58 protein-coding genes and 2 pseudogenes are annotated in these 50,882 nt (G+C 43.9%); 55 read left to right on the forward strand and 5 right to left on the reverse strand.

Features of this window, described 5'->3' with window-relative positions:
• Positions 1-146: pseudogene (locus tag DHL47_RS13540) on the reverse strand (IS4 family transposase); the annotation flags it as partial.
• Positions 147-154: 8 nt separating this feature from the next.
• On the opposite strand from DHL47_RS13540, the gene DHL47_RS10020 reads away from it, so the two are divergent.
• From DHL47_RS10020 to DHL47_RS10105, 18 genes are all read left to right on the forward strand, one after another.
• Complete coding sequence (locus DHL47_RS10020; RefSeq protein ID WP_209551813.1) at positions 155-811, forward strand: MFS transporter; 657 nt, start codon at positions 155-157, stop codon at positions 809-811.
• A 153-nt stretch (positions 812-964) separates the two neighbouring features.
• A complete protein-coding gene (locus DHL47_RS10025) occupies positions 965-1,183 on the forward strand; it encodes a hypothetical protein (protein ID WP_128837447.1) in 219 nt (72 codons plus the stop codon).
• Between the two features lie 226 nt (positions 1,184-1,409).
• Complete coding sequence (gene pnuC / locus DHL47_RS10030; protein ID WP_209551766.1) at positions 1,410-2,201, forward strand: nicotinamide riboside transporter PnuC; 792 nt, start codon at positions 1,410-1,412, stop codon at positions 2,199-2,201.
• Between the two features lie 158 nt (positions 2,202-2,359).
• Positions 2,360-2,530, forward strand: coding sequence for a hypothetical protein (locus DHL47_RS10035; protein WP_209551767.1), 171 nt, complete (start codon positions 2,360-2,362; stop codon positions 2,528-2,530).
• A 76-nt stretch (positions 2,531-2,606) separates the two neighbouring features.
• Entirely contained in the window at positions 2,607-3,245 is a 639-nt protein-coding gene (locus DHL47_RS10040; RefSeq protein ID WP_209551768.1) for a hypothetical protein, read from the forward strand.
• 146 nt (positions 3,246-3,391) lie between these two features.
• Positions 3,392-3,883 carry a YkgJ family cysteine cluster protein gene (locus tag DHL47_RS10045; RefSeq protein WP_209551769.1) on the forward strand — a complete coding sequence of 164 codons (492 nt, stop codon included), beginning with the start codon at positions 3,392-3,394 and terminating at the stop codon, positions 3,881-3,883.
• An 84-nt stretch (positions 3,884-3,967) separates the two neighbouring features.
• The gene (locus DHL47_RS10050; protein ID WP_209551770.1) at positions 3,968-4,801 is read left to right on the forward strand and encodes an AraC family transcriptional regulator; all 834 of its coding nucleotides are present in this window, start codon (positions 3,968-3,970) and stop codon (positions 4,799-4,801) included.
• A gap of 53 nt (positions 4,802-4,854) precedes the next feature.
• Positions 4,855-5,781 carry a cysteine peptidase family C39 domain-containing protein gene (locus DHL47_RS10055; RefSeq protein ID WP_209551771.1) on the forward strand — a complete coding sequence of 309 codons (927 nt, stop codon included), beginning with the start codon at positions 4,855-4,857 and terminating at the stop codon, positions 5,779-5,781.
• A 191-nt stretch (positions 5,782-5,972) separates the two neighbouring features.
• Complete coding sequence (gene pynA, locus DHL47_RS10060; protein ID WP_209551772.1) at positions 5,973-6,662, forward strand: pyrimidine 5'-nucleotidase PynA; 690 nt, start codon at positions 5,973-5,975, stop codon at positions 6,660-6,662.
• Between the two features lie 11 nt (positions 6,663-6,673).
• A complete protein-coding gene (locus DHL47_RS10065; RefSeq protein ID WP_209551773.1) occupies positions 6,674-7,501 on the forward strand; it encodes a hypothetical protein in 828 nt (275 codons plus the stop codon).
• A gap of 233 nt (positions 7,502-7,734) precedes the next feature.
• Entirely contained in the window at positions 7,735-8,007 is a 273-nt protein-coding gene (gene rpsP, locus DHL47_RS10070; protein WP_128837440.1) for a 30S ribosomal protein S16, read from the forward strand.
• A gap of 19 nt (positions 8,008-8,026) precedes the next feature.
• Positions 8,027-8,266, forward strand: a complete 240-nt coding sequence (gene kphA, locus DHL47_RS10075; protein WP_005590445.1) for an RNA-binding protein KphA — start codon at positions 8,027-8,029, stop codon at positions 8,264-8,266.
• 73 nt (positions 8,267-8,339) lie between these two features.
• Positions 8,340-8,894: a putative immunity protein gene (locus tag DHL47_RS10080; protein ID WP_209551774.1), complete on the forward strand. Its 555-nt coding sequence runs from the start codon at positions 8,340-8,342 to the stop codon at positions 8,892-8,894.
• 269 nt (positions 8,895-9,163) lie between these two features.
• Positions 9,164-9,433, forward strand: coding sequence for a TIGR04197 family type VII secretion effector (locus tag DHL47_RS10085; RefSeq protein ID WP_209551775.1), 270 nt, complete (start codon positions 9,164-9,166; stop codon positions 9,431-9,433).
• 39 nt (positions 9,434-9,472) lie between these two features.
• Positions 9,473-10,036, forward strand: a complete 564-nt coding sequence (locus tag DHL47_RS10090) for a hypothetical protein (RefSeq protein WP_209551776.1) — start codon at positions 9,473-9,475, stop codon at positions 10,034-10,036.
• Positions 10,033-11,511: a hypothetical protein gene (locus DHL47_RS10095; RefSeq protein ID WP_209551777.1), complete on the forward strand. Its 1,479-nt coding sequence runs from the start codon at positions 10,033-10,035 to the stop codon at positions 11,509-11,511. Before DHL47_RS10090 ends, DHL47_RS10095 begins: the two co-directional genes overlap by 4 nt.
• A complete protein-coding gene (locus DHL47_RS10100) occupies positions 11,501-12,016 on the forward strand; it encodes a hypothetical protein (RefSeq protein ID WP_209551778.1) in 516 nt (171 codons plus the stop codon). Before DHL47_RS10095 ends, DHL47_RS10100 begins: the two co-directional genes overlap by 11 nt.
• 127 nt (positions 12,017-12,143) lie before the next feature.
• A complete protein-coding gene (locus DHL47_RS10105) occupies positions 12,144-12,740 on the forward strand; it encodes a TipC family immunity protein (protein WP_209551779.1) in 597 nt (198 codons plus the stop codon).
• A 43-nt stretch (positions 12,741-12,783) separates the two neighbouring features.
• Here DHL47_RS10105 and DHL47_RS10110 read toward each other — a convergent pair whose 3' ends face one another.
• The gene (locus tag DHL47_RS10110; protein WP_209551780.1) at positions 12,784-13,245 is read right to left on the reverse strand and encodes a hypothetical protein; all 462 of its coding nucleotides are present in this window, start codon (positions 13,243-13,245) and stop codon (positions 12,784-12,786) included.
• A gap of 193 nt (positions 13,246-13,438) precedes the next feature.
• Between DHL47_RS10110 and rimM the strand changes: the two genes are divergently transcribed.
• The 4 genes from rimM (at position 13,439) to DHL47_RS10130 (ending at position 17,660) form a co-directional block, all read left to right on the forward strand.
• The gene (rimM, locus tag DHL47_RS10115) at positions 13,439-13,957 is read left to right on the forward strand and encodes a ribosome maturation factor RimM (RefSeq protein WP_128837431.1); all 519 of its coding nucleotides are present in this window, start codon (positions 13,439-13,441) and stop codon (positions 13,955-13,957) included.
• Positions 13,947-14,696, forward strand: coding sequence for a tRNA (guanosine(37)-N1)-methyltransferase TrmD (gene trmD, locus DHL47_RS10120; RefSeq protein WP_209551781.1), 750 nt, complete (start codon positions 13,947-13,949; stop codon positions 14,694-14,696). The genes rimM and trmD overlap by 11 nt, the downstream gene beginning before the upstream one ends.
• Before the next feature lie 194 nt (positions 14,697-14,890).
• Positions 14,891-17,356, forward strand: coding sequence for a CAP domain-containing protein (locus tag DHL47_RS10125; RefSeq protein ID WP_209551782.1), 2,466 nt, complete (start codon positions 14,891-14,893; stop codon positions 17,354-17,356).
• An 82-nt stretch (positions 17,357-17,438) separates the two neighbouring features.
• Positions 17,439-17,660 (forward strand): hypothetical protein, encoded by a 222-nt coding sequence (locus tag DHL47_RS10130; RefSeq protein ID WP_128837429.1) that lies wholly within the window; start codon positions 17,439-17,441, stop codon positions 17,658-17,660.
• 273 nt (positions 17,661-17,933) lie between these two features.
• Here DHL47_RS10130 and DHL47_RS10135 read toward each other — a convergent pair whose 3' ends face one another.
• The 3 genes from DHL47_RS10135 to DHL47_RS10145 all read right to left on the reverse strand — a co-directional run bounded on the left by DHL47_RS10135 (position 17,934) and on the right by DHL47_RS10145 (position 21,444).
• Positions 17,934-18,770: a sugar ABC transporter permease gene (locus DHL47_RS10135; protein ID WP_209551783.1), complete on the reverse strand. Its 837-nt coding sequence runs from the start codon at positions 18,768-18,770 to the stop codon at positions 17,934-17,936.
• Positions 18,770-20,128: a carbohydrate ABC transporter permease gene (locus tag DHL47_RS10140; protein ID WP_209551784.1), complete on the reverse strand. Its 1,359-nt coding sequence runs from the start codon at positions 20,126-20,128 to the stop codon at positions 18,770-18,772. Before DHL47_RS10140 ends, DHL47_RS10135 begins: the two co-directional genes overlap by 1 nt.
• A gap of 62 nt (positions 20,129-20,190) precedes the next feature.
• Positions 20,191-21,444, reverse strand: a complete 1,254-nt coding sequence (locus DHL47_RS10145) for an extracellular solute-binding protein (RefSeq protein ID WP_209551785.1) — start codon at positions 21,442-21,444, stop codon at positions 20,191-20,193.
• Positions 21,445-22,289: 845 nt separating this feature from the next.
• On the opposite strand from DHL47_RS10145, the gene DHL47_RS10150 reads away from it, so the two are divergent.
• The 33 genes and pseudogenes from DHL47_RS10150 to DHL47_RS10310 all read left to right on the forward strand — a co-directional run bounded on the left by DHL47_RS10150 (position 22,290) and on the right by DHL47_RS10310 (position 50,670).
• A complete protein-coding gene (locus tag DHL47_RS10150) occupies positions 22,290-23,453 on the forward strand; it encodes an MFS transporter (protein ID WP_209551786.1) in 1,164 nt (387 codons plus the stop codon).
• 39 nt (positions 23,454-23,492) lie between these two features.
• Entirely contained in the window at positions 23,493-25,328 is a 1,836-nt protein-coding gene (uvrC, locus tag DHL47_RS10155) for an excinuclease ABC subunit UvrC (RefSeq protein ID WP_209551787.1), read from the forward strand.
• Between the two features lie 132 nt (positions 25,329-25,460).
• Positions 25,461-25,889, forward strand: a complete 429-nt coding sequence (locus tag DHL47_RS10160; protein ID WP_209551788.1) for a hypothetical protein — start codon at positions 25,461-25,463, stop codon at positions 25,887-25,889.
• Positions 25,890-26,225, forward strand: coding sequence for a hypothetical protein (locus tag DHL47_RS10165; RefSeq protein WP_209551789.1), 336 nt, complete (start codon positions 25,890-25,892; stop codon positions 26,223-26,225). It abuts the gene before it with no gap.
• 68 nt (positions 26,226-26,293) lie between these two features.
• Positions 26,294-26,914, forward strand: coding sequence for a hypothetical protein (locus DHL47_RS10170; RefSeq protein WP_245335603.1), 621 nt, complete (start codon positions 26,294-26,296; stop codon positions 26,912-26,914).
• On the forward strand, positions 26,890-27,369 hold the full coding sequence (locus DHL47_RS10175) for a hypothetical protein (RefSeq protein ID WP_209551791.1): 480 nt from the start codon (positions 26,890-26,892) through the stop codon (positions 27,367-27,369). Before DHL47_RS10170 ends, DHL47_RS10175 begins: the two co-directional genes overlap by 25 nt.
• A complete protein-coding gene (locus DHL47_RS10180; protein WP_245335604.1) occupies positions 27,366-29,432 on the forward strand; it encodes an HNH endonuclease in 2,067 nt (688 codons plus the stop codon). Before DHL47_RS10175 ends, DHL47_RS10180 begins: the two co-directional genes overlap by 4 nt.
• 3 nt (positions 29,433-29,435) lie before the next feature.
• A complete protein-coding gene (locus tag DHL47_RS10185) occupies positions 29,436-29,867 on the forward strand; it encodes an SMI1/KNR4 family protein (protein WP_209551792.1) in 432 nt (143 codons plus the stop codon).
• 136 nt (positions 29,868-30,003) lie between these two features.
• Positions 30,004-30,168, forward strand: a pseudogene (locus DHL47_RS10190) (polymorphic toxin type 15 domain-containing protein); the annotation flags it as partial.
• Positions 30,169-30,181: 13 nt separating this feature from the next.
• On the forward strand, positions 30,182-30,715 hold the full coding sequence (locus tag DHL47_RS10195; protein ID WP_209551794.1) for a T6SS immunity protein Tdi1 domain-containing protein: 534 nt from the start codon (positions 30,182-30,184) through the stop codon (positions 30,713-30,715).
• A 319-nt stretch (positions 30,716-31,034) separates the two neighbouring features.
• On the forward strand, positions 31,035-31,517 hold the full coding sequence (locus DHL47_RS10200) for an Imm6 family immunity protein (RefSeq protein WP_209551795.1): 483 nt from the start codon (positions 31,035-31,037) through the stop codon (positions 31,515-31,517).
• Between the two features lie 10 nt (positions 31,518-31,527).
• A complete protein-coding gene (locus DHL47_RS10205; RefSeq protein ID WP_209551796.1) occupies positions 31,528-32,013 on the forward strand; it encodes an Imm6 family immunity protein in 486 nt (161 codons plus the stop codon).
• 517 nt (positions 32,014-32,530) lie between these two features.
• Positions 32,531-32,764 (forward strand): hypothetical protein, encoded by a 234-nt coding sequence (locus tag DHL47_RS10210; RefSeq protein ID WP_128837424.1) that lies wholly within the window; start codon positions 32,531-32,533, stop codon positions 32,762-32,764.
• Positions 32,765-32,784: 20 nt separating this feature from the next.
• On the forward strand, positions 32,785-33,267 hold the full coding sequence (locus DHL47_RS10215) for an Imm6 family immunity protein (RefSeq protein ID WP_209551797.1): 483 nt from the start codon (positions 32,785-32,787) through the stop codon (positions 33,265-33,267).
• 51 nt (positions 33,268-33,318) lie between these two features.
• Positions 33,319-33,723 carry a hypothetical protein gene (locus DHL47_RS10220; protein ID WP_245335605.1) on the forward strand — a complete coding sequence of 135 codons (405 nt, stop codon included), beginning with the start codon at positions 33,319-33,321 and terminating at the stop codon, positions 33,721-33,723.
• Positions 33,724-33,911: 188 nt separating this feature from the next.
• On the forward strand, positions 33,912-34,385 hold the full coding sequence (locus DHL47_RS10225) for a hypothetical protein (protein ID WP_209551798.1): 474 nt from the start codon (positions 33,912-33,914) through the stop codon (positions 34,383-34,385).
• Between the two features lie 378 nt (positions 34,386-34,763).
• Positions 34,764-34,934: a hypothetical protein gene (locus tag DHL47_RS13435; RefSeq protein WP_338060117.1), complete on the forward strand. Its 171-nt coding sequence runs from the start codon at positions 34,764-34,766 to the stop codon at positions 34,932-34,934.
• A 130-nt stretch (positions 34,935-35,064) separates the two neighbouring features.
• Entirely contained in the window at positions 35,065-35,397 is a 333-nt protein-coding gene (locus DHL47_RS10235) for a hypothetical protein (RefSeq protein WP_209551799.1), read from the forward strand.
• 159 nt (positions 35,398-35,556) lie between these two features.
• Positions 35,557-35,889: a hypothetical protein gene (locus DHL47_RS10240; RefSeq protein WP_209551800.1), complete on the forward strand. Its 333-nt coding sequence runs from the start codon at positions 35,557-35,559 to the stop codon at positions 35,887-35,889.
• A gap of 876 nt (positions 35,890-36,765) precedes the next feature.
• Positions 36,766-37,605 carry a metallophosphoesterase family protein gene (locus DHL47_RS10245; RefSeq protein WP_209551801.1) on the forward strand — a complete coding sequence of 280 codons (840 nt, stop codon included), beginning with the start codon at positions 36,766-36,768 and terminating at the stop codon, positions 37,603-37,605.
• A 101-nt stretch (positions 37,606-37,706) separates the two neighbouring features.
• Positions 37,707-38,312 carry a nitroreductase family protein gene (locus DHL47_RS10250; protein ID WP_209551802.1) on the forward strand — a complete coding sequence of 202 codons (606 nt, stop codon included), beginning with the start codon at positions 37,707-37,709 and terminating at the stop codon, positions 38,310-38,312.
• Positions 38,313-38,396: 84 nt separating this feature from the next.
• The gene (pepV, locus tag DHL47_RS10255) at positions 38,397-39,797 is read left to right on the forward strand and encodes a dipeptidase PepV (RefSeq protein WP_209551803.1); all 1,401 of its coding nucleotides are present in this window, start codon (positions 38,397-38,399) and stop codon (positions 39,795-39,797) included.
• 56 nt (positions 39,798-39,853) lie between these two features.
• A complete protein-coding gene (locus tag DHL47_RS10260) occupies positions 39,854-40,438 on the forward strand; it encodes a uracil-DNA glycosylase family protein (protein ID WP_209551804.1) in 585 nt (194 codons plus the stop codon).
• Positions 40,439-40,449: 11 nt separating this feature from the next.
• Positions 40,450-40,791 (forward strand): TfoX/Sxy family protein, encoded by a 342-nt coding sequence (locus DHL47_RS10265; protein ID WP_209551805.1) that lies wholly within the window; start codon positions 40,450-40,452, stop codon positions 40,789-40,791.
• A gap of 258 nt (positions 40,792-41,049) precedes the next feature.
• Complete coding sequence (locus DHL47_RS10270) at positions 41,050-41,502, forward strand: MarR family winged helix-turn-helix transcriptional regulator (RefSeq protein WP_209551806.1); 453 nt, start codon at positions 41,050-41,052, stop codon at positions 41,500-41,502.
• A complete protein-coding gene (locus tag DHL47_RS10275; protein WP_209551807.1) occupies positions 41,499-43,031 on the forward strand; it encodes an ABC transporter permease/substrate-binding protein in 1,533 nt (510 codons plus the stop codon). The genes DHL47_RS10270 and DHL47_RS10275 overlap by 4 nt, the downstream gene beginning before the upstream one ends.
• Positions 43,028-43,756, forward strand: coding sequence for an ATP-binding cassette domain-containing protein (locus DHL47_RS10280; protein WP_209551808.1), 729 nt, complete (start codon positions 43,028-43,030; stop codon positions 43,754-43,756). The genes DHL47_RS10275 and DHL47_RS10280 overlap by 4 nt, the downstream gene beginning before the upstream one ends.
• Positions 43,753-44,379 (forward strand): endonuclease III domain-containing protein, encoded by a 627-nt coding sequence (locus DHL47_RS10285; RefSeq protein ID WP_209551809.1) that lies wholly within the window; start codon positions 43,753-43,755, stop codon positions 44,377-44,379. The genes DHL47_RS10280 and DHL47_RS10285 overlap by 4 nt, the downstream gene beginning before the upstream one ends.
• Positions 44,380-44,531: 152 nt before the next feature.
• Positions 44,532-45,509, forward strand: a complete 978-nt coding sequence (locus tag DHL47_RS10290; RefSeq protein ID WP_245335607.1) for a zinc-binding alcohol dehydrogenase family protein — start codon at positions 44,532-44,534, stop codon at positions 45,507-45,509.
• A gap of 9 nt (positions 45,510-45,518) precedes the next feature.
• Entirely contained in the window at positions 45,519-45,815 is a 297-nt protein-coding gene (locus tag DHL47_RS10295; RefSeq protein ID WP_209551810.1) for a rhodanese-like domain-containing protein, read from the forward strand.
• A 424-nt stretch (positions 45,816-46,239) separates the two neighbouring features.
• Positions 46,240-46,989 carry an LD-carboxypeptidase LdcB/DacB gene (gene ldcB, locus DHL47_RS10300; RefSeq protein ID WP_209551816.1) on the forward strand — a complete coding sequence of 250 codons (750 nt, stop codon included), beginning with the start codon at positions 46,240-46,242 and terminating at the stop codon, positions 46,987-46,989.
• A 67-nt stretch (positions 46,990-47,056) separates the two neighbouring features.
• Complete coding sequence (locus DHL47_RS10305; RefSeq protein WP_128837413.1) at positions 47,057-47,347, forward strand: cupin domain-containing protein; 291 nt, start codon at positions 47,057-47,059, stop codon at positions 47,345-47,347.
• A 1,160-nt stretch (positions 47,348-48,507) separates the two neighbouring features.
• The gene (locus DHL47_RS10310; protein ID WP_209551811.1) at positions 48,508-50,670 is read left to right on the forward strand and encodes a CAP domain-containing protein; all 2,163 of its coding nucleotides are present in this window, start codon (positions 48,508-48,510) and stop codon (positions 50,668-50,670) included.
• Positions 50,671-50,882 lie beyond the last annotated feature (212 nt).

The following is a 50,882-nucleotide window of genomic DNA, read 5'->3' on the forward strand; positions in this document are numbered from 1 at the left end:
TCTCCTTGGTAATTGTAGTAGACTTTTGAAGTTTTCTTGACCATGGCAATGACATGGAGATTGAGTTGACGAATAGAGGTAAACATTTTGGGACTAGAAAACCAAGAATCAAAGAAAACATAATCAGCTTTGACTCCCTTGTTTATTATATGTCATACGCCCCATTGCTGATATCATTACAAATATCATTTTTGGTACATATATTGATAGATTTAATAAGAAAAACTGGCTATTTAGTCTCAATGTTGTAAGTTCAATTTTGGTTGGATTGTTATTAATAAAGCAAAATATAACGTTCATTTCTTTTCTCGTATTTTTTCTTCAAGTCTGTCGTTCCCTTTATGAACCAATTTCGTTGGGATATATTGTGTTATTAGTTCCAAAAAAGAAATTGAAGAGGTTTAACGCATGGAATAGCATAGTCTCATCGGGTGGATTTTTAATCGGTCCCGCACTTGCAGGTATTTTGGTATCGCTTGGAAGTCCACTATTTGCTATTGCTACTAATTCTGTTCTATTACTTTTTTGTGGTGTATTTATCTTAATGTTACCGCACTTTGATAATCTTATCGATGCTACGCAAGTTTCAACATCATATTTCTCTGAAGTATTTCAGGGATTGAGATTCTTAAAAAAATTTGTTAGTCAAAATAAACTAATTATTATTACTTACTTTTTAGTTTCTTCTTTATTTATTCTTGCGGCTGGTCTTGATTCTGTTGAAGCCGCATTCTCTAAAATAGTTCTGTTAATGAGTGACTCTGAATATGGATTATTAGTGAGTATTTCGGGTGCGGGCTACTTGTTTTAAAAAAAAAGGAGTTTAATTGCAGCCAAAAGGTTTTTTTAGGGAGAATATGAATCAATTCTTGACACATGTACTATTGAGAATAATGTATGCTCGAATTTATATGAGCTAAAATTAGTAGGTACATTTTTAATAACTTCTGATATCGTTGGAATCATGAATGATTTATTTTGTTTTGAGAATGAGAATTTACAAAAAGGAGACAAGATTTGTAGTCTTGATTATTTAGGGGTTAAGTACTTTCTAACTGCAGACTTTGATTTAGTTATTTTAAAAAAATATCATTATAAAAACTCTATTATCGAATGGGGGACTCCTCTATTTCTAGTAAGAAAAATAGAAGACCCTGAGTGTGAACCGCACCCCAAAAGTTAGATTTTTTCTGTCTAACTTTTGGGGTGCGGTTCAAAACTTGTAGGTCTTTTCTTAAAATCCGAACGTTAGGGAGGATTTTTTAGCTTTTCCTTGACATTTTCAGAAATTAGCATATGATAAAACGTGAATACTCATAAGACGAATCTTGTGCGTGTTCGAAAAGTAATAGAGCGTTGCATCCGTAAGTCAAATTTGACACGGCTCTTAAAAAACAAAAGGAGAAAAAATGAATACCTATATCCAAAAGAAAATCGCGAACATCAAGCTGACGCTTTCTGAAATGTCTGGTGGCTATCAACGGATGGTGACTAGTATGAGAAAGCTCGGCTTTTCTGGTACTTGGAAGCTGATTTGGGATGATCTTTTTGCCCACCGTAGCCTAGGCCAGTGGCTCTATCTCTTGATTCTAGGGAGCTTTCCGCTCTGGCTGGAGCTGATATATGAGCACCGTATCGTAGACTGGACGGGCATGATTTGCAGCCTGACAGGGATTATCTGCGTGATTTTCGTTTCAGAAGGGCGGGCCAGCAATTATCTCTTTGGCCTGATTAACTCTGTGATTTACCTGATTTTGGCCTTGCAGAAAGGCTTCTATGGTGAGGTGCTGACGACTCTTTACTTTACCATCATGCAGCCAATTGGACTCTTGGTGTGGATTTATCAAGGTCAGTTTAAAAAAGAAAAGCAAGAGTTTGTTGCTCGTAAGCTGGATGCCAAGGGATGGACAAAGTATCTGTCGATCAGTGTGCTTTGGTGGCTGGCTTTTGGCTTGATTTATCAGTCTGTGGGGGCCAATCGTCCTTATCGTGATTCGATTACGGATGCGACAAATGGAGTAGGGCAAATCCTGATGACGGCTGTTTACCGTGAGCAGTGGATTTTCTGGGCAGCGACGAATATCTTTTCCATCTACCTCTGGTGGGGCGAAAGTCTTCAGATTCAGGGGAAATATCTGATTTATCTGATTAACAGCTTGGTCGGATGGTACCAGTGGAATAAAGCTGCTAAAAAAGCCTAGCCTCAAAAACATTAAAACACCCAGCAACATTGCTAAAGTATGGGCGACGTTTTTAGCCTGAACTTAGAAACAAAAGAGTAAATGGAACTAAATTTTTAAAAATTTTATACGGTATCTTATCAAAGATACTCCCTTTTGTGGGTGAGGGGGCAGCCATCATGGGAGTCTTATACGGTATCTTATCAAAGATACTCCCTTTTGTGGGTGAGGGGGGAGCCATCATGGGAGTCTTATACGGTATCTTCCAAAAGATCCATCCCTCTGTGGGTGAGGACACAGCCATCATGGGAGTCTGTCCCACCGCCTTTTCTTTTCAGACGGGGCAGTAAAAATTTTTGGGAAGTAAATAAATATGGTATAATATGCTTATCCTTATCAAATGACTTTGCAGAAAGGAGTTTTTCCATGATAAAGAAAGGTTTTCTTTTCGCCATGACCTTGCTGGCGGGACTCTTGCTGACTTCCTGCAGTTTAATCCGAACTGTCCTCCCGCCTCCTTCGTCAGGTGAATCTTCAAGCAGTATCTCTATTGGAGACGATGACAGCAGTTCAGGCTTTGATGATGACAGTGATGTTTCAAGCTCTATCGCTACACAGCGTATTGGTTCGGATGATTACGGTTACATTGATATTCCGGACAACTGGATTAAGTTCACTGATGCAAATGCTGGCGATAGCATCCAGTATTCAGATGGTTCAAATTACAATATCGTCACTCTGAATGCCTATACCAGAGAAAAAGCCAATATCAGTGCAGGCGAAGATTTCACACCCGAAACCCTTGCCAACCGTGTAGCCAGCAACTGGGACGGCCGTAAGGATGTGGATGACTACTGGGGAGCCAAGACGACAGTAGCCGGTATTGACTCCTATCAGGTCAATGTCAACTTTAAATCAGGCCAGCAGGCGGCGACTTGGATTTTCAAAAAAGGGGAGAAAATCTATATGATTACTGTTGAGGGAGACGAAGATACCCTTTCTGAGCTGGTGGCCTATGTGGAAGATACTTGGAGTCTGAGCAAGGACGGAGGCAGCAGTATTTAGTCCATGAAGTGAGGCTTTGATTTTCAGTCCATCAATTGGATACTCCCATTTTACAGAGGCGGGAAACTGATTCCTGCCTCTTTCTTTATAGGTTTCTCATACCGTTTGTGGTATAATGAAGTATTCCCGCAAAGAAAGTAGAAAAAATGTCTGAGATTGACCTTGAAAAATACCATCAGCTGGCCCTGCAAAAGCAGAAAGACCATCGAAAATTTTTAGCCAGCCTGAAGAAAAAACCACCCAAAAACCTAGATAAAATTGCCCGGCAAATCCACGATGAGGTTTTTGAGGAGATTGACTGTACGGCCTGTGCCAACTGCTGCAAGACTCTGGGACCAGATTTTAAGGAAGCTGACATTGTCCGCATTGCCAAGTATTTCAAGATGAAGCTGCCGGCTTTTGAGGAGGAATTTTTGCAGGTGGACGAAGACGGTGACAAAGTCTTCAAGGCCATGCCCTGTCCTTTCCTGGGCGGGGACAATCTCTGCTCCATCTACGATGTCCGTCCCAAGGCCTGCCGAGCCTTTCCCCATACCGACCGTAAGAAAATCTACCAGATCAACCACCTGACCATCAAAAATACCCTGACCTGCCCAGCAGCTTATCTCTTTGTCGAGAAGCTACGGGATAGGTTGTAAAATCCCCCTCTAAATCTTGTACAAAAATTCTGGGGCTGAAGTATCGTATATCTGTTAGACTTTAATCAGGAGGTAAAAAAGAATATGATGCATCAATTCAATCGAACCATGGAATATTTGGAAAGCAAGTTGGACGCAGAAGTGGATTTGCAGAAATTCCAGCAGCTTTCGGGCTATTCTTATGCTCTCTTTAGCAGGCTCTTCTCCATCCTAGCAGACATGACTTTAGCAGAATACTTGCGCAATCGCAGGCTGTCTGAAGCTGTGACGGACTTGCGGGAAAGCTCTGAGAAAGTCATTGATATAGCACTGAAATACGGCTATGAGTCTGCTGACGCCTTCAGCGCAGCCTTCAAGAAATTCCATGGTGCGACTCCCTCAGAAGTTCGAAATGGAAAACCTTATCGCGTCTTTCCTAGACTTCAATTATCCTTAAAGATTACAGGAGGAAAAAACATGGATATCAAGATTCAAAAGAAATCTGCTTTTACCGTAGCAGGCGTCCTATTGGAAGCTATTGACAACAGCCTCTGCCCCTCAGCTTGGGAACAGCTCTTTGCGGCCCATAGCTTTGAAAGTTTAGAAAGTCTGGGCAGCGGTCAGCCCTACGGTGTCTGCTCAGATGTCAAAGAAGGCGAAATCATCAACTATATGGCCGCTTATGATGTCGCAGATAAAGCTAAAGCAGAAGAACTAGGTCTGTCCATCAAAGAAATCGCAGAAGCTGAATATGCTATCGTACCAGTTAAGGGGGCTATACCAGCCAGCATTCACCATGCTTGGAAATACGTCTTGGAAGTCTTTTTCCCAGAAACTGGCTATCGCCACTCAGGAGCACCAGACTTTGAAGTTTACACCGAGGGAGACATGTCGTCACCAGACTACCAAATGGAACTTTGGATTCCAGTGGTGAAATAGAATGGTGATTGCAAGTCATTTTTTAGGCGTTGATTACAGAGGAGGATGATGCTATGCAAATGTATTTTGGGGACGTTTCTTTTTGTTATACATATTCACTTGCGATGGCGCTGCATTCGTATGGTTATGATGTTCGCCCCGAGTTTTTGGAAGCCATTATGGTGATGGGAAATGGCGCTAGTATTGTAAAGCAAGATGAAAAACACCCCTTAGTCTTCTTTGATAATGGGATGCCTGATAGTTCTATCAGCCATTCTTTAAACATTCTGGGTTTTACCTATGATGAATACTATATAAAAGATTCTAATACAGTGGATCTTCTCTCTATCAGAGAAATGTTAAGTAAGTTCTTGCTCAGCGGGCCAGTTGTTCTTGGCCCTTTGGACATGGGTTATCTCACTTATAATTCCAATCATATCCATTTGTATGGGGTGGACCATTTTGTTTCAGTTTATGATTTAGATGATGAGTTTATTTATTTCCATGATCCAGCAGGATTTGCCTGTATGAAAATGAGTTTCTCAGAATTTTTAAAAGCCTGGGAAGCTAAAAATATCGACTATAAAAGAGGTTCTTTCTCTATGTGGGGAAACTTTAAAAAAATCAAATCTCCTACTTCCAGAGAGATTTACCAGAAAGCATCTATACTGATGAAGCAACAATATGAACGTGGCGAGGAGAATGTGATAATAAGATATGCTAAGTCGGTAGCGGACAATGGCTTGAATGAAGAACAAAAGCATCTTCATCAATATTTTAGTTTCAAATTAGCTTCTATCAGAAATCTATACATGAGCAACTTCTTAAAAGACCACGATATTGTCAGATCTGAACTAAAAGAAAATTTAGCAAAATTGTTTGGCCAAGCTCATCTATTTTGTATCAATGAAGATTACCAAAAATTGTCAGAAGTCTTGTATGATATTGCAGCGCTAGATAATAAATTTAGAGATTTGTGCCTTCACTACAAGGAAGACTAGAAGAAGTGAGAAAAACGAAGATGCTGTTTGGTAATGTAGCAGGATCGAAACCAGGGGCACCAGACTATCAAATGGAACTTTGGATACCTGTGGTGAAATAGATTAGGAACCAGCCGTTTATTTTTGAGCGGCTGATTTTTTGCAGCTTATGTTATAATAAACCTACTACAGTAACAGAAAGGATTTTTACCTTGCCCTACAAATTCCTACTTTTCGACCTTGACCACACGCTGCTGGATTTTGATACGGCAGAAGACATCGCGCTGACTCAGTTTTTGCAGGAGCAGGGCATTGCGGAGATTCAGGCCTACAAGGACTATTATATTCCCATGAATAAGGGGCTTTGGCGGAACCTGGAGCAAGGGAAAATCACCAAGTCTGAGCTGGTCAATACCCGCTTTTCCCGTCTTTTTGCTCATTTTGGTATTGACAAGGATGGAGCCGAGTTAGCCCTTCTCTACCAGCAACACCTTGCCCAGCAGGGCCAGACCTACGCTGGTGCCAGTGAGCTCTTGGACAGCCTGACAGCAGCTGATTTCGAGATTTACGGCGCGACCAATGGCATCACGGCCATTCAGACCGGCCGCATGGCCCATTCCGACATTTCTCCCTACTTTAACCATATCTTTATCTCCGAACAGCTGGGAACCCAGAAGCCGGAGGCTGTCTTTTATGAAAAAATAGCAGAGCAGATACCGGATTTTGACCTGGCTCAGAGCTTGATGATTGGGGACTCACTGACTGCTGACATCGCTGGCGCCAACAATGCCGGACTGGACTCTCTCTGGTACAATCCCCGGCAGCTGACCAACACCAGCAGCGCTCAGCCGACCTATACCGCCTATTCTTATGACGATATTATCAGACTATTGGTTCCATAAGGAGATTGCAAATGAAAAAAATCCTTGCTTTGTTTTCTCTTCTTGCCAGTTTGTTGCTACTGACAGCTTGTTATGCTAAGAAAGAAGAAGTCGACGAAAGCATACGAACGACGAAGGCCCTTTTTAAAAAACTCCCTTTTCAGCCTGTCAAGGTTAGTTCTGATGGCAGTTATCATTACGAGGGTGGTGGTGCGGCAATTGATTTGTATTTCACCGAGGAAGATATCCAAAAGTATCCTATTCTAAAATACCACCCAGATCGAAAGGGCAGTAAAATTGAATTTTATGAGATATTTTACGGAGAGCGAACAGCAGATCAGTTACTGGATTGTTTGGTAGACCAAGAAATAACCAGCTTAATTGATGAGATTGAGGGCGAAATGGAAGATGACATGACAGCTGAATACCAGCAAAAATCAGGATTTGACAGAGCTCTATTTCAGACTATAAGGGTTTCGTCCTCTAAAAAGGTTGATGATTCAGACAGCCTAAATAAATATCTCATGCTATATAGTAAGTTTTTAGTCGAATTCAGGAAGAATCCAGAAAATCATGATAAGCTAAAAGAGATTGTCCAAAAAATGGATAAAGTTGATCTTTTAAAATGGTCTTTCGAATTTCATTCAGACCAAGTACTGGATGAGAAAAATATATCAGAAGACGAGGTAAAAAGCAGGTCCTATAATAGTCGTAGTGGAGACACAGAGTATTATGCACCAGAGACCATTAATAAGTATATTGATTTAGGTACTTTTCCTAAAGACGCTTCAGTCAAATTGTATTTTAAAAAATATGAAAATGTTTCTGGACAGGTGATTTTAAAAAACCAAAAAGACTAATCTAAAAAATTTTTAACTCTGTCAAGAAAAAAACTTGACAGCTGATTTTAATCTGCTATAATAGATCATGTGCTTGATAGCTCATACTCTTCGAAAATCAAATTCAAACTTCGTCAGCGTTGCCCTGCCGTACGCCAGTACTGTCTGCGGCCAGCTTCCTAGTTTGCTCTTTGATTTTCATTGAGTATCAGCTATTTCACCGAAAGAAAATAAAGAAAAGAGACTTTTTAAAAATGGCAGTAAAAATCCGTTTGACTCGTATGGGTTCTAAGAAAAAACCTTTCTACCGTATCAACGTTGCAGACTCACGTTCACCGCGTGACGGACGTTTCATCGAAACAGTTGGAACTTACAACCCACTTGTAGAAGAAAACCAAGTAACATTGAAAGAAGACCGCGTTCTTGACTGGCTCTCAAAAGGTGCGCAGCCATCTGATACTGTGCGCAACATCCTTTCAAAGGCCGGCGTACTGAAGAAATTCCACGATTCAAAATACTCTAAATAATAGAAGTGTAGGTTGACATATGGACACGATTGAAAATCTGATTATTGCGATAGTGAAACCTTTGATTTCACAGCCAGATGCCTTAACTATCAAGATTGAGGATACACCTGAATTTTTAGAATATCACCTGGATCTGGATCCGAGTGATGTTGGACGTGTAATCGGCCGCAAGGGGCGTACTATCTCCGCCATAAGGACGATTGTTTACTCTGTCCCAACCGAATACAAAAAAGTTCGCATCGTCATTGATGAGAAATAAAACAGAGACAGTGGGACCCTTGTGTCCTGCTGTTTTCTATTTATCCCAATAATGCTCAGTGATAGGAGAAAGTATGAGAATAGAAGATTATGCTTGGAATGTCCATGAACGAAAACTCTATCTGAACCAGCACATGCAGCTCCCCACTGTCTGTAAAATCAAGATACTGGATGATGCTCAGAAACGTCTGGAGCTGGAGCAGGAACTGAGCTTCTTGCCGCAAAAGGAGCTGGCCCGGTGGGCTTTGTCCAATGCGGAAGATTTTCTGGAGCTGATTGATATCGGAGATAAAAATGCAAGGGCCGATATCATTTCGCAGGCTAAAACAGTTTTTCAGGCCAGACTGGACGGTCAGGCTTCTGCCTATGAGCTGAGGCAGGCAGGATTTTTAGCCAATCAGCTGGCCCAGCAATCCCGTACAGAAATCAGCAAATCCGCTGCGCGTGCCTTTGCTCAAGCGGTTGCAACAGCCCACATGCGAGGTCATGCTATTGTCTCGGCAGATTATGCAGTCAAAGTGCGCAACTTACAGAGTCCGGATGATGTTGGAGCGGCTCGCAGAGAAAGAGAGAGGCAGTTGAAGCTGGCTGAGTCTTATCTTGATAGAATGAAATTTAAGAACAGGTGAGCAAGATCTGAATGGGGAAGGGAATGGATCGAAAGAAATGATGAAAGAATGATGAATCAAAACAAAAGCCGGACAGTTATTTGTGCTGTATCAGCCTGCAGAATAGATTGTTGTATTTCTATGCGGCGGTGGTGGAGCGTCTGCTGACTGATGAGAACCTTTTGCCCCTTAGTCAAAAACAGTGTTCCGTGTAACCTTCTTGCAACAATTTGTTAATAAAAACGCTATAAAAAAATGCTATAATTTATGACATAGATAAGGAGGAGCGGATGACGAAGATTCAAAGCAATAAATCGGATGCTCAAAGCTATGCAGTGAAAATCAAGCAAGGGAGTTCTAATCTCTCTGGTATTGGCCAAGCTCAGCAGGATGAACAAACGACCGTCTCTGGCAATGCCAATGCGCATGAAGCCATGGGAGCTGTCCAAGCAGCCAGACAGGGGATTTCGACGGCTCTATCCGACATGGTGACAAATATCCACAGTGTTGCTGAGGAGTTTGAAGCTGTCGATCAGCAAGCAGCGGATTCAATAGACTGAGGGACTGACTCTTTCATACTGCAAGCAAAAGGAGGACAGATGCTGATGGAAAATAAGGAAAAGCCCATCAAATTAGTGTTTGATTCGGATATGACTCCGGCTGAGCGTCTGCGCGCCCGGCAGGAACAGCTGCAAAATCTGCGGGAACAGAAAGAGCTCAAGCAGATGCTGGCCAATCAAGATAAGGTCATGTACAGGATTAGTCAGCGCTGCCAAAGACAGCAGAAAATGAAGGAAGAAAAGAAAACTCCGGAAGAACAGATAGAAGACCTGCGTCGCAAGGAGTCTGACCTGCTGGAAAAGGAATATGAGCTGGCTGGTGAGCTGAAGAAGGTGACTGAGTATTACGAATCGGCAGAGTCTGATGCGCATCAGGTGAATGTGATTTTGGAGGATCTCTGCGGTCGTTACAGCCCTCAAAATGGCTTTGATCAGCTGCGAGAAGACTGTTTGCAGAACTGGCAGAATCTTCAGGAAAGCTTTGAAGCGGAGTGCGAAAGTTTGAAGCGCAAAAAGAAAGAGGCTTCCGAGGGACAGGACCAAGCATACCATGAGCGAATCCGGATTGCTCAAAGCATAGAAGACAAGAGGAAATCAAGATGAGTATAGACATGTATCTGGGAAATTCACAATCTCAGGCAGCCAGTACCGATACAATGACCCGTGAGGAACTCCATGCCTATGAAGATTTAGAGGGAGCTTTGGCTGATTTTGAAGCCAGTACAGATGTCCTAAAAGGGAGAGCCTATGATTCTGCCCGGGCTTATTCTGAGCAAGTCCTTCGCCCTTTGGTGCGCGGAGGGAAAATGCTGTCTGAAGCAGTCGGTCAGGCGGTCAAACGTTTTCCGGCATCCTATATTGAGCAGGTCGCAAATGAAAGTTTGAAGGAATCCCAGCTGGAGGCTGATATACAGAGGCTGGATATGGTGATAGCGGCTGCTAAAGCAGCTAAGGTCTCCAGTGCTGTGCTGGGGAATCCCGTTTTAGCAGTGCAGCATCAGAAAATCATTGATATAGCTAGCGAAGCGCGGCGGGTGCTCCAAGAAAAGCTGGATAAGCTAAGAAATTTCAATGCTGTTTCTCCCCTGATGTTCTCGGAAATCGAGATTCTGAAAAGTCTGGTCGATACCGGTCTGAGTCAACTGAGTACAGGTTGGGATGCTAATAAGGGTGTTTATGTTCTACCAGCGAATTTGACTTGGGCAACTCAATTGATGAATTATACACCCATGACTCCTCAAACTGATAAAGATAAAATTATCAATGATTTAAAAACTACTTATGGATTAGATAATGAATCAGCTAATGCTTTATATAATCTACAGCAGGGCATATTAAAAAAAGCTAATAAAGAAGGTTGGGATAATCAAAAAGTTATATATGAGTACAATCGTTTACTTGCATCATTTGTTCCTGATAATTATGTTTCGACTCGTTGGAAGGCTATTTGTGGGACGGAAGATAAAGCTGAAAGAGATGAACTGTGTAAAGAATATGGTCTATCTGATAAAGATATAGCTATTCTGGAAGTGTCAATCAAAAAGCAGCATGCTGATGAATCTCAATCAAAGGATTTAGCGCACGAAGCTGTACAGTTAGCTGCTTTTACTGAAAAAAGTTGGGATTTTATTTCCATAGATAATGGGATTCATAAGGCTTCTCATTTAGCTAATGGTGGTTTGGAACACGAAGAAATCTCATTTAAGGGCGATGTTGACTCTGGCCGTTATAGTGATTCTGACTTTAATTCAGATTTAGATGCTATCAATTATTATCGTAGAGCAACAGCAGAGGGTGTGGATAGAAGCTCTGTTTTTAATATTTCATCAGATTATAACACTGGAGTGAAAAGTAACTCCATAAATCGAGTGAAAGAATTCTATGATAATTATGATTATCCAGGGTTGGTTTTTGGAATAGGCCAAAAAGACGGGGAAGAAGTAGTTGAAGAAATTCTGGACACAAAAACTCTAGGAAGCCATCATATTTCTAAACAATATACTAATCAAGAACAAGAACAACATAAGAAAGACTTTCTTGATTACTTGGAACGAGGAAAAGATAAAAATGTTAAATGAGTTAAAAAATAGAAAGCAACTAGTTGCTATATTATGTGGAATACTTTTACTGTTAGCGTGTTTATCTCTATTTTTTTTGTATAGCTCCTATAGAAAGGAGACTTTTCAAAGAGCCTATAGGAATCAATCTATTTATGAACAGTTGAATAGTCTAATGAATACTACTCAATATGCTGAAGAAATTAAAAATGCAGGTTATGATGTTGATACGGTTGGATTAAAATTAAATAATCGAATAGATAGTTTGCAAAGTAAAGGAAATCCATCTGTAACAATAAGTGTTCCCTCAAAAAATGGTTTCGAATTGTCTATTCACTTAAAAGGAGAGGACGTTGTTCAGTTGCAATTTAACAAGGAAATGGAATTAACGTCTTGTGTTTACTATAAGGATGGTAATTATCTCTATAATGAAGAGATTGAAGAAAAATTTAGAAATAAATATACAAAAATTGGAATTGATGCTGTAAAATCAGTGTTGAAAGATATTTACAGTCAAATGTCATAATACAAAAATGAGCCCTAAGCGGGCTTTTTGGCTGCAAGATTTTCTTATGAAAGCAGAAATATAATTTCATAATCTTAGAAGAACGAGATAACCAACTGGGAAATTACGCAGAAAGTGGATGATTTGTATGAAAAAAGTCCTATTGTTAAGTTTGGTGTTAGCTGTGCTTTTAGCGGTTGGGCTGCTGCTGTTCTACCAGCAGCGCAGCCAGTCTAGTAATATTTTTGACGATATTTACAGCGATGAAATCTCCTATCTAAGCTCAGGCGCTAAGAATCAAATGAAGCTTCTGAAGATAAAAGGAGCTGACCTTGCCACAGAAAAGGAAAGTTCGGATTTTCAGGCAGGGTCGGTCATGGTGGTAGTTCAATCAAAAGATTTGCCTGAAAACAGCAATCTGAATATCATTGCCAATAATAAAGAGCAGCTCCTGACCTTGGATTATGAGGAAAAATTAGCTGATGATGTCCAGCTGTCCCTGACTGCCAGCTATAGTGTCAGGGAAAAGACCCTGACCCAGGAAGTCAAGTTGTCGGATTACAAGAGCCAAGAGGTCATCGTTCCTGCAGACCGCTATGAAAACTATGGCTTGACCAAGGCTAAGATTGAGGAAAGATTTTCTTTAGCCGAGGAAGTGCTGCTCAAAGAGTGGACAGCTGTTTCTGAAAGCCGTTTTTCTTTGGACAATAAAGGAAAACTGACGGTCCTCAAGAAATGGCAGTGAGCAGGGCTCGTCCATTGAGTAAGCGTATTAAAGCAAAGATGACTCAGCCAAGAATCTCAGCAACAGCATCGCGAATCTCCTGCACGGTGGCAGATTGGCTGTGGTTGCGGGTGTCAAACTCAACGTACTGACCGTCAGCATTGACTGTCCCGCCGACAGGACCTTCGGAGCCGTCTACTGAAGTTCCAATAGCAGGCGGCAGGCTCTTATCCGCATCATCTGGATCAATGACAATGATGCGAGTGTCCGCTGCTAAATCATCCAGCATGGGCAGAGAAGAAGCAGAAGTCAGCTGATTTCGTGAATAATATTGCAGAAAGGCTTTGACAGTCCGGTTTTCTACCTGAGTAATTTTTTCTTCTGCTGGATTGTGAGTTCTTGTTTCACTTGCCTGATTTTCCCGAGCTGAGGTTTTTTTAGACTGTGCCAGAACTGTAAAACCAGCTATTGTGGCAGCGGAAAGGACAGCAGTAGAAAGCAAGAGTTTATTTAGTTTCTTTCCCATTGGCGTCACCTTTTTTCATTTTGTTGCAGGGTACGGATTGTATCATCAGATAAAATACATCCCATATGTATAATTATACAACTTATATATATATGTCGATCAAGAAAAGTTTGATTCTTTATTTTCTTGTAAATCTTGTACATTCCGCCCTATCATGATAAAATACTAGGCAGAAAGATGATTTGGAGCAAGTATGAATTTTTTTAATGTTGGGAAAATCGTCAATACGCAGGGCTTGCAGGGAGAAATGCGGGTTCTGTCGGTGACGGATTTTGCGGAGGATCGTTTCAAGAAGGGCAGCATTCTGGCTCTTTTTGACAAGAAGGATAAGTTTGTCATGGATGTGGAGATTGCCAGCCACCGCAAGGCCAAGAACTTTGACATCATCAAGTTCAAGGGCATGTACCACATCAATGACATTGAAAAATACCGGGATTGCACCCTCAAGGTCCGGGAAGAAGACCTGTCCGACCTGGATGAGGGGGAGTTTTATTACCATGAGATTATCGGCCTAGATGTTTATGAGCACGGTGTCCTGCTGGGAACCATCAAGGAAATCCTGCAGCCGGGAGCCAATGATGTCTGGGTGGTCAAGCGCAAGGGCAAGCGGGATCTGCTTCTGCCTTATATTCCTCCGGTGGTGCTGGAGATTGACATCGAGCGAGGCCGGGTTGATGTAGAAATTCCGGAAGGACTGGACGATGAAAATTGATATTTTGACCCTCTTTCCGGAAATGTTTGCTCCGCTGGAGCATTCGATTGTCGGCAAGGCCAGAGAAAAAGGCCTTTTGGAAATCAACTACCATAATTTCCGGGAAAATGCTGAGAAGTCCCGCCATGTGGACGACGAGCCCTACGGAGGCGGTCAGGGCATGCTGCTGCGGGCCCAGCCGATTTTTGATGCCTATGATGCCATTGACAAGAAGCAGCCGCGCGTGATTCTGCTGGATCCGGCTGGCCGGACCTTTGACCAATCCTATGCGGAGGAGCTGGCCTGGGAGGAGGAGCTGATTTTCATCTGCGGCCATTATGAGGGTTATGATGAGCGGATCAAGACCTTGGTGACAGATGAGATTTCCTTGGGCGACTATGTCCTGACGGGTGGCGAGTTGGCGGCCATGACTATGATTGATGCGACGGTGCGTCTGATTCCGGAGGTCATTGGCAAGGAAGCCAGCCATACCGATGACAGTTTTTCATCCGGCCTTTTGGAATATCCCCAGTACACCCGCCCCTACGAATACCGGGGCATGCTGGTGCCGGATATTCTCATGAGCGGCCACCATGAAAATATCCGCAAGTGGCGGCTCTATGAAAGCCTGAAGAAGACCTACCAGCGACGGCCGGACCTGCTGGAGCATTATGAACTGACTGACGAAGAAGCAGCCATGCTGGAGGAGATTCGGGAGGAAGCGGAGCAGAAGGAAACTGACCAAGAGTTGGAATCATGAGTGATATGAAGACAGAAGCAGCCGAAAACCCGCTTCTGTTTTTTGTCTGTTCTTGTCACAGTTTTGTAACAAGATTTCTATCAAAATGATAATTTTAAATACTGGTGAAACAAGCTTTTTTGTGCTAGTATATTACTATGTGGGTAAGTCTGCCCAAATAAATAGAGCATGTGATATGACAAGAAGGAGATATTATGGAAAAGAAGATTGGTAAATCGGTCGTGGCAACCAGTATTGCTGCATCGACCATTATTTCTGGCGGCCTGACTCATCAGGTAAAGGCCGATGAAGTGGTTAAGTCAGCTGCAACGGACCCGAAAACATCAAAGGTTACAGAAAAGCCTGTCACCGTGACGGACTTAGAAGATGCTCAGGCTAAAGCCGATGAAGCAAAAGCCAATGTTGACCAGCAGCAGGAAGCGGCTGATAAAGCAAAAGCCGAGAGGGATGCTGCGGAAAGCGATGTCAAGGAGGCAGAGGCAGCGGTTGAAGCAGCTGCCGAAAATCAAGCGGAAGCCACAGAAGAAAATATTGCTCAGGCGGAAGCGGATGCTCAGGCTGCCCAAGAAGAGACTGCGTCTAAGGAAGCAGCGGTAACAGAAGCTGAAACAGAACTCCAAGAGGCAGAGCAGGCAGTCAAAGACCAAGAAAATGCAGTGGTTGCCAAAGAAGCGTTGGTGGATGTCGCACAGTCTGAGTTAAAACAAGCCAAAACACCTGTTCAGGCAGAGGAAAAAGCGCTGGAAACCGCTCAAAATCAGCAAAGCCAGGCTCAAGCAGCTGTGGATAAGGCCAAAGAAGAACTGGCTAAGGCTGAGCAGGAAGCAGCAGCTTCTCCGCAGGCTCAGGCTGACATTCAAACTAAAATCAATCAGACACAGGCTGCTTTGGATCAAACCAAGCAGACAATCAGCTCTGTGGAAGCACAGATTCCGGCAGCAGAGCAGGAAGCAGCGACTGCACCAGTTGACCTGCGCAACACGAACTATTCTCAATTCTTAGAAAATGTGCGCAATCATGCGGCCAACCAGGAAATCCGCGATGCAGCCAATAATGCTTTGGCAGTTTATCAGCGCGGCCAAAATGAATTTGGCATCACTGTCGGTACGGATTCAAGCAGCCCTGCCAGCCTGGAAAATAATCTGAAGGCACTGGAATTGGTCAAGGCCATCAATACCTACCGCCGCAATGCCGGACTGCAGGAATTGCTGGTGGATCCTTATGCCAATGTAGCCAGCCAGATTCAAACGATTTACTTTGAGAGAAATAACTGGCACATGGGCAAGCTGATTGGCAATGAAAATGTAGCAATCAGCTTCAGTCCGCAAGGGGCAGTTGATTTCTGGCACAGCGAAAAGGCGCTGTATCAGCGGATCGCCGGCCAGTACGGCCTGCCTACAGATGAAAGACAGCTGGATGCCAATGCTATTTACATGAAGGTCGGCGCCAATGTCTTTGCACAGATTGGACACTATGTCCAAATGATGGACAATAAAGCCAATGCTATTTCGGCAGCCTATGATACTCATGCCAACCAATTCAGCACTGTTTACGGGACTTCTGAAGTAGGCTTCCATAATGTCCGCAATTTCAGCCAACGGGTCAATAACGGGACTCTGCTGACAGTGGCAGCTATGGAACAGCTGCTCCGTGCTGGCGGCGGCCGTTCAGTTGGCTCCAGTGCAAGGGTAACGGCCCTGAAAAATCAGCTGGCAGAGCTGAAGGCTCAGCAGGTCGGTCAAGAATCTACCTTGAATATTCTGACTGCACAATTGGCAGATGAGCAACGCACCGGGGCAGCTCGTTCAGCTGCAGTAGAAACAGCCCGTCAGAAAGTTGCTGCAGCAGAAAACAGTCTGGCACTGAACCAGCAAAATGTCGCTGATAAGCAGAAGGCTTTAAATACAGCAACCTCTAAAATTGCAGCCAGCCTGCAGCCTCATCAGGACAAGCTGACTAAGGCTCAAGCTGCCTTAAATGAAGCAAAAGACAAGCTGGCGGAACTCAGGGTTGCGCAGCAGGCAGCTCAGATGAATGTGGCAGCAGCTCAAGAAAATCTGCAGGCAGCTCAGGCTGATTATGCAGCGGCCCAGCAGAAAGTGCAAAATCTGCTGGATGCTCCGCAGCTCTTAGCGGAAGCGCAGCGCGAACTGGCCATAGCGCAGGCAGAATTGGCCGCAAAACAAGCTGCATATGAGCAGGAAGCCGCAGTCTTGGCCGGACTGCAGGAAGTTTATACCAATCTTCAGGACAGCTATGAGCGTCTGATGGATGCAATTATCCAAGAAAACGGCCTCTATGCAAATGCTCTCGACAGCAGTCAGGCTTCCTATCGCTCTGGCGAAGGGGTTCAAGTGCTGACAGCCGGCAGAAGAGGCGCAGCAGGTCCGGGCGCAGACAGCCAAACTGCTGAAGTTCATGCTCAGGCGCGTGAAGTCAGCCAAACCAATAATAGCAGAACAGCTCCGGCTGCTGATGCGGCTGCTCCGCAGCAGGCTGATCCTGCCCCAGTTGAAGCAGAAGGACAGGGAAATGGAACGACGACCATTCTGCCGCAAACCGGTTCAGAAGCAGAACGCTTGGCCTTTCTCGGAATGGCTCTGGGAATTGCCACTTTGGCTGGTGCCCAAAAAGGCCGCCGCAGAGATGAAGAACTGTAAGCAAACAGTTTAGTTCCCACTCTCCAGACTGTCGGATCGAACATCCGCCAGCACTTGAGAAAAAATGGGAATCTAAATTAGAATGATTAGCAGACAAAACCGTTCAGTAATGAGCGGTTTTTTTATGATGGTTTCCGGCTGTTTTTCTCGCAGAGAAAAACAAAAACCACCAGCTATGCTGCGCTGGTGGCTGATCATACTCTTCGAAAATCTCTTCAAACTAGGTCAGCGTCGCCTTATTGCTAAGCGAAAAGCTGAGGTCTTTTTCTTTGCCTCGCTCAAAAGCTCCAGTGGAAGATTTTGAAGCGGTGAAGGAGCTTCTGCTAAGAACTGTCAGCTGTATCGGCGTGCAGCTGATGCAAGCTTTACTTGCCTTAGCTGCAATCTACAACAGCCTCCCACACTCTTGGAGGACCTCTGACCACAGCAGCAGCTGACAATGTCTTATGACTGTTAAGAGACTATTTGTCCACTGTCTTTCACTATTGAAGGAAAGCAAAAGAGAGAAGAATCGTTGCTTCTGAACAAGTCTATCGAGTACAAGGCTTCTGATGTTCGAAGAGCAGAAATGACTATACTATTTGACCGCCCCGCCGGTCACGCCTTCTACATAGTATTTCTGCATAAAGATAAAGAGGAGGGTGATCGGGATAGCGATGATGATGGCCCCGGCTGTGAAAGGCAGGAACCACTGGTTGATGGCATCCTTATTGAGCATCTGGAAGAGCCCCAAAGCAACGGTGTATTTATCCTTAACATCGCCTAGGATGACAGAGGCAAAGATAAAGTCAATCCAAGGTCCCATGAAGGCCATCAGTGCTGTATAAACGATGATGGGCTTGGACAGCGGCAGGGTGATGGTCCGGAAGATTTGGAAGCGGGTAGCCCCGTCAATCATGGCTGACTCGTCCAGAGAGTAGGGGATAGTATCAAAGAAGCCTTTGGCGATATAGAAGCCCAGCGCTGCTCCGGCAGAATAAACCAAAATCAGGGATGTCAGGGTCTGAGTCAGATTGAGGGCCTTGAGGATATAGTAGACAGCAATCATGGACATGAAGCCCGGAAACATATTGAGGACCAGTGCCAATTTCAGGAAGCCGTTTTTGTGCTTGAACTTAATCCGGCTGAGTGAGTAGGCCATGCCAACTGTAATCAAAGTAGACAGGATGCAGGTAGCCGTCGCCACAATCAGGGTATTGATAAACCACCGAGCAAAAGGATAAGCGCTGTTATTAAACAGCCTCACATAATTGTCAAACGTATAGGTCTTAGGGAAGAAGTAAGGGACTGCATTAGCACCTTCCCCACGGAAGCTGGTCAGGAAAATCCAGAGGATAGGCAGCAGCCAGATAAAGGCCAAAACAGCCAGCAAGATGTAAATCCCTAATAGACGAAGTCTTTTTTTGTTTTTCATTATTTAGCCGTTCCTTCCTTGAATGATGTGGATCTGGTGTAGGCCAAGAGACTGAAGGTTGCCGAAATAGCAAAAATCAGGATACCGATAACAGATGCCAAGTTATAGTCCTTAGCGGTAACAGTCAGTTTATAGAGCCAGGTCACCAAAAGGTCAGTCGAGCCAGCTTGGTAGAAGGCTGAATTGGCCGGTCCGCCGCCGGTCAGGAAGTAGATAACGTTGAAGTTATTGATGTTTCCGATAAACTGTTGGATGAGTGCCGGAGTCATAATGAGGAGAATCTGCGGGAATGTGATGCTCTTAAAGACTTGGAATTTGCTGGCCCCGTCAATCTCAGCCGCCTCAATCTGCTCGCTGGGCAGGTTCATGATAATCCCTGAAGCTACCAGCATGGTGAAGGGAATCCCAATCCACATATTGACAAGAATAATGGAAAATTTAGCCCAAAGCGGGTCGCTGAGGAAGGGGATAGGGTGCTGAATGAGATGCAGGCTCTGCAGCAGGCCATTCAAAGGTCCGCTGTCGTTGAGGAAGTTGCGCATGAGCAGCAGCGATACGAACTGCGGTACGGCAATGGTGATGACAAAGAGGGTCCGCCAGACTTTCTTAAATCTCAGACCCTTGGTATTGAGTAGCAGAGCCAGAACAACACCGAAGAAGAAATTCGTTGCAGTGGCGGCTACCGCCCAGATCAAGGTCCAAGCCAGAAGCGGAAAGAAGGTCCCAGCCATACGGCCTGAAAAGACATTGCCAAAGTTGGCAAAGCCCACCCAGTCAAAGAGAGATTTGGGTGCCGGATGGCTGTGATCGAAGTTCGTAAAAGCCAAGCAGATCATGTAAATCAGCGGCAGAATGGTAAAAAGCAGTACGCCGGTGAGAGGGACTGACATGAGGCCGATATGGAAGCGGCCGTCGGCCAAGGTTTTGAAATCCTCGATGAAGCCGGGAATCTTGCGACCTTCCTGCTTGAGGGCCATGAGATGGCGGGCGCTCTTGAGATTGCACCAGTAGATATAGGCAAAAACTGCACAGAAAATCAAGGAAGCCAGACCAAAGATCAGCAGCAGCATGGAATTGTCACCAGCCACCTGAACGGTGATTTCCATGCCATTGACATTTTTCACCGCCTCACCCTGCTCCTGAGTGCCCAGTGTAATCATGCCGCCGATTGCAGGGACAATCTGGATGATAAAAGCAATAAAGAAGGCTATTTCTGACAGGAGGAAAAGCAGGCCCTTGATGAACTGTTTATTGGCCAGATTAGCCAAGCCCATTACCAGAAATGAAAGTTTCACATCCCAGGTCCCTTCTTTAAAGACCTGCAGCATGGATGCATTGTCATAGGATGACGGATTCATAGTGTTCTCCTTATAGTTACAAAGAAAGAAGTGAGGAGGCTGGCCCCTCACTTCGCTGAGTACTATTTAGCTGCGGCTAAATCTTTGTCAAACTGCTGTAATTTTGCCAGGTATTGATCTTCGCCAATTTTACCGTTGTAAACATCGCTGAGGATGGCAGCACTTTCAGTCCAGAAGACAGACATTTGGCTGAGTTTAGGCATGACCGTTGTGTAGGTATCAGATGATCCCATGGTGATGACAGCTTGAGCCAATGCATCTTTTTTGACATCGTCAGATTCTTGGACTTCTTTGTTAGCAGGGATAATGTGGCGGCCTTCGTACTTGAATTGGTTTGCTTGGCTTTCCTTGCTGGTCAGAGCCTGCGCCAGTTTGTAGCTGGCAGAGATACGGTCAGTATCGCCATTTGAAGGTGTTTGGTTCACAGCATAGAGTTTCACGCCGAGGAAGGCTTTTTGCTGTACATCTTGACCGCCGATATTGACAGTTGGGTAAACGGAGATGCCGAGGTTGTCTTTTCCGACAGCTTTTTCAGCAGCTGCATAGTCCCAAGGACCTGATTGGAAAGCATCTACTGAGCCGTCCCCGAATTTAGCCAGCAGGTTTGAAGCATCGACATTGACAAAGCCGCTGTTGTCTTTCTGTGCTGCGATGAATTTCAGGACGTTAACACCGGCTTCATTGCCCCAGTTGGTTCCGTCTACTTGCTCGCCGTCAGCTCCGAAGAGGGTGTCGCCGACTGACAGGAAGAGCGGAGCAATCGCATAGGCATTGACTTCTTTCAGGTTGCCGCCGAATTTGCCCTTAGAGGTGATGGTTTCATAGGATTTGACATCATCAGCGGTCAGTTTGGATTTGTTGTAGTAGGTTACTTGTGATTCGATACCGAATGGGAAAGCGTAGGTCTTGCCCTTGTACTGTGCACCGAGAGCTGCCTGCTCGGTATCGTTTTTCTTGATTTCGTCGGCCATGCTGGAAGGAATTTCCTGAATCGCGCCGGCTTCGACCAATTTGCCCAGCTGGTCATGCGGCAGGGAGAAGACATCAGCTGCCGTGCTGGCATCCTTGGTCAGGTTTTCCTGAGCATTTGGATCTTCCATTTCCACGACTTCAACCTTGTAGCCGGAATCTTTTTCAAATTGGCTGACAGTATCGGCATAAGAGTCCTTAGCGCCGGTTGGAACCCAGAGCTTCAGGGTCTTGCTGTCAGATCCGGATGAGCTTGTTTCCTTGCTGTTGGAGCTGCAGGCTGCCAATAAAGCTGTCGCTGCCAGCAGGCTGACACTGCCCAATACGATTTTTTTCCATGTTTTCATTCCATTTTTCCTCCCGGAATTTTTATTTATAAGAATATTATGCAACCGTTTGCAATTTTTGTCAAGTGTTTTTTAGTAATTTTTTAAATTTATCCTCCGGCCACTTGTGAAGGGGGCAAATAAGACGGTGGGACAGACTCCCATGATGGCTGTGTCCTCACCCACAGAGGGATGAATCTTTTGGAAGATACTGTATAAGAACTAAATTTTTAAAAATTTTAGTTCCCTTCACTCTCTTGTTTCTAAGCTCAGACTGAAAAGGTCTCCCAGACCTTTTTCTCTTCTGTAAAAAGAGAAAACTCCCGGTTATCGGGAGTGCAATCGATTGCTCAGCAGCCGCTGCTTTTCTGGTTTAAAATCAGCTGGCTAAAAATGGGACAGACGCCCATGATGGCTGCGCTCTCATCCACAGAGGAACTTGTCTTTTTGGAAGACACCCTATAAGAGGCTGATAGAGTATCTTTAAAAAACGCTTTCCCTTTGCGAGCGATCCTCTGGCTGGCTGACTGGCAGCAATGGCTGAAAAAAGGGCGGTTTTTTCAGCTGCTTTGTGCTATAATTATTTTAGCTGTCTTGGAGCGGGTCTGTCCTGCAAGTTTCTGCAGGTTGGACTCAGACTGCGCGCGCTGCGGCGGTCCTGATGGCTGCTCTTCATCATGATTGGAAAATCTGCTTTTTGGACATCAAAGAGCAGACTGGGACAGGCTCCTATGATGGCTGCACCCTCAGACAACAGTCGGTAGGAGGAGGCTTTGATTTTCGTCCCAGCCTTTGCATATAACTAAACGATCAGAGAGAAATCAACTAATTACTTAATGAAATAGTAGGGTCTGCGAGGAGGAGACATGTTTCACTTATTGCTTGCTATTATTTACCTGTCCTTTATCAGTCTGGGTCTGCCGGATGGTTTGCTGGGCGCTGCCTGGCCGGCCATGCAGGGAGAGCTTGCTGTGCCTGTTTCTTATATGGGGATTATCTCCATGATTATTTCCGTCGGGACCATTGTGTCCAGCCTTCAGAGTGACCGCCTCAGCAAGTGGCTGGGGACCGGAAAGGTGACAGCCATTAGTGTAGCCTTGACAGCCCTTGCCTTGTTTGGTTTTTCAATCAGCCATTCCTTCTGGCTCTTGTGCTTCTTTGCCATTCCTTACGGTCTGGGCGCAGGAAGTGTTGATGCGGCTCTTAACAACTACGTGGCGCTGCATTACAGCAGCAAGCACATGAGCTGGCTGCACTGTATGTGGGGCGTCGGTGCATCAGCCGGTCCTTATATCATGGCCTTTGCTTTGGAAAATGGTAGAGCTTGGACCAGCGGCTATCTTTCTGTTGCCTTGATTCAGATAGTGCTGACAGCTGTTCTCTTTATCAGTCTGCCTCTTTGGGAAAAGGAGAAGCAGACGGCAGATGAAGAGGGGAGGAAGCGTCCATTAAGCTTAAAGGAGATATTCCGCATCGCAGGAGCAAAAGAAGTCATGATTTGTTTTCTCTGCTACTGTGGTCTAGAATCAACCATGGGACTGTGGAGTGCCTCTTACTTAGTAGCTGAAAAAGGCTTGGATGCGGCTCAGGCGGCAGGCTTTGCCAGTCTCTTTTATCTGGGGATTACCATTGGACGGGCAATCAATGGTTTTCTGGCCATTCGCTTCAATGATACTCAGCTGATTCGCATGGGACAGGTCCTGATTGCCATGGGGATTATCGTCCTCTTTTTACCTGTCTCGTCTGCTCTCATCACTCTGGGCGGGATGCTGCTGATTGGTCTGGGCTGCGCACCTATCTATCCATGTATCATCCATTCTACGCCGGATCATTTTGGCAAGGATCAATCGCAGGCCATTATCGGCGTGCAGATGGCCAGTGCCTACGTTGGAACAACTCTCATGCCGCCTCTCTTTGGCTTTTTAGGCAATAGTACGACGCTTGCTCTCTTTCCCTACTACCTAGCCTTTATTTTGCTGGGGATGGTTTGGATGCACCAAGCACTGACTCATATCCATAGTCAATCTTAAGAGTAGGGAAACTGCTCTTTTTTTGGTAAAATAATAGTTATGAACGACATCATTCAAAACAAGCTGCAGCTGCTGCCGACCAGTCCCGGCTGCTATATTCACAAGGACAGACATGGCACCATTATCTATGTGGGCAAGGCCAAAAACCTGCGCAACCGAGTGCGGTCCTATTTCCGAGGCAGCCATGATACCAAGACAGAAGCGCTGGTTTCTGAAATCGAAGACTTCGAGTTTATCGTCACCGAGTCCAATATCGAAGCCCTGCTCTTGGAAATCAACCTCATCAAGGAAAATAGGCCCAAGTACAATATCATGCTCAAGGACGACAAGTCCTATCCTTTCATCAAGATTACCAACGAAACCTATCCGCGCCTCATCATCACGCGCCAGGTCAAGAAGGATGGGGGACTTTACTTTGGTCCCTATCCGGATGTCGGAGCGGCTAATGAAATCAAGCGTCTCTTGGATCGGCTTTTCCCTTTCAAGAAGTGCACCAATCCGCCCGAAAAGGTTTGCTTTTACTATCATCTGGGCCAGTGCAAGGCTCACACTGTCTGTCAGGTGGACAGCCAGTATTTCAAGGTGCTGGCCCAAGATGTGGCAGCCTTTCTCAAGGGGCAGGATGACCAGATTATCGAGGAGCTGCGGGGGAAAATGGCTGGCGCAGCGCAGGCCATGGAGTTTGAAAAGGCAGCCGAGTACCGCGATCTGATCCAGTCCATTGCCACCCTGCGCACCAAACAGCGGGTCATGGCCAAGGACCTGCAGAACCGTGATGTCTTTGGCTATTATGTCGACAAGGGCTGGATGTGCGTGCAGGTCTTCTTTGTCCGTCAGGGTAAGCTGATCGAGCGCGATGTCAATATGTTTCCATACTACAATGACCCTGATGAGGATTTCCTGACCTATGTCGGTCAGTTTTATCAGGACAAGTCCCACCTCAGGCCCAATGAAATCCTGATTCCGGCAGATATTGACGAAGAGGCTGTTCGAGCGCTTGTCGATACCAAAGTGCTCAAACCCCAGCGGGGCGAGAAGAAGCAACTGGTCAATCTGGCCATCAAGAATGCCCGGGTCAGCCTGCAGCAGAAGTTTGACCTGCTGGAACGCTCCATTGAAAAAACACAGGGGGCCATTGAAAATCTAGGCCAGCTCCTTCATATCCCGACGCCCGTCCGCATCGAATCCTTTGATAACTCCAATATCATGGGAACCAGTCCAGTCTCTGCCATGGTGGTCTTTGTCAATGGCAAACCCAGCAAGAAAGATTACCGCAAGTACAAAATCAAGACCGTGGTCGGACCGGACGACTATGCCAGCATGCGGGAGGTTATCAAACGCCGCTACAGCCGGGTCATTCGCGACGGGCTGACTCCGCCGGATCTCATCGTCATTGACGGCGGGCAGGGTCAGGTCAATGTCGCTAAGGAAGTCATTCAGAATCAGCTGGGACTGGACATTCCCATCGCCGGTCTGCGCAAGAATGACAAGCACCAAACCCATGAACTGCTCTTTGGCGACCCGCTGGAAGTGGTGGAGCTGTCCCGTAACTCGCAGGAATTTTTCCTCCTCCAGCGCATCCAGGATGAGGTCCACCGCTTTGCCATCACCTTCCACCGCCAGCTGCGCTCCAAGAATTCCTTTTCTTCCCAGCTGGACGGCATCGAAGGCCTGGGGCCCAAGCGCAAGCAAAATCTCATGAAACACTTCAAATCTCTTGCTAAAATCAAAGAAGCCAGCGTTGATGACATCGTCCAAGTCGGTGTACCGCGAGCCGTAGCTGAAGCCATCCAGACCAAGCTCAACCCAGCAGCAAAACCGCAGGACGAAGTCCATCTGAGACAAGTGGCGGAGCCGCAGGTGGGGATGGAGTAGATGGAGGCGTTTCAATCGTTTAGTAATTGATGGATAAATTAGTCTTTTTACTGGTATAAAAAACTGTTAAAAGTGTAAAAGGAATAATAATTATGGTAAACTAGAAGCAGTAAAAGAAATGCGAGGTGCAAAATGGCAAGTGATGCAGAATTAAGAGGTCAGTATAACAGCGTCAAGGCAGACCTAGAGCGTTATCGCCGGGTACGTAATGGTATTTCCAGTCACCAGTTAGACCATAGGCGCTCTACCTCGGATATGGAAGACTATATCGACTATATTGAGAGTATTGTTCATATCATTGATGGAGAAAGTGGATATTTCTACTTGGAGTCAGCTTCGAGTAAATTAAAACAGCATAAGCAGGTCCTACAGGACTATGTAGACTTTGTGCGAAATTCCAATTCTTCCTTTATCGATCTCTACAGTGATGTTGTGGCCAAGATTAGCTCCTTGGAATATCAGCTAGAAAGCATCAAAACGGAGTACAATAAAGGTAAGAAATTCTTTGATAGAATCGGCTTGGAAGATAATCCAGCTGACTTTTTTGGAGGTCTTTTGTAAATGGATACAAATATCAATAGCATTCAGGATCGATTTTCCCATGATACGATTCGTTATGATGATGGGGAGCTGAGCGATTTGATTTCCCAGCTTAAGCAGGTTCATGATTTGATTAATACAACCATCCCTTCTCAGGTCAAGGACTTGGCTCAGAAAGACTCGCTCTGGTCTGGTGAGACCAAGGAGCAGTATCTGGGGCTTAAGGACTTCATTGACCAATATCAGGCGGACTTTTCGGAAGCTGTGGGAAAGCTCCATGAGGCCGTAGATGGTTTAGAAACTCTCTTTTATCAGATAAAAGATGCGCAAGTACTGAAGGATATTGAAAGCAAATGATATTTACACTAGAATCTTTATATGCACTGCATATGCTGAATTTTGATGGATATTCTGAGGAGCTGTTTTTGCTTCCTCTTCCGAAGGCTGCAGATGAGGAGAAGGCTGTCCAGCTCAAGCAGATACTGGAACAAGGGGTTTCTGACCTCAAGAATATGGGCTTGATTGATGAAAATAATGAGCCGACAACGGCTTGTCTGGCCAAAGGTGTCTATCTGCAAAAATATCAGGAAGCTTATTCTCACTGCGAGGTAGATGATCGGTATTATTGTGCTCAGTTAGCGGACTCCAATCGCTGGTACCATATCGTTATTGAAAAAGTAGGCGAAAACGCCTATAGGATAGATCGCATACATAGTTTCCAATTCCTTGGAATGACGATTCAAGGCCACCCTTTCTTGAGTCAGATACCAGAACGAGAGATCAATCCAGCAGCGCCAGATTGGCAATCCTATTCTGAGGAGAGACTGATCATCTACTATGGGAAAGCCCCTGCTTTGAGAGTTACTTCCTATTCGGGTCAAAGCAGGTCTAAAGACTACCTATATCTAAATGCGCCTTCGTCTCTCTATCAGTATGATGTCCTGGAGCAGCGAATCCGATCCATCAGCACCGATGGCATGAAGAAAGAAATTATCAACCAGTTGAAAGTGAGGATACAGCCATGCCAAAGATTAGTATTTCCTTGACAGAGCAGGAGGAGTTGCTGCTCGCAGCTCGTGAGCTAGTGACTAGTACCAGTCAGTTGACGGCTCAATTGCAGGGCTTGATTGACAAAGTCCCTGCTGTCTGCAAGGAAGGATCTCTCCAGTCTCGCTTGGGTGAACTTCCGCTCAATCATTTCACCGCCAAGGCCCAGACATTTCAGTCTCTATCTGAGCTCCTTTTCAACCATATTCAGACGACCTATCGTGGCTTTATCGACACGGACAAGCTCCTGGCTGCAGATATTGTCAATGCGGCTCTAGTCGATCCAAATCTGGATGCTGAAACTCGTCAGGCCTTAGAGCAGGATCCACAGAAGGCTTTCGAGCTGACCCGTGATGGTCTGAAGGAAGATCAGGCAGCGCCAGACTATAAGGGACCTAAGTCTGAGGAAGCCATTCTTTACAGCGGCCAGGCGGCTCAAGGAGGTGCTTCATGACTGAATATTATACAAATAAAAGCGACTTTGAACAGGGGAAACGTCTAGGCTGGTTTGAAGACAATGTCAGCCAGGTCAAGGACCTGCTTAAGGATATTTCTGAGACAGCTGAGATTGTCAAGAATAACGATCTATCTCATCTTTATATTGCCAAAGGAGGTGCGACCTTAGGCAAGGACATGCCAGAAAAGACTTTTGTTGATTCCGAGCATAAGGTTTTGGACATGTTGGAGGAGATGAAGCGGGTGCATCGGGAAATTGTCCAAAATATTGAGAATAAGTACATAAGTGGTTTGGAAGATGCCATGGAGGCTCTGAATAAGATCAATGAAGGGAAGGATAAATATAAGTCTGAGCACCTGACCTATGAAGAAACATACACCTATCAGACATCTTATCAGACAGGTTATGGGATACAGACCGTTACGGGCAAGCGTAAGGCCTATTACAGCCTGTCCGATATCTTGAACAGCGATAAGAGCCCTATCTCATCAGCTGCAGCTAAATATCAGGATAAGCTTAAGGTCGCCAAAGAAAATCTCGCGAAGCTGGAAGCGGAAGACAGAGAGACCTATGATAAAGTCAAAGACCTGTCTGAGAAAGAACTGGTAGAGACTTTCTTCCCAACAGAACTAGGTGAATACAAACGTCTTAAATCTACTTGGTCAAAAGATAATGAATGGTGGCTGGGTTGGGTGGATATAGGTGTCAAAGTCGTTGGGACAGCAGCCTTGGTTGTCGGAACATTCGCATCTGGTGGAACTTTAGCCCCAGTAGCTTTGGCTTTAGGGACAACACTTCTAGGTGGAGAAGCAGCTTATCGCGCTATCTCCGGAGAAACCATTACAGGCGATGTCCTAACGAATGAGCAGAGAATATGGGCTGGTGCAGAGGCCGTTACTACACTTGTATCAGGCGGTCTTGGGTCCTACCTGAAGGGAGCTAGTATTGCAGAGCGGACAGTCTCCCAAGGCTTGCTCAATGCCGATAAGGTTGCCCGTTTTGGAGCTAATGCCTACGATGTTGCCCAGTTTGGCCATGACTTTATTGAAGATCCGCAAATGGCTCTAACCAACTTAGCGACCAGTCAGCTCATCGGCAGAACGGTAGGGCATCTCGGCCAGCGTTATCAGGCTTATCGAGCTAGTAAAGCAGCGGATGTTAATCTGGGAAGCGGGAAGGCAGCTTCCTACAAAGGCAGTATTCGGGAACGCCTGAGCAATACTTGGACAAATGTCAAGACCAAGGTAGGAAATGTCCGAGCTCAAGCAAGTCAAGGTTGGAATGACTTCAAAACGAAGGTCGGCAATGCCAAGAATCGAGCCCTTGCCTCAGGAGGAGAGAAGCTATCTGAGAAGCTGGACAGCCTCAATGCAGCGTGGGGAGCTCAAAAGCAAAACTTCCAGAGGAATCTGGCGGCTATGCAAGGAAATCTTGCGCCTGAGTTTCAGTTGGCAGGAGGTGCACCTGGCATTGGAGTCAACCCTAACTTCTCTGAAAGTATGGAAAACCTATCTCAAAAGATTCAGCAGTTTTCTGTCAAGCGCAGACAACAGCTTCAGGATTTTGAGGGTAGCGGGGGAAGTGGAAAAGCTTCTACTAAAGTTGGTAGAGAAGCAAGTGAACAACTAGCTAAGGACGGCAGTGAGACAATAAAGCTTTCTGAAAGGACACTTACAAAAGAAATTCTTGAAACAAAACCCAGAAATTCACCTTCTCCAAAGAAATGGTTTGAAAAAGGAGGAACAATTGAAGTTGATAGAAGTAAGATTCCTCCTGAATGGATATATATTAATTCAGATGGAGTATCAGTGAAGTATACAGATGGCTTTCCTGATTTTAAAGAAGCAGGCTTAGTCAGACAAGAGGTTCACCTTGACAAATTTGAAAGCTACTCCAAAGATTTTAAGAGTGCAGATGAACTTGCTCCTCAAGGACCGAAATTAGACGAAAATACTTGGCATCATCATCAGGATTTAACTACTCTACAGGAGGTGGATAAGTCCCTGCATGCTGAATTCACCCATAGAGGTGGTTTTTCAGTGAAGAAAAGAGGAAAGTAACGAATGAACAGTTTTAGTAAGGTAACTAGTGAACAAATCAGTGCTATTGAGAAGAGGCTAAAATTAGAATTCCCTAATGATTATAAGCAATTTCTTTTAACAAATAACGGTCTAAGGAGCCGAGGGGATTTCTTTTTCCATTTAGTTGATATAGATTTTGAAGTTCATATTGATATTTTATATGGTATTGATACCGGAGTAAAGAATTGTGATTTGATAGATTGGACTGAAAAGTTTCGTTTCGATTTACCACCACAAGCAATTATTATTGGCGATGATATTATCATGGGGTTTATTGTCTTGATTCTATCCGAGGAGGATGGGGGTATTTATTATTATGATCATGCCTACAACTTAGATACTTCTAATGATGATAATAATGCCTATTTCATTGCAGACAACTTTACAGATTTTTTAGCAATGCTTCACGAGTAATAATATAGAATGGTTCAAAAGGTCAGTTTTGCTGATCTTTTGAAGTAGAATCTTTCCTTTGTTTGACTGAAACGTTTCAACAAGGAGATGCTGGAGCAGCGCTTGGACAGATGTCAAGACTAAGGCGGGAGGACATGCCAATCAGATTGGCGGAATGGGGGATAAAAGAATTAATTCTTCTATTGGTTCTCAATGGAAATATCGGATTGATGCAGTGGATGCGAAGATACAAGCATTAGCTGAGAAGATGACGCCAGAACAATTACAAAATACCTATCTAAATGTTCGATTAAATTATTAAACAAGGAGTCCATATGTTAAGAGATTTTACAAGAGTGGCAGCCATGCCCCAAGAAATCATTGAGAAGTATAAGAATCAAGTTCCAGCAGAACTAGTTCAAATATGGAGAGAAGATGGTCTGGGGACTTTTTTAGACGGTTTCCTAAAGGTGATTAATCCAGATGAGTATCTTGAACTGGTTAGGGAAACTTATTTCAGAGGGGATATTTCCATTCCAATTTTTGTGACAGGTTTTGGCGACATCATAACTTGGGAAGAAAACAAATATGTGGGAATTATTAAATACAAAAATGGCAGTTTTAATATCATGATAAAAAACTTTACTCATTTTTTGAAATTTATAGATAGTAATCATATTACAAAACATTTTGACCTACCGCTTTATCATGAAGCGATAGAGAAATATGGTCCTCTTGATTATTCCCAATGTTTTGGTTTTGTTCCTCTATTAGCTTTAGGTGGCTTTAAAGATGTAAAACATTTAAATAGGGTAAAGATTTATGAACATATTCTATTGATTGCTCAATTGGTTGGTAATGTTGGTTGAAGTTTTGAAAATATAGATATTAATTATATTCTAGCCACCTTTGAACTGCACCCCAAAAGTTAGACAAAAAAATCTAACTTTTGGGGTCGGTACATTCAAATGGATGGTTTTCTCTTTTTTTTAAAAGTTTTTGTTATACTAGATTTATCCCTTTAATACACTGTATTCAGTCAATGATTGGTTGTACCATTGAGTGAAATATTTCCTAAACTTAGAATTGAAGTAAGCTCTGAAGTGGTTGAAGGTATTAAAGTAAATGGACGCTTACAATTTGTAGTTGAGAATGGTCTGTATGTCATGGATTAGAAAGGAAATAGAAATGGAATTAAGCCTTAATCTTTTACATTTTATGCAAAAACTAACGGATTCTCTAGAAAGGTATATAAAAAACCTAGAGTATAAGGAATATGTGCATAAAACATTAGAACTCACAAGTAAATCTATTGATAGAACTAGTGAGTCTGATCCAGACTTATTGTATAGTAGATTGGAAAACATGGATGAGGAAGATATTTTAACTTATTTTGAGTTAGACAAAGAGACCAATCCTGCTATTTGGAATTGTATCGCGAATTTTCTTGCTTTAGTTAGTTACTACTCTTATGAAGCTACTGGTGAAAAATATTTTCCTGAGACCATTGAGAGTGTGGATGAAGAAACACTAGAAGATTATTTTGATAATTATAAAAAACTAATCAATTCGTACAAAGAATTATCAAAATTGAACAACTCACTCCAGGATGAGAAGTATTTAAAAGATAAAGTTATTGCCCATTATTTTAAATTTCTTTTCGGAGGATAAAGATAAGAATATGAGAGTAGTAGAACTTTGCTTTATGCTAACTTTTTCAGAAGCAATTTTTGCTCAAATAAAAACACAATATAAAACTCAAATTCGAACTGCTTTAGATGAATGTTGGAGTTTTTTAGAAAACAAAAATAAGTCAGGAAAAGATCTTTATATTCTGTTAGATGATGGAACTGATTTTAATGGAATTTTTATCTACATGCAATTAGATAATGATGAAACTAATATTCCTTTATGGGATAATATCAGCTATGCGATAGCTGCAACTGCTAAGGAGGCGTACTTATTTGAACATCAAACACAGTTACCTTCCGCCTTGGAAAATATAGATTCAAATTTATTAGACATATTTATTGCAAATTTAGAAGAAATAAACTCAAATTTATATAAATATGTTGGAGAGATAAAAGAATTTGTGGGGAATGATCACTCGTTTTCAAAAATTGCTGCTCTCAACGAATTGGAAAAATTGGGACTAATTGAATTTTAATGTGTCTTTTAAATATTTTGGAAATGATAACAATTTGTTAAGAAGAAATTGCAGAATCTGCAAGTCGTGAGCAAGTGATTGTTAAGTTGTGGTCTTATTGTTTAAAATGTGATAACTAGGTCTTATCACATTTTTATATTTTCAAAAGTTTTTGATATACTAGATTTCTATTGATTGCTCATTATCTGGTTGTGATATAATATGTCCAAAGTACACCCCTAGAATTACAATTTGCAGAAGAATAGATAAATGAAAATAGATGAAAGAATATTAGAAGCTTTAAAAGCCATTAATTTCGTAGAACGATATGAGAAGTTATCAAAGTATTACAATGAGCAAAGAACCCCCGAAAGGTCAAGAACTCAATTATTTTGACGGTGATTTTTTTGATGGAGATTGTTGAATCATTGGGCCACAAAGTTCAGTATGATAAGCGAGAACGATTTTTCCATATTGCGTTGCAACAAGTTGATAATTTCCGTTTTGGTTTTCACATTTTGAAGAAGCAGTACAACATATGGATCCTGAAAAAGCAAAAGGTACATTAGAAATGCATCAATCTAATCCAAGTGGTGTATGTACTTCGTGCATTTCTGGTATCACAAATGATGCTGCTAAAGAAGGAATTTTTTTACAATTTTCAAAAAAATATCCAGATTTAAAAATTGTGGTTACATCAGTCGAGAGAGAGGGTGTTAGAAAAGTTGGAAGGTTAAATTTCACAATCCAAAATGGAAAGTATTTGAAGTAGTGAGGTAAGGAAAGTAAAAAATGAGTAAAAATATAAACGCAATATATAAACTAGGGATTGCTACCTGGTTATCCAAATCTATGCAGGAAAGTAAGTTTTATAAAAATATTGATGAGCTTCTTGAAGCTTGTTGGAAATGGGTAGAAAATAAGGAGGTATCAGCAGATTATTTATACTCTCTTCTTGATGATGGGACTGAATTTGGAGGAACTTTTATTTATATGCAAGAGGATAATCTAAAATATGAATCAAGGTGGAACTGTATCTTTGAAGCTGGTGCTTCGATATCTTCATTAGCTTTTGAGTTCGAGAGGAAAAAATATATACCTGCATTATTAGAAGAAATTGATTCTGAACAACAAGAGGCGTACTTTAATGAACAATTACAGGATATTTTTGGAAATAAAATTGAAGTTTTAGAAAATTATAAAAAATATTTATCAAGCAATCTTGATATAACAAAAGATGGAATTTTAAATAAATTATCAGAGATACTTGGTTAAATGTGAAGTTAGTAATATTCCATTTTATCAGCTGTTAAACTGTCGGGTTAAATGTATACAAAACATAGGGAAAGAACCCCCGAAGGTGAAGAATTAGATTATTTTGATGGCGATTTTCTGATGGAGATTGTGGAATCATTAGGCTACGAAGTTCATTATGATAAACGAGAACGTTTTTTCCATATTGATTTGGAGGAAGTTGGGAATTTTCGCTTTGGCTTTCATTTTGCTTTTGAACGCGGTCGATTGGAATTGATTTGGGTTGTCTATGATAACTGTAAAGCAATACTAGGAAGTCCATTTGCTTCATATGCGAAATGGCTAATCTCAAGAGACTATATTATACTGAAACCTGTAATTTCCAGTTATGATGATTTTGAAAAGGTAATGAAAATAGCATTTGAAATGTATGAGGATTTTAAGCAAGCATTTTTGAAGATTTCTGAAGAGCAATAATTTTAAAAATTACAATTAACTCTAAGTTTATTTAATTTCCAAAATGTGGTAGCCTAGTGTTATCACATTTTTATATTTTTGAAAGTTTTTGTTATACTAGATTTCTATTGATTACTCAATTATCTGGTTGTGATATAATATGTCCAAAGTACACCCCCTAGAATTACAATTTACAGAAGAATAGATAAATGAAAATAGATAAAAGAATATTAGAAGCTTTAAAAGCCATTAATTTTGTCGAACAATACGAGCAACTATCCAACTATTACAATAAAGATAGGACACCAAAGGGTAAAGAACTTGATTATTTTGATGGCGATTTTCTGATGGAGATTGTGGAATTATTAGGCTACAAAGTTCATTATGATAAACGAGAACATTTTTTCTATATTGATTTGGAATCAGTCGGAAAATTTCAATTTGGCTTTCATTTTGCTCTTAAATCAGGCAGACTAGAATTGATTTGGGTTGTTTATGAAGGAGGTGAAGTGCTTCTTGGTTCTCCTTGGACTAGATATGCTAGGTTAATGATTGCACGTGATTATATTATAAAACAACCCATTATTTCCGATTATGTAGATTTTCGAGATGTCATGAAAATCGCTTTTGAAATGTATGAAGATTTTAAGCAAGCATTTTTAAAGATTTCTGAAGAGGAGTAATTTTAAAAATTACAATTGACTCTAAGTTTATTTTATTTCCAAAATGTGGCAGACTGGTGTTATCGCATTTTTATTTTATGACTTTCGGTCAGTTTCACTCCATAGCTGCTAGACGACAGTTCTAGAACTTTAAAGGCGGTGGAGGAAATAGTGGTTCGAAAACTGTAATTTCAAATACTATTGAAACCAAAACACCCGAAACCATTATTGCTGAGAGAACAAATGGGTTAGATCTAGTACCTCATCCAACTACTCAAAAGCAGCTTAGTCCTAAAAAATGAAGGAATTCAAACAAAAGATTGCTGATCGAACAATTACAAGAGAAGAATATGAACAGTATGATTGGATAAGAGATTTTCAAAAAGACGTAGAGATGGTGTGGATTTATTTTGGCTTGATGAACGTAAAAGGTTAATGAACGGTGAAGTGAGTAGCAGAGCATGGACCAGTTCGCAACGACAAGATATTATTGATGGTAAAAACCAACATATAATGGCAAAACACTTCAGGGTCATCACACTTATAGTGCTTCTCAATATCCACACTTAGCAAACAGACCCGAAGTTATTTTTCCAGCTACTTTTAATGAGCATTTTTACGGATGGCATGGAGGAAATTGGAAGATGAGTTTACCTGGTGAACGAATAAATACAATTGAAGATTTTTAAAAGGAGAAATTATGCTTAAATTTATCGCTAAAATAAAATCGGATTGTAATGAAATAAAAATCGTGAAAATTATACGAGATTTTAGTCATGAACCAATTGGAATAATTAAAGAAAAAATGGCCAATAATACATCTGTAGTTGAAACAGAATATTTGAATTTAGAACAATTGAAGGTTTTTAGAAAAAAACTGGAAGAAATAATGGAATTGGGTGGGAAGGTTCAATTATTTCTTGATGACGAAATTGTATCTATGCAGTTTTTAAGTAATGTAATAGAATCACAGGAAGATACCAAAAATCAAATTGAGCAAGTTGACTTTTATATGTTTGATGAAGAAGATTGAAATTCATATAATAAAACAGATTTATAATTTTTAAAATAAACAATATCCTATTATATTTAATAAGTATTTTCGCGGATGGCATGGTGGAAACTGGAAAACAAGTTTACCAGGTAAACGAATTGATATTATTGATGATTTTTAATATAGGAAGGGATAGTCATGGAAACAGTAGATATAATAATTAAACAAATTACAAATAAAACAATGACATATAAGGTGTTAAGGGAAGTTACCCCATTCTCTTTAAGCGAAATAAAGTCTAGAATAGAAAAACACGAACCAGTAATGTCAGCCAATGATTTGAAACTAGATGAATTAAAGAAAATTAGAGAAGCAATAAAAAAATTAAATAATTTAGGAACTAAAGTGATAATAAAGGATGTTACTGGTGAAATAACTTTAGAAATATTGAATAATATTATTACTAGTTATGAAGGGATTGCAAGAGACACAGAAGAACTAGATGAACTTATGTTTTCTGATGAGGAATAAAATGCCATATATTGAAACAGATTTATCATTTTAAACAAATAATAAGTTTCAAGAGTATTGAACCATCTGAGATATTTTGGATGGTTTTTACATCTTCGGAGATTTTTTGTTATACTATATTATTAACTATTGTTAAGTTATGGTCCTATTGTTTAAAATGTGATAACTAGTTGTTGTTATCACATTTTTATATTTTTGAAATTTTTAATTATACTAGATTTCTATTGATTACACAATTATTTGGTTGTGATATAATATGTCCAAAGTACACCCTAGAATTACAATTTACAGAAGAATAGATAAATGAAAATAGATGAAAGAATATTAGAAGCTTTAAAAGCCATTAATTTCGTAGAATGATATGAGAAGTTATCAAAGTATTACAATGAGCAAAGAACCCCCGAAAGGTCAAGAACTCAATTATTTTGACGGTGATTTTTTTGATGGAGATTGTTGAATCATTGGGCCACAAAGTTCAGTATGATAAGCGAGAACGATTTTTCCATATTGCGTTGCAACAAGTTGATAATTTCCGTTTTGGTTTTCACATTTTGAAGAAGCAGTATCATATTTTCATCGTTCTTCTCATTCGTTGATAAATCAACTCTGACATCAAGCTTTGCTTGACTTGATTCATAACCTCAGGCATCATTCCCTGATGGTCTGAGAGGTGCGGGGTGGGTTGAAAAGGTCTGGGAGAACTTTTTTAAGTGGGAAATAAAACCTGCAAAGTAAGTGTCAAAAACAGCCTGAGGTTAGGCTGTTTCAGGTCAGCAACTAGAGACGAAGACTTGCTGACAAAATCGAAAACCCCGCCTTACCGATTTTTGTACACTCTATTTGTGCTATAATGGAAGTATTCTTGGAGGATAAGATATGAAACAGAAGATTGCAATTTTATCTGATATTCACGGTAATGTTACTGCCCTGCGGGCAGTTATCGCAGATGCGGAAAGGCTGGGTGCAAGGGAATATTGGCTTTTGGGAGATATTCTGCTGCCCGGTCCGGCTGAAAATGATCTTTTTGAACTGCTTGAGCCGCTGCCTATTACTGCGGCAGTCCGCGGAAACTGGGATGACTGTGTCCTAGAAGCCTTGGATGGCGCATATGGCCTTGATGACCCGCAGGAGGTGCAGCTCTTGCGCCTGACCCAGTATTTGATGGAGCGGATTCATCCAGCTCATATTGACTGGCTTCGGAATCTTCCTTTGACAGCGGCTAAGGAAATCAATGGCCTGCGCTTTGCCCTTTCCCATAATCTCCCTGATAAGAACTACGGCAGTGGCCTGCAGGTGACAAACAGCACCGAAGATTTTAATCAGCTGGTCTCGGAGGATGTAGATGTGGCTATCTACGGTCACGTTCACAAACAGCTGCTCCGCTATGCCACGACAGGTCAGCAAATCCTTAATCCTGGTACGATAGGCATGCCTTATTTCACTTGGGGGAAGTTGCAGAATCACCGAGCTCAGTATGCTCTGATAGAGATAGAAGAAGATGGTCTGACCAATATTAGCTTTCGCAAAGTAGCTTATGATACTGAAGCAGAGTTAAAACTGGCTAAAGAAAAGCAGCTGCCCTACATCGAACTGTATGAAGAACTCCGCCGAGAGGACAATTATCCGGGTCATAACAAGGAATTGCTGGCTCAGCTCAATGAGAAATATGCTTATATCAAGGATGTGCAAAAATACTATGATTTTTTAAGGGAATGAAAAACCCCTGCAAACTCTTACAAAATATGTTAAAATAAGGGTAATAGTAATTAATGATGGGGATTTTTGATTTCCGTCCTTGTTTAGAAAAGGAATCTGCTATGAAATTTTTAGAATTAAATAAGAAGCGCCATGCAACCAAGCACTTCAAAGACAAACCGGTGGACCCTAAGGATGTCCGCACGGCCATTGAGATTGCAACTTTGGCGCCCAGCGCTCACAACAGTCAGCCCTGGAAGTTTGTCGTCGTACGGGAGAGGAATGCGGAACTGGCAAGTATCGCCTACGGTGCCAATCAGGACCAAATCCAGGAAGCACCGGTGACCATCGCCCTCTTTACCGATACAGATCTCGCTAAGCGGGCCCGCAAGATTGCCCGAATCGCCGGCGTCAACAATATGACAGATGAGCTCCTGCAATACTATATGCAGAACCTGCCCGCGGAGTACAGCCATTACAGCGCCCAGCAGAAAAGCGACTATCTGGCTCTGAATGCCGGTCTGGTAGCCATGAATCTGGTCTTGGCCCTGACTGACCAGGGAATCAGCTCCAACATCATCCTTGGTTTTGACAAGTCAAAGGCCAATGAGGTTTTGGCAATCGATGGACGTTTTCGGCCAGAACTCTTGATTACAGTTGGCTATACGGACGATAAGCTGGAACCTAGCTATCGTCTGCCAGTGGATGAAATCATCGAGAAACGCTAAGTTTCCCTGCTTTGGAAGGGATGGTTTCGGATTATACGAATTAAATCGCAACAAATTCATTTTAAATCGAAAAGGAGAAAGTCCATGACAGTTGATTTTAAAGCAGAAGTTGACAAAAGGAAGGAAGCCCTCTTGGCTGATTTGTTCAGCCTTTTGGAGATTAACTCTGAGCGGGATGATGCTAAGGCAGATGCTCAGCATCCTTTCGGTCCCGGTCCGGTGAAGGCGCTGGATAAGTTTTTGGAGCTGGCGGCGCGTGACGGCTATCCGACCGAGAATGTAGATAATTATGCCGGTCATTTTGAGTTTGGTCAAGGCGATGAAGTTCTGGGTATCTTTGCCCATATGGATGTCGTGCCGGCTGGCAGCGGCTGGGATACAGATCCTTATACCCCGACCATCAAGGACAACCGCCTCTATGCCCGCGGAGCCAGCGATGACAAGGGACCGACAGTAGCCTGCTACTATGGCCTTAAGATTATCAAAGAGCTGGGCCTGCCGACTTCTAAAAAGGTTCGTTTCATTGTCGGGACTGACGAAGAGTCCGGCTGGGCGGATATGGACTATTACTTCCAGCATGTCGGTCTGCCTGAGCCTGACTTTGGCTTTTCTCCTGATGCTGAATTCCCGATTATCAATGGAGAGAAAGGCAATATCACTGAGTATCTGCACTTTGCCGGGGAAAATAGCGGACCAGCACATCTGCATAGCTTTAGGGGCGGACTGCGGGAAAATATGGTGCCTGAGTCTGCAACAGCAGTGGTGTCCGGACAGCTGCCCGGCTTGGTAGACAAGCTGGATGCTTTTGCTAAGGAACACCAGCTGCGCTTCACCTATGAAGAGTTGGCAGGCGGGCAAATCACGGTCACTCTGGTTGGCAAGTCAGCTCATGGTGCTATGCCGGCTTCCGGTATCAACGGTGCGACTTATCTGGCGAAATTCCTGTCCCAGTTTGACTTTGCCGGTCCAGCCAAGGACTATCTGGCAGTGGCGGGTGATGCGCTGCTCAATGACCATAAAGGACAGGCGCTGGGCATTGCCTTCCATGATGAAAAGATGGGAGATCTGTCTATGAATGCCGGTGTCTTCCGCTTTGACGAAAAGAGCGGGGACAATACGATCGCCCTCAATATCCGCTATCCACAAGGGACCAGTCCAGAGGCTATTCAGCAAGTGCTGGCTAAGCTGCCAGTTGCCCAAGTAACGCTTGCCCAGCATGGTCACACGCCGCACTATGTGCCTTTGGAAGATCCGCTGGTACAGACCCTGCTCAGCGTTTATGAAAAGCAAACCGGACTCAAGGGACACGAGCAGGTGATTGGCGGCGGTACGTTCGGCCGTCTGCTCAAACGCGGGGTTGCTTATGGTGCTATGTTCCCGGATTCGATTGATACCATGCATCAGGCCAATGAATTCATTGACCTGGATGACCTTTTCCGGGCAGCGGCTATTTATGCCGAAGCAATCTACGAATTGATTAAATAATTTTTGAACTCGTTTGGCGCTGCCAGATGAGTTTCTTTAAAAGCAGGAGCAGCTCTATGAAGACACTAGAAGACATCACCAAGGCCATCATGGCCGATCCGCAGAATCAAGCTTATACAGAAAAGGGTATCGAGCCGCTCTTTGCGGCGCCTCGGACAGCCCGTATCAATATCGTCGGTCAGGCACCGGGCCTCAAGGCTCAGGAGTCGCGGCTTTACTGGAAAGATAAGAGCGGCGACCGCCTGCGCGAATGGCTGGGAGTCAGCGAGGAGACCTTTTATCAGTCGGGCTATTTCGCTGTGATTCCCATGGACTTTTACTTTCCTGGTCATGGAAAATCCGGTGATCTGCCGCCGCGCAAGGGATTTGCGGAAAAGTGGCATCAGCCGATTTTAGAGCTGCTGCCGGACATCCAGCTGACCATTCTCATCGGCCAGTATGCTCAGAAATACTACCTGCATCAAAAAGGCAGCGTCAAGCTGACGGACACGGTGCGCAACTATGAGCACTACCTGCCAGACTTTTTCCCGCTGGTCCACCCTTCACCCCGCAATCAAATCTGGATGGCCAAGAATCCTTGGTTCAGCCAGCAAGTGATACCGGATTTGCAGGAGCGCGTGCAAAAGATACTTAAAAAATAAAGGAGAAAGCAATGGCATCCAGCAAGGACTATCTGACCTTCATCCTTGGGCAGCTGGCAGACTTGGAGAAGATTCGCTACAGAGCTATGATGGGCGAGTACATCCTTTACTACAAGGAAAAAATAGTGGGCGGTATCTATGATGACCGTCTCTTGGTAAAGCCAGTCAAGGCAGCGCGGGAGTTTATGCCCCAAGCCGAGCTGGAGCTGCCCTATCCGGGAGCTAAAGAGATGCTGCTGGTGGACCATGTGGACAGCAAGGACTATCTGACAGGCCTGTTCAAGGCTATGTTTAAGGAGCTGCCCGCTCCGAAAGTTAAAAGAAAAAATAAGCAGCAATCCAGTCTTCCCTGAGGCTGGATTTTAATATGAAAAATGATATGATGATGCATACCCAATGAACATCATCAGTAAACGAGGCAGGAGCAGACGGGGTGGCAGCTGGCTGCTCATCCTGTCGCGAGAAATCTCTCTAACTCCTGCACTAATTTAGCTGACGTGGTTTGAAGAGATTTTCGAAGAGAATAAACGAAATCTTTGACAAATAAACTTCTATATCGTAGAATATTAGAAAAATAATTTTATATCCTACATTTGGAACAGGAAGGTAACATGGACAGAAAAATAGACAATGCCGGCTTTTACATTGGAAAGATTCACCGTTTATCAAACCGCTTAATGAATCATATTCTGTCAAAGCGGCAGATGCTGGATTTTAACAGCGAGCAGGGACGTATTCTGCACGCTCTCTGGCAGCAGGATCGGCAGAACCAGACTGAGCTGGCGGACATGACCGGCCTGACCCTCAATACGCTGACCAAAATGCTGGAGCGCATGATGGCTATGAAGCTGGTGGAGCGCTGTCCGCATGAGAGTGACCGGCGCAAGAAAGTCATCTGTCTGACGGACCACGCCAAGGGACTGCGGGAAGAATACCAGCAGATTTCACAGGAAATGACAGCGATTTTCTATCAGGGCTTTTCCGGACAGGAGATTGCCGATTTTGAGGGCTATCTGGAAAGGATTCTGGGTAATATAGCACAAGCAGGAAAGGACGAAATATGAGTGAATTTTTAAATCTGATCAGCAGGCAGCGGGATTTCTTGCTGGGGCTGGTTTGGGATCATATCTGGATTTCGGGTTTGGCCATTCTTTTGGCCCTTATTCTGGGGGTTGGTCTGGGGATTTTGATTAGCTTCAGGCGGAGCTGGGCATCTCTGGTCATTGGTCTGGTCAATGTCCTCTATACAGTGCCCTCCATTGCCCTGCTGGGGATTTTGATTTCCATTACGGGCATTGGCAATAAAACAGCCATCATCGCCCTGACTCTTTATGCCTTGCTTCCTATGGTTCGAGCGACCTATACTGGGATTACCGGTGTTGAGCCCCTTCTGGTCGAAGCAGCAGAAGGGATGGGCTCGACCCGCCGGCAGATTCTGACCAAGATTCAGCTGCCACTGGCCTTTCCAGTCATGATGTCGGGTTTTCGCAATATGGTCACTATGACCATCGCCCTGACCGGGATTGCTTCCTTTGTCGGGGCGGGCGGTCTTGGGGTGGCCATTTACCGCGGGATTACGACCAACAACCAAGCTCTGACGCTGGCCGGCAGCCTTCTAGTCGCCCTCTTGGCCCTGTTTTTTGACTTTCTCCTTGCTTTCATGGAGCGTTCAGCCGCTACGCATCGAACAGTGTTGAAAAAGTGGGGGCTGGGGTTAGCTGTTTTCTTGCTGCTAGCAGCAGGAGCGCTGGCTATTTCCCAAATGGCTCAAGGACAGGGAACCATCAAGATTGCCACGAAACCGCAGACCGAGAACTATATTTTGGGTGAAATGCAAAAGCAGGTCATCGAGGAGTACACGGACCTTAAGGCGGAGATGACCAAGGGCGTGGGCGGCGGAACGTCCAATATCCACCCAGCCATGGTCAAGGGAGATTTTGACATCTATGCTGAGTACACGGGCACGATTTGGGAGGTCATCCTTAAAAAGGAAGGCTCCTATGATGAAAGTCAGTTCCAAGAGCTGAGTCAGATCTATCAGCAAGATTACAGTCTGGTCTGGGCCTCTTCCTTTGGTTTTAATAATACCTATGGCCTGGCAGTGCGCAAGGAAATAGCAGAGCAGTACAATCTCAAAACCTACAGCGATTTGGCCAAGGCGGGACCTAATCTCACTTTTGGAGCCGAGTATGACTTTTTCGGCCGCGAGGATGGATTTGCCAAGCTGGAGCAGACTTACGGCATGAAGTTCAAGTCGCAGGTGGATATGGACAGCGGGCTCAAGTACCAGGCTATCCAGTCCGGTCAAGTGGATGTAATGGATATTTTCACTACGGACGGTCAGCTCTATCGTTCTGGCCTAGTCGTCTTAGAGGATGATAAGAAGATGTACCCTTCCTATCGGGCAGGGACCGTCGTGCGGGAGGAGACGCTGGAAAAATATCCGCAGCTGAAAGAAGCACTGGCTAAGCTGGACGGCATTTTAGATGACAGCAAAATGGCTGAGCTTAACCACAAGGTGGAGACAGATAAGGAAGAGCCGGAAAAGGTAGCCCATGACTATCTGCTGGAGAAAGGAGTGCTGCCCCAATGATTGAATATAAAAATATCACGAAAGCTTACGGAGACAAGGAGATTCTGAAAGATTTCAGCCTGAAGATTGAGGAGGGAGACTTTCTGACCATTGTCGGAAGGTCCGGATCGGGCAAGACGACCCTGCTCAAGATGGTCAATGGCTTGGTCAAGCCGGATCAGGGACAGGTGCTGGTCAAGGGCCAGGGTATCGAAGGGCAGGATTTGATCCAGCTGCGGCGGCAGATTGGCTACGCCATTCAGGGCAATGTCCTCTTTCCCCACATGACCGTCGCAGAAAATATCGCCTATGTCCTGTGGCTCCAGGGACAGAAGGAAGAACAGATTGCTGCTATAGTGGAGCAAAAGCTGGCCATGCTGGACTTGGAAGCAGACTTAAAAGACCGCTATCCGGCAGAATTATCCGGCGGTCAGGCCCAGCGAGTCGGCATCGCCCGCTCACTGGGGGCCAATCCGTCCATTCTCCTCATGGATGAGCCTTTCGGTGCAGTGGATGCCATTACCCGCTATCAGCTGCAGCGCGAGCTCAAAAAGCTCTATCAGACCAATCAAATGACGGTTGTCTTCATTACCCACGACATCACTGAGGCCCTGAAGCTAGGCAGCAAGGTGCTGGTCTTGGACAACGGGCAGATTCAGCAGTTTGCCAGCCCGATGGAAATCCAGCAGCAGCCTGCCAATGATTTTGTCCGGGATTTGCTGGATATTGCAGGAGTGAGCAAATGACTGATCAGAAGCTTGTGGATGTGCTCAATCGTCTGGTGGCCCATTACGGCCATCAGGATTGGTGGCAGGAGAAAAATATCGTCGGCGACCTGCTGTCCATGGTGCTCATTCAGCGGACGACGGAGCGAAATGCCAAGCTGGCCCTGCAGAATTTAGCGGACTGTTTGGATCTGCAGCAGCTGGCGGACCTGCCCTTGGAGGAGCTGCAGGAGGCCATTCGGCCGGCAGGTTTCTGTAAACAAAAGTCTCAGACCATTAAAAATTTAGTCGGCTGGCTCCTGCCCTATGAGGATCGGATGGAAGAGCTGCACAGCCGGACGACGGAAGCGCTGCGGCAGGAACTCTTGGCCATCAAAGGCATTGGTCCAGAAACAGCAGACGTCATTTTGCTTTATATCTTTAAGCGCAAGGTCTTTGTAGCGGATGAATACTCCAGGCGGCTCTTTCAGCGGCTGGGGCTGGGTGAGTTTCCTGCCTATGAGGACTTGCGCCAGGCTTGGGGGCATCTAGCCCAGTACGAAAGCCAAAAGCAGTGCCGCGAGTGGCATGCGGCCATTGATGTGCACGGAAAGGCCTATCGGCTGGCCAAGGGAAAGCTGGACGAGACTTGGCTGCTGAGCTGATTTAGAACCAGTTTAGGAATATTTACTGTTTTATGAGGAAAAGAGTTTTGCCTCAGCCTTTACTTCGATGTACATGTTGGTAACGCTGACTGTTTTCATCCTTTTGACCTTTATTGCCTAGAATTATCAAAAACATGAAAGAAGGTAGGACCATGACAGATAAAATGAAAGCCATTGTGATTTACGAAGCAGGCGGGCCGGAAAAGCTGCTCTTAGAAGACAGACCTATTCCTCAAGTCAGGGAGGGCTGGACCTTGGTCAAGGTCAGAGGCTTTGGCATCAATCACTCAGAAATCTTTACACGGCAGGGACTGTCGCCTACAGTGAAATTTCCCCGTATTCTGGGGATTGAGTGCGTCGGTCAGGTGGCAGAGACGACCCGACCGGACCTGCAGCCGGGCCAGAAGGTTGTCTCCATAATGGGCGAAATGGGCCGGGCTTATGACGGATCATATGCAGAGTTTGCCCTCCTGCCCAATGAGCAGATCTACCCAGTAAAGACCGATTTGACTTGGACAGAATTAGCCGCTGTGCCTGAGACCTACTACACGGCCTTTGGTTCTTTGAAAAATCTTCAGGTGCAGGAAAACGACAGGATTTTAGTGCGGGCGGCCACCAGCGGTGTCGGTCTGGCCTTCGCCCGTCTGGTCAAGGCACGGTTTCCCAATGCCTATATCGCAGGATCTGTGCGCAGTGGTTCGAAGCAGTTTCTGCTCCAGCATCAGCCCTATGATGACATTATCATGGACCAGAACGGTCGGCTGGAGACCGATGAGAAGTTCGAAAAAATCCTTGAATTGACCGGTCCGGCGACGATTAAGGATTCTTTTGCCCATATAGCGGAAGGCGGCATTATCTGCAATACCGGCCAGCTGGGCGGTCAATGGTATCTGGAAAATTTTGACCCTATTGTGGAAATCAAAAACAATAGCTTTTTGACCAGCTTTTACTCTGGCAATGTCAGTCAGTCCCTGATAGACGAGCTGTTTGCCTATATTGACCGCTATGAGGTCAATGTCACTCCGCGCCGGGTTTTCCCTTTAGAGCAGGTGCCAGAAGCCCATGCCTACATTGAAGGGAAGGCTGGTTTTGGAAAAGTTATCATTATCAATGATGAGAGAAAATCGTGAGGAGAAAAGATGAACGAGCTATCAGCCAATGAATTTTACGAAAAAGCAAGCAGCCAGACCCTGTCGGTGATTGATGTCCGCGAGCCGGACGAGTTTGCGGCCGGTCATATAGCCGGCTCTTTCAACCTGCCGCTGAGCCAGCTGGCAGATCGTTATGCCATGTTGGACCAGACCAAAGCGCATTATATCATCTGCCAAAAAGGCGGCCGCTCAGCGCGTGCCTGTGAATTCCTGGAAAATCACGGCTATCAGGTGACCAATGTACAGGGAGGTCTGGAAGCTTATCCGGCAGAAGGGATAGACTGACCAATTGACACTCTTTAAATGTTGGATATGGCGAGGCTGGGCAAAAAGTCCAGTCTTTTGTATCATTGGAAAAACAGATTGACGCAGTGGTTGATTGGCATCTTCGTTCACTTGTTAAGCTCCTAAGATGGCCGAATCACATTATTTGAGTATAATCTGAACAAATGACTGCTAAAATGAATTGAATTTTTGGCAGTCTTTTTGTATACTATAAAGGTATAATAATTTAAAGCTCAATGAAAATCATCAGCAAACTAGAAAGCTAGTCGCAATCTGCCCGCTGCCTTGTGTGAATTCTTATAAGGCCAGTTGGCAAAAGAGAAGGTTTGCGAACGGGTCTATTGTTGTTAAAAGAAGGAGACCAAGAGCTGGAGCAGCAGGGGAAACGACGGCTCAGCAGTTTCTAAAGGTGAACACGATGAATATGAAATATAGTACATTGCTTTTTCTGACGGCAGCTGCCCTCACGCTTGCTGCTTGCTCATCCAAGCAGGATACAGGCGGCAGCTCGCAAGAGCAGGCAGCTTCAAGCAGTCCGACTTCCAGTCAGAGCTCAGAGAACAATTCTGAGGACAATAAGGCACAGGTCAGCGAAAATCCAGAAGTCGAAAATGTAGACAAAACTGTTTCCTACAATGGAAGTTATTACAGTGTAGCGGGCAAGTATGATGAAATTGTTATTGCAAATAAACACTATCCCTTGTCACCTTCCTACAATCCCGGTGAAAACCCGACTGCCAAATCAGAATTGCTCAAATTGATTGCGGACATGCAGGCTCAAGGCTATGCCATTAGCGACCAATACAGCGGTTTTCGCAGCTATGATAGCCAGACAGGTCTCTATCAAAACTATGTCAATCAGGACGGAAAAGAAGCAGCAGACCGCTACTCAGCCCGACCGGGCTACAGTGAGCACCAGACCGGCCTGGCTTTTGACCTGATTGACAGCAGCGGCAATTTGGTACAAGAAGCGGGAGCCAGTCAGTGGCTTTTGGATAATGCTTATAAGTACGGCTTTATCGTCCGCTATCAGGCTGGCAAGGAAGCCTCTACCGGCTACATGCCGGAAAGCTGGCACCTGCGCTATATCGGCAAGGAAGCAAAAGAGATCTCTGATTCAGGCTTGTCACTGGAAGAATACTATGGCTTTACAGGCGGTGATTATACGGAATAAGCCGGTCAAAGCAATAAGCTGCCAACTGCCTGCAGCTTCACTCATCTGTCACAAAGGAGGACAAAACATGAAATTTTATCTCACCAACCCCCATAATGATTTTGTAGAAACACCGGTCCAAGAAGAAGGCCGCATCATCCACCATCTTCATTTGGCTAAAGGAAAAGAAGTGCCCGAACACAGCGCAGATGCTCTGGTTACGGTGGTTTGTCTCTCCGGTGATGTCAGCTTTTCAGCAGGCGGCCAGACTGTCCGGCTGGTATCAGGCTCTTTCCTCACCATGGAGCCCAATGAACCGCATAGCCTGATTGGAGAGGAAGACAGCCATCTCTTAGTTATCAAGCAATTAAAATACTGACAAAGTCACCCTAGGGAGGGGACAGCGAATGGGATTCGCTGTCCCCTCCCTATTTTTTGCTGTTCCTGCCCAATGAAAATTAAAACAGTCCTTTCTTTCGTCTTGCTTCTCCCATTCACTCCCAGCCCACGAGGCTCTCACAGTCCGGGGGACTGTGAGAGGTTGTAGATAAAACAAACGCAGTTTGTGTCAAAACAGTCCGGGGGACTGTGAGAGGTTGTAGATAAAACAAACGCAGTTTGTGTCAAAACAGTCCGGGAGACTGTGAGAGGTTGTAGATAAAACAAACGCAGTTTGTGTCAAAACAGTCCGGGGGACTGTGAGAGGTTGTAGATAAAACAAACGCAGTTTGTGTCAAAACAGTCCTTCTGGACTGTTGGAGCAAGGCAAGCTAACAAAGTAATAAAAGATAAACTAAATGACGATACATAAAAGGAGGTTGGGAGACGGGGCCAGATGCAGAGTCAGGTCCTGATTGGGAATGTTCTTTTTGTTATGCAGGGAATATCCGGAATTTTGAATAAAACAAACAAAGGGACAAACAAGGATATTTGGATACTTTGAGCCTTAAAATAAACTTAAAATTGGCTTAAAAATCCCTTAAAATAAGCTTAAAATAAACTTAAACAGAGAAGGCGATAGGATAAAGTTTTTGGTATAAAATATTTTTATGATTAAAACTATAAAAAATAATTTACAAAGTGTAAACCAAATTATAAACAAAAAAATTATCAAAAAGTTCGTAAAAAAGTAGGTATTTGTTTCTCTAATAAACATCAGAACAATTTTTGTTCAAAATCACGAACTATAAAAAATTACCGATGAAAATAATTTACAGAATGACAACTAAATCTATTGCATTCCCAAAATTCTTGTGCTATAATTCGAATTGAGGGTGAAATATGCATAAAAAAGTATTTTTAAGCATGAGCTTGATCAGGATTTTATCTTTTCTGCTGTTTGAAATGTTTGAAAGTAAAATTTCTTTTAGCAATATCGCTAATTGGTGATTTCTTTAAATCGTTTGGACTGCAAAAGATAAAATCAACGGCTTCTTGCCGGATCGCAAAAGCTGAAAGACTTTTTTATGAACTTGTGCACAAAAATATCAACTCCCCCACAAAATAAAATTATGAAGTGATTTTGGAGGTTTAATCAAAATGACTAATCGTTTCAGATTTTTATCCCGCTCTGTTTTAGCTGCTGCGACGCTGGTTCCTGCCTTTGCTGCTGCTAATAATGTGCAAGCTGCGGATTATGATTACGGCTATAATTATGGCTACAATTATAACTACAATCGTTACCAGCCAGGCTACAACTATTGGAACACTGGCTATAACAACCGTTATAACTCTTATTCAAACTATTACAATGCTTATAACCGTCTGAACTACGGCTATAATAACTGGTATGGCTATGACAACTACTATAACAACAACTGGGGTTATGGTTATAATGGCTACAATAACTGGAATTATGGCTATAACAACGGCTGGTATGGCTACAACAATGGCTGGAACGGCTACAATAACGGCTGGAATAACTATGACTACAGCTATGACCGTTACAATAATTACAATAGTTTAAGCAATGACCCTAACTATACTTACTGGAATGGCAATCATTACTACCGTATGAATGACGGCAGCTACCGCATTTACCGCAACGGTTCTTGGGTTGCCTTGGACAATGGTTCTAACAGCAGCTCTGGCTATGAAAGCCTGCGCAATGATGCCAACTATACTTACTGGAACGGCAATCATTACTACCGCATGAACGACGGCAGCTACCGGATTTACCGCAATGGTTCTTGGGAGCCAGTGTCCAATACCGGCGATAGCAATAGCGGCTACAATAACCTGAGAAATGACAGCCACTACCGTTATGAAAATGGCTATCACTATTACGTTTTGGAAGACGGCTCTTACTATTACTATGCAAATGGCGAATGGGTTCTGGTCAAAGCAGCAGAGACTCCAGCGGATCCTGCAACTCCAGCACCGACTCCAGAGCCAACTCCAACTCCGACTCCGGAACCAGCACCAAACGACAAACCTGATCAACCGGTCAATCCAGGCACAGATCAGCCGGTGACTCCGGGTACAGATCAACCGGTCAATCCAGGCACAGATCAGCCAGTGACCCCAGGTACGGATACACCAAGCGATTCAGATGTCCCAGGTATTGAACTGCCTCCGACACCGCCTTTCGTTCATGAAGACAAGCCTTTCAATCCATTCGCTCCTGAAACTCCGTCAACGCCGGCAGATCCATCAGACAGCGGTTCTGCAGACCAGCCAGCAACTCCGGCTATTCCTGGAAATTCTGGCTTGGTAACAACTGACGAACCAAGCGAAAACCAAATTCCGCCATACGTTGAAAAACCAGCAGAAGGTCTGGAACATCTGGAATGGGCACCAAACGGACAGACTCCGAAAATTATCTACCCTTCTGGCAAGCCAGGCGATGCAGCCTTAGAGGCCGATCCAAACTATTACTATGACGGCAGCACTCATTACTACTATGTACCTTCCAATTCTGAGCGTACCGGTTATTCTCCTTACTGGAAGTGGTTCGGTGATGTCTGGAAACTGCAAGGGATGACGGACCCTAACGACCCAGCACTTGACCCTAAACTCCATGAAAACACAGCTGACGATGAGTATATGTACAGTGACCGGGATTCCAGCGTCAAACTGTACTCAACGAATCTGGTTGCTACCGGTCAGGCTGGTCAGCCATTGCCATTCCAAAATGTGGAAGAGTTCAAGAACTATGTTATCGAAAAAATGAATCCGAAATTTGTCGATAACTCTGGATGGGATGCAAAAGTTGAGTGGGAAATTGAAAATCCAGAACTCTTTGAAATGTCTAAACAGAACCCATGGGCGAAAGATTATGTCCTGATTGCCAACCTCAAGAGCGGTGTCGATGACGATAAGTACAAAGATGTCGAATTTGGCCATGTGAAATTCGTCTACCGCATCGAAGCTACGGATGCTACAAACTATGTTGCTTTGGACAAGGCTAAAGAAGCTTTCGCTAAAATCAACGAAGAGCGTGCAGCCCAAGGCTTGAAAGAGCTGGCTTGGTCAGATGACATCTACCTCAATCAGGCCCTGCCAAAAGTTCATGCAATCTCTCGTCAATTCGACAGTTCAGGCTTTGTTGGACGTCGTGATGATGATCCGGCTGTAGTTGCTAAGAAATGGGCGAACAGCGGACTCAGAGAATGGCTTTTGGATCCAAACTCAACTGAAGGTGCAGTAGCGGCAGTAGTTGATGGCAACGGAGACTACTACTGGGCTTTCAATTATAAATAAAAACCAAGAGCCAGCAAATCCTCAGACTATTTCACTCACATAAAGCAGCAAGAGGCGGTCATCACTGTCATGAGCCGAGCCCAAGCAAACAAGATGTGAATGGAAATAGAAAAATCAAGGCTTTAAAAAAGCAATGAGTCTGGGACAAAAAGGCTTCAAAAAAAGCAACGACTAGAAAACAGCCGTTGCTTTTTGCATTCTAAAGATAAATT

This window comes from Streptococcus panodentis (assembly GCF_017884005.1).
GTDB lineage: Bacteria > Bacillota > Bacilli > Lactobacillales > Streptococcaceae > Streptococcus > Streptococcus panodentis.

Coding starts and splice junctions, on each gene's coding strand:
- DHL47_RS10025 (WP_128837447.1), top strand. CDS start 965: ATGAATGATTTATTTTGTTTTGAGAATGAGAATTTACAAAAAGGAGAC.
- pnuC (WP_209551766.1), top strand. CDS start 1,410: ATGAATACCTATATCCAAAAGAAAATCGCGAACATCAAGCTGACGCTT.
- DHL47_RS10035 (WP_209551767.1), top strand. CDS start 2,360: ATGGGAGTCTTATACGGTATCTTATCAAAGATACTCCCTTTTGTGGGT.
- DHL47_RS10040 (WP_209551768.1), top strand. CDS start 2,607: ATGATAAAGAAAGGTTTTCTTTTCGCCATGACCTTGCTGGCGGGACTC.
- DHL47_RS10045 (WP_209551769.1), top strand. CDS start 3,392: ATGTCTGAGATTGACCTTGAAAAATACCATCAGCTGGCCCTGCAAAAG.
- DHL47_RS10050 (WP_209551770.1), top strand. CDS start 3,968: ATGATGCATCAATTCAATCGAACCATGGAATATTTGGAAAGCAAGTTG.
- DHL47_RS10055 (WP_209551771.1), top strand. CDS start 4,855: ATGCAAATGTATTTTGGGGACGTTTCTTTTTGTTATACATATTCACTT.
- DHL47_RS10065 (WP_209551773.1), top strand. CDS start 6,674: ATGAAAAAAATCCTTGCTTTGTTTTCTCTTCTTGCCAGTTTGTTGCTA.
- rpsP (WP_128837440.1), top strand. CDS start 7,735: ATGGCAGTAAAAATCCGTTTGACTCGTATGGGTTCTAAGAAAAAACCT.
- kphA (WP_005590445.1), top strand. CDS start 8,027: ATGGACACGATTGAAAATCTGATTATTGCGATAGTGAAACCTTTGATT.
- DHL47_RS10080 (WP_209551774.1), top strand. CDS start 8,340: ATGAGAATAGAAGATTATGCTTGGAATGTCCATGAACGAAAACTCTAT.
- DHL47_RS10085 (WP_209551775.1), top strand. CDS start 9,164: ATGACGAAGATTCAAAGCAATAAATCGGATGCTCAAAGCTATGCAGTG.
- DHL47_RS10090 (WP_209551776.1), top strand. CDS start 9,473: ATGCTGATGGAAAATAAGGAAAAGCCCATCAAATTAGTGTTTGATTCG.
- DHL47_RS10095 (WP_209551777.1), top strand. CDS start 10,033: ATGAGTATAGACATGTATCTGGGAAATTCACAATCTCAGGCAGCCAGT.
- DHL47_RS10100 (WP_209551778.1), top strand. CDS start 11,501: ATGTTAAATGAGTTAAAAAATAGAAAGCAACTAGTTGCTATATTATGT.
- DHL47_RS10105 (WP_209551779.1), top strand. CDS start 12,144: ATGAAAAAAGTCCTATTGTTAAGTTTGGTGTTAGCTGTGCTTTTAGCG.
- DHL47_RS10110 (WP_209551780.1), bottom strand. CDS start 13,245: ATGGGAAAGAAACTAAATAAACTCTTGCTTTCTACTGCTGTCCTTTCC.
- rimM (WP_128837431.1), top strand. CDS start 13,439: ATGAATTTTTTTAATGTTGGGAAAATCGTCAATACGCAGGGCTTGCAG.
- trmD (WP_209551781.1), top strand. CDS start 13,947: ATGAAAATTGATATTTTGACCCTCTTTCCGGAAATGTTTGCTCCGCTG.
- DHL47_RS10125 (WP_209551782.1), top strand. CDS start 14,891: ATGGAAAAGAAGATTGGTAAATCGGTCGTGGCAACCAGTATTGCTGCA.
- DHL47_RS10130 (WP_128837429.1), top strand. CDS start 17,439: ATGATTAGCAGACAAAACCGTTCAGTAATGAGCGGTTTTTTTATGATG.
- DHL47_RS10135 (WP_209551783.1), bottom strand. CDS start 18,770: ATGAAAAACAAAAAAAGACTTCGTCTATTAGGGATTTACATCTTGCTG.
- DHL47_RS10140 (WP_209551784.1), bottom strand. CDS start 20,128: ATGAATCCGTCATCCTATGACAATGCATCCATGCTGCAGGTCTTTAAA.
- DHL47_RS10145 (WP_209551785.1), bottom strand. CDS start 21,444: ATGAAAACATGGAAAAAAATCGTATTGGGCAGTGTCAGCCTGCTGGCA.
- DHL47_RS10150 (WP_209551786.1), top strand. CDS start 22,290: ATGTTTCACTTATTGCTTGCTATTATTTACCTGTCCTTTATCAGTCTG.
- uvrC (WP_209551787.1), top strand. CDS start 23,493: ATGAACGACATCATTCAAAACAAGCTGCAGCTGCTGCCGACCAGTCCC.
- DHL47_RS10160 (WP_209551788.1), top strand. CDS start 25,461: ATGGCAAGTGATGCAGAATTAAGAGGTCAGTATAACAGCGTCAAGGCA.
- DHL47_RS10165 (WP_209551789.1), top strand. CDS start 25,890: ATGGATACAAATATCAATAGCATTCAGGATCGATTTTCCCATGATACG.
- DHL47_RS10175 (WP_209551791.1), top strand. CDS start 26,890: ATGCCAAAGATTAGTATTTCCTTGACAGAGCAGGAGGAGTTGCTGCTC.
- DHL47_RS10180 (WP_245335604.1), top strand. CDS start 27,366: ATGACTGAATATTATACAAATAAAAGCGACTTTGAACAGGGGAAACGT.
- DHL47_RS10185 (WP_209551792.1), top strand. CDS start 29,436: ATGAACAGTTTTAGTAAGGTAACTAGTGAACAAATCAGTGCTATTGAG.
- DHL47_RS10195 (WP_209551794.1), top strand. CDS start 30,182: ATGTTAAGAGATTTTACAAGAGTGGCAGCCATGCCCCAAGAAATCATT.
- DHL47_RS10200 (WP_209551795.1), top strand. CDS start 31,035: ATGGAATTAAGCCTTAATCTTTTACATTTTATGCAAAAACTAACGGAT.
- DHL47_RS10205 (WP_209551796.1), top strand. CDS start 31,528: ATGAGAGTAGTAGAACTTTGCTTTATGCTAACTTTTTCAGAAGCAATT.
- DHL47_RS10210 (WP_128837424.1), top strand. CDS start 32,531: ATGGATCCTGAAAAAGCAAAAGGTACATTAGAAATGCATCAATCTAAT.
- DHL47_RS10215 (WP_209551797.1), top strand. CDS start 32,785: ATGAGTAAAAATATAAACGCAATATATAAACTAGGGATTGCTACCTGG.
- DHL47_RS10220 (WP_245335605.1), top strand. CDS start 33,319: ATGTATACAAAACATAGGGAAAGAACCCCCGAAGGTGAAGAATTAGAT.
- DHL47_RS10225 (WP_209551798.1), top strand. CDS start 33,912: ATGAAAATAGATAAAAGAATATTAGAAGCTTTAAAAGCCATTAATTTT.
- DHL47_RS10235 (WP_209551799.1), top strand. CDS start 35,065: ATGCTTAAATTTATCGCTAAAATAAAATCGGATTGTAATGAAATAAAA.
- DHL47_RS10240 (WP_209551800.1), top strand. CDS start 35,557: ATGGAAACAGTAGATATAATAATTAAACAAATTACAAATAAAACAATG.
- DHL47_RS10245 (WP_209551801.1), top strand. CDS start 36,766: ATGAAACAGAAGATTGCAATTTTATCTGATATTCACGGTAATGTTACT.
- DHL47_RS10250 (WP_209551802.1), top strand. CDS start 37,707: ATGAAATTTTTAGAATTAAATAAGAAGCGCCATGCAACCAAGCACTTC.
- pepV (WP_209551803.1), top strand. CDS start 38,397: ATGACAGTTGATTTTAAAGCAGAAGTTGACAAAAGGAAGGAAGCCCTC.
- DHL47_RS10260 (WP_209551804.1), top strand. CDS start 39,854: ATGAAGACACTAGAAGACATCACCAAGGCCATCATGGCCGATCCGCAG.
- DHL47_RS10265 (WP_209551805.1), top strand. CDS start 40,450: ATGGCATCCAGCAAGGACTATCTGACCTTCATCCTTGGGCAGCTGGCA.
- DHL47_RS10270 (WP_209551806.1), top strand. CDS start 41,050: ATGGACAGAAAAATAGACAATGCCGGCTTTTACATTGGAAAGATTCAC.
- DHL47_RS10275 (WP_209551807.1), top strand. CDS start 41,499: ATGAGTGAATTTTTAAATCTGATCAGCAGGCAGCGGGATTTCTTGCTG.
- DHL47_RS10280 (WP_209551808.1), top strand. CDS start 43,028: ATGATTGAATATAAAAATATCACGAAAGCTTACGGAGACAAGGAGATT.
- DHL47_RS10285 (WP_209551809.1), top strand. CDS start 43,753: ATGACTGATCAGAAGCTTGTGGATGTGCTCAATCGTCTGGTGGCCCAT.
- DHL47_RS10290 (WP_245335607.1), top strand. CDS start 44,532: ATGACAGATAAAATGAAAGCCATTGTGATTTACGAAGCAGGCGGGCCG.
- DHL47_RS10295 (WP_209551810.1), top strand. CDS start 45,519: ATGAACGAGCTATCAGCCAATGAATTTTACGAAAAAGCAAGCAGCCAG.
- ldcB (WP_209551816.1), top strand. CDS start 46,240: ATGAAATATAGTACATTGCTTTTTCTGACGGCAGCTGCCCTCACGCTT.
- DHL47_RS10305 (WP_128837413.1), top strand. CDS start 47,057: ATGAAATTTTATCTCACCAACCCCCATAATGATTTTGTAGAAACACCG.
- DHL47_RS10310 (WP_209551811.1), top strand. CDS start 48,508: ATGACTAATCGTTTCAGATTTTTATCCCGCTCTGTTTTAGCTGCTGCG.